This window comes from Kitasatospora sp. NPDC088861, assembly GCF_044750105.1.
GTDB lineage: Bacteria > Actinomycetota > Actinomycetes > Streptomycetales > Streptomycetaceae > Kitasatospora.
This window is the reverse complement of record NZ_JBIVJF010000001.1, coordinates 193959-251629: the sequence shown is the minus strand read 5'-3', so window position 1 is coordinate 251629 and position 57671 is coordinate 193959. Positions and strand designations below refer to the sequence as shown.

Genomic DNA, 57671 nt, shown 5'->3' with positions numbered 1-57671 from the left:
GTGGTGCCCCGGGTCGGCCGGGCCGGCGTCCAGCGGCTGGTGGCCTTCGTGGTGCCGAGCGCCGCGGTGCCGGGCGCGGCCGCGCTCCGCGCCCACCTGCACGGCCTGCTGCCGGACTACCTCGTCCCCGCCGCCTTCGCCTTCCTGACGGCGCTGCCGCGCACCGCCGGCGGCAAGACCGACCGCCGGGCCCTGCCGGAGAGCGCCGTGGAGCCGGAGCCGGCCACCGGCTACGTGCCGCCGCGAACCGAGGTCGAACGGGCTCTGGCCGGGATCTGGGCCGAGCTGCTCGGTGCTGACCTGGTCGGCACCGAGGACAACTTCTTCTCCCTCGGCGGCGACTCCATCCTCAGCATCCAGGCCGTATCCCGGGCCCGGGCCGCCGGGTTCCGGCTCCAGTCCAGGGACATCCTGGTCAAGCAGACCATCGCCCGGATCGCCCCCGGCGTCACCACCGCGGCCGACACCGCCCAGCAGTACGAGCACCGGGGACCGGCGCCGCTGGCCCCGATGCAGCACCGGCTGCTGGCCGGCGCGGCCGACATCCCCCGGTTCACCATGTCGCTGCTGCTGGAGCTGGTTCCCGGCACCGACCCGGCCGCACTGGTGCGGGCGCTGGAGGCCCTGGTCGCCCACCACCCGGCGCTGCGCACCCGGTTGCGCCGCGCGGACGGCGGCTGGCTGCAGGAGGCCGCGGCGCACCAGGACGGCCCGCTGCTGAGCCGCCGGGACACCGCCGGCCTGGGCGGGCCGGAGCGCGCGGCGGTGCTGCGCGAGGAGGCGGAGTCGGCCCGCCGCGCCCTCGACCCGGAGCACGGCCCGGTGCTGCGCGCCGTGCTGTTCGACGAGGGTGCCGGGGCCGGCCCCCGGCTGCTGCTGACGGCGCACCACCTGGTGGTCGACGGCGTCTCCTGGCGCATCCTGCTGGACGACCTCGCGACCGGCTACGAGCAGGCCCGGGCCGGCCGACCGGTCGACCTCGGCACCCCGACCACCCCGTTCGCGGCCTGGTCCGCCAGGCTCGCCGAGTACGTCCGCGACGGTGGCCTGGACGTCGAACTCCCGTACTGGCGAAGGATCGCCGAGGAGTCCTTCGAGCTGCTCACCGACGGCACGGGGCCCAATACGGCGGCCTCATCGGAGCGCGCGGACTTCGCCCTCACCGCCGAGGAGACCGAGGCGCTGCTGCGCGACGTCCCGCCGGTCTACCGGACCAGGGTGGACGACGTGCTGCTCACCGCCCTGGCCGGCGCGCTCGCCGAGTGGACCGGCCGCGAGCGGGTGCTGGTCGGCCTGGAGGGGCACGGGCGTGAGGACGTCCTGCCCGGCGCCGACCTCTCCCGCACGGTCGGCTGGTTCACCGCCGTCCACCCGGTCGCGCTGACGGTGGCGGCCGGCGACGGGGTCGCCGCGCGACTGAAGTCGGTGAAGGAGCAACTGCGTGCCGTCCCCGCCAAGGGCTTCGGCCACGGCGCGCTGGCCGCCCACCGGGCGGGCTTCACCCCGGCCGCCGCGCCGGCCGTGACCTTCAACTACCACGGGCAGCTGGACGGCGCCTTCGCCGCCCGCTCCCTCTACCGCGCCCACCTGGGCGACGGCGGGCCGCAGTGGGACGGCGACCACGAGCGGAGCGCGCAGATCGAGGTGGTCGGCGCCGTCTCCGACGGGGTGCTCACGCTGTCCTGGTTCACCTCCCGGGCGTTGCACCGGCCGCAGACCGTCCGGCGGCTCGGCGAGTCGCTGCTGGCGCACCTGCGGGCCGTCATCGCGCACTGCGCCGAGCCCGGCGCCGGCGGCCGCACGCCGTCCGACCACCCGTTGGCCCGGCTCGACCAGGCGGCCCTCGACCGGCTGGTCGGCGACGGCCGGGGCGTGGACGACGTCCTGCCGCTCACCCCGCTGCAGGGCGGCATGCTCTTCCACACCCTGACCGACCCGGACGGCGGCGCCTACGTCGACCAGCTGGCCCTGCGGTTGGAGGGACTGGCCACCGCCGAGGCGCTGGCCGCGGCCTGGCGCGAGGTGTTCCGGCGCACCGACGTGCTGCGCACCACCGTCCGCTGGGAGGGCGTGCCCGAGCCGGTCCAGCTGATCCGCTCGGACCTGGAGCTGCCGGTCGAGCTGCTCGACTGGCGCGGGGACCCCGACCCCGGCCGACGGCTGGACGAGCTGGTCCGGGCCGAGCGCGAGCGCGGCATCGACCTGGCCGCCGGGCCGCTGATGCGGATCGTCCTGGCCCGGGTCGACGACCGGACCGTGCACCAGCTGTGGACGTTCAGCCACCTGCTGCTGGACGGCTGGAGTACCGCCCAGCTGTTCGAGGAGGTGCTGGAGCACTACGTCGCCGCCGTCGAGGGGCGGGCCGCCCTCCCGGTCAGCCGGCCGTCGTTCCGCGAGTACCTGGAGTGGCTGGCCGGGCAGGACCGCGAGGCCGCCGTGGCGCACTGGCGGCAGGTGCTGGCGGGCTTCGCCGAGCCCACCGCGCTGCCGGTGGACCGCCAGCCCGCCGCCGACCACCGCACCCGGGCCGTCGGCTCGCACAAGCTCGCCCTGGACCCGGCGGTCACCGGGGTGCTGGCCGACTGGTGCCGGGAGAACCGGATCACCCTCAACACCCTGATGCAGGGCGCCTGGGCGATCCTGCTGTCGCGGCACGCCGGCGAGCCGGACGTGGTTTTCGGTGCCGTCGTCTCCGGGCGTACCCCCGAGGTGCCGGGGATCGAGAGCGGCATCGGCATGTTCGTCAACACCGTCCCGGTCCGGGCCCGGGTGGCCGGACCGGAGGCGGACGGTGACCTCGGGGTCTGGCTGCGCGCCCTGCAGGCGGCGCAGGCGGAGAGCACCGCGCACGACTACCTGGCCCTCTCCGACATCCGGCGCTGCGCCGAACTGGCCTCCGGGGAGCGGCTGTTCGACAGCGTGGTGGTCTTCGAGAACTACCCGGTCGCCGAGGGCGCCACCGGCCGCGACGGGGTGGGCGTCCAGGTGCTGCGCTCCTCGGACAGCAGCACCGTGCCGCTCACCGTCAGCAGCCACGCCGACACCGCGCTGCGGATCGAACTCACCTACGATCCCGAGCTGTTCGACGCCGCCACCGTGGAGCGGATCGGCGGCCGGCTGCGCACCCTGCTGGAGGGCGTGGCCGCGGACCCGCACCGCGGGCCGGCCGCGCTGCCCTGGCTCACGGAACGGGAGCGGCACACCCTGCTCGTCGAGTGGAACGACACCGCGCGCCCGCGCCGCACCGAGACGCTGGTCCAGGAGCTGTTCGACGCCCAGGTCGCCGCCCGCCCGGACGAGGTGGCCGTCCTGGAGGCGGACGGCGGGGCTCCGCTGACCTTCCGGGAGCTGGACCGCCGGGCCAACCGGCTCGCCCGTCGACTGGTCGCCGCCGGCGCCCGACCGGGCGAGCGGGTGGCGCTGCACCTGGAACGCTCCACCGACATGGTGCTCGCCGTGCTCGCCGTGCTGAAGTCCGGCGCCGCCTACGTGCCGCTGGACCCGGCGTACCCGCGCGAGCGGCTGGAGTTCATGCTCGAGGACGCCGAGCCGGCGGTGGTGCTGAGCCACGCCGCGGTCGCCGACCGGCTGCCCGGCCACGGCGGTGCCCTGGTCACCGTCGAGTCCGTCGAGTCCGTCGCCGACACCGGCCCGGAGACCCCGCCGGAGGTCGCCGCCGGGCCGGACGACCCGGTGTACGTGGTGTACACCTCCGGCTCCACCGGCCGGCCCAAGGGCGTGGTGGTGACCCACCGGAACCTGCTCCACATCGCCGGCGCCTGGGACGAGCTGTACGACCTGACGGAACGCGGGTTGCGCTTCGTCTCCATCACCAGCCTCTCGGTGGACCTCTTCCTGGCCGACCTGCTCCGCTCGGTCTTCTTCGGCGGTTCGATGCTCGTCGTGCCGACCGACCTGGTCACCGACCCCGCCCGGCTGCTCGCGCTGGTCGAGCGGGTCGGCGGTACCGCGATCGAACTGGTCCCCTCACTTGCCAAGGCACTGGTCGAGGAGGTCGGGGGGCGCGGCGAGCGGCTGCCGGCCTTCCAGGTGATGTCGGTCGGCTCGGAGGGCTGGCGCGTCGACGACTGCCGCGAGCTGCTGGAACACGCCCACCCGGACACCATGGTGGTCAACGCCTACGGGGCGACCGAGGCCACCGTCGACTCCACGGTGTTCGTCCCCACCCCCGAGCGGCTGGCCCGCCTCGCCGCCTACGTGCCGGTCGGCAGCCCGATCGGCAACACCCGGGTGTACGTCCTCGACGAGCGGGGCGAGCCGGTGCCGGTCGGCGTGCCCGGCCACATCCACATCGGCGGTGACGGCGTGAGTGCCGGCTACTGGCGGCGTCCCGAGCTGACCACCGAGCACTTCCTGCCCGACCCGTTCACCCCGGGCGGCCGGCTGTACCGGCCGGGCGACCTGGGCCGCTGGACGGCCGACGGCGTCCTGGAGTTCCTCGGCCGGGCCGACCACCAGGTCAAGATCCGCGGCTTCCGGATCGAGCTCGCCGAGGTCGAGGCGGCGCTCACCGCGCTGGACGACGTGGCCGAGGCGGTCGTGGTAGCCCGCCGCGACCGCGGCCGGGACCGGCTGGTGGCGTACGTGGTGCCCGCCGTGCCCGGCGCCGGGATCGACCCGGCCGGGCTGCGGTCCCGACTGGCCGTCGGCCTCACCGAGGCGATGGTGCCCTCGGCCTTCGTCGGACTGGAGCGCGTCCCCCTGCTGCCCAACGGCAAGACCGACCGCCGGGCGCTGCCCGAGCCGCCCGAGGACCTCGCCCTCGGCGGCGAGTACCTGGCCCCCGAGGGCGCGTCGGAGACCCTGCTGGCCGGGATCTGGGCGGAGGTGCTGGGCGTCGAGCGGATCGGGGCCGAGGACAACTTCTTCGAGCTGGGCGGTGATTCGCTGCTGATCATCCGGGTGGTGTCCCGGCTGCGGCAGCACGTGGACTCCGGGATCTCCCCGCGTGCCCTGTTCAGCGCGCCGACCGTCCGGTCGCTGGCCGCGCTGCTCGCCGCCGAGCGGGAGGCGCCCGCCGACGCGCTGGTGCCGGTCGGCCGGGAAAGTGCCCCGCCGCTCTCCTTCGGCCAGCAACGGCTCTGGTTCCTCGGGCAGTTCGGCGGGACCGGCGCCGAGTACAACTCACCGCTGGGCCTGCGAGTGCACGGCCCGTTGGACGCCGACGCGCTGGAACTGGCGCTGGCCGACCTGGTGGACCGGCACGAGTCGCTGCGCACGCTCTTCGGCCAGGTCGACGGCGAGGGGCGGCAGTTGATCGCCCCGGCCGGGAGGCCCTTCGCGCTGGCCCGCACCGACCTGTCCGGCCACCCCGCGCACGAGCGCGAGGGCCGGCTGCGGGAGGCCGTCGGCGCCGACGGCGCCACCCCCTTCGACCTGCGCACCGGGCCGCTGTTCCGGGCCCACCTCGTCCGGCTGGCCGAGGACGAGCACGTGCTGACCCTGGTCCTGCACCACATCGTCACCGATGGCCGCTCGGCCGGCGTGCTGGTCCGCGACCTCGCCGAGCTGTACCGCGTCCGGCGGCACGGCGGTACTGCCGACCTGCCGGAACTCTCCGTCCAGTACGCCGACTTCGCGGCCTGGCAGCGTGCCCGTTGGGAGAGCGCGGGGAGCGGCCTGCTCGACTGGTGGCGGGAGCGGCTGGCAGGCCTGGAGCCGCTGGAGCTGCCCACCGACCGGCCCCGGCCGCCGGTGCGCGGCCGCGAGGGGGCGCAGTTGGAGTTCGCCGTGGACGCGGAGACCGCCAAGCGGCTCAAGCGGATCGCCCAGGACCGCGGCGCGACGCTGTTCACCGTGCTGGTCGCGGCGACCCAGCTGCTGCTCGCGCACTGGTCGGGCCAGGACGACATCGCGGTGGGCACCGTCTCGGCCGGTCGCGACCGGCCCGAACTGGAGCAGGTGGTCGGCTTCTTCGTGGACACCCTGGTGCTGCGCTCCGAGGTGGACTGGGAGGAGGGCTTCGACGGCTTCCTCGGCCGGGTGCGGGAGTCCGTCAACGGCGCCTTCGCCCACGCTGACGTGCCCTTCGACCGGCTGGTCGAGGCGCTGCGGCCGGAGCGCGACCCGAGCCGCACCCCGCTGTTCCAGGCCATGGTGGTCCTGCAGGACGCCCCGGGCGGCCCGGTGCGCCTCGACGGCGCCCACACCGAGGAGTTCGGCCTGCCCACCGGCGGCGCCGCGTTCGACCTCACCTTCCAGTTCCAGGAGACCGACCGCGGCCTGGACGCCGCCCTCCAGTACAGCGTCGGCCTGTTCGACCGGAGCACCGCCCGCCGGATGGCCGACGCCCTGGTCCTGCTGCTCGGCGGCATCTCCGAGCGCCCGTGCGACCCGCTGCGCGAACTCCCCTACGTCCCGGCCGAGGAGCTCGTGCTGGAGCCCCGGCGCTGGCACCGGGAGCCGGACGAGGAAGCCGGCGTGCTCGCCCACGAGCTGGTGGGCCGGCGGGCCGAGGAGCGCCCGCACGCGGTGGCCGTGGTCGCCGACGACGGCACCGAGGTCTCGTACGGTGAACTCGACGCCCGGGCCGGGGACCTGGCCCGCCGCCTGGTCGCCCGGGGCGTCACCCCGGACACCCTGGTCGGCGTGTTCGCCGACCGCGGGGTGGAGATGGTGGTGGCGGCGCTCGCGGTGCTCAAGGCCGGCGGCGGCTACGTGCCGTTGGACCCGCAGTACCCGGCCGACCGGATCGGCGCGATGATCTGCGGCACCGCGGTCCCGCTGCTGCTCACCCAGGCGCACCTGGCCGAGCGGCTCCCCGAGGGGCCGTTCACCGTCCTGCGGATGGACGGGTCGGACGGGTCGGACGGGTCGGACGGCGATGCGGCCCCGGCCGGCACCGCGCTGCCCGGCGAGCCGGGCTCCCCGTACCGGGTGGAGGCCGACCACGTCGCGTACGTGGTGCACACCTCCGGTTCCACCGGCCGCCCCAAGGCCGTGGTGATCAGCCACGGCGCGATCGCCCGGACCGCCCGGGTGCTGCGCGAGGCCTGGGACATCACCGCCGACAGCCGGGTGCTGCAGTACGCGCCGGCCAGCTTCGACGGCGGGGTGTGCGACCTGTTCTGCACCCTCACCGCAGGCGGCGCGCTCTGCCTCACCAGTCCGCGCCCCGCACCCGACCCGGCCGGGGAGATCATCCGGACCGGCGCCACCGTCGCGGTGCTGCCCCCGGCGCTGCTGGCGGTGATGGACGCCGAGCGGCTGCGCGGCAGGCTGCCCACCGTCGCCGCCGCCGGCGACGTCTGCCCGCCCGACCTGGTACGCACCTGGTCACAGGGCCGGGAGTTCTTCAACGTGTACGGGCCGAGCGAGGCCACGCTGGTCTCGACCCTGTGGAGCCCGGGCGAGCTGCACGAGGGCGCCCCCGTGCCGGTCGGCACCGAGCTCAACGGCGTCGGCCTGCACATCCTCGACCGCCACCTGCGGCCGGTGCCGGACGGCGTGCCCGGCGAGCTCTACATCGACGGCCCCGGGCTCGGCCGCGGCTACGCCGGACAGCCCGGCCTGACCGCCGGGCGGTTCGTCGCCAACCCGTTCGGTGGGCCCGGAAGCCGGATGTACCGCACCGGCGACCTGGTCCGCCGGGTGGCCGGCGGCGAGCTGGAGTTCGTCAGCCGCACCGACACGCAGTTCAAGGTTCGTGGCCACCGGGTCGAGCCCTCCGAGATCGAGGCCGTGCTGCTGCGCGAGCCCGGCGTCGGGGACGCCGCCGTGGTGGTCTTCAAGCCGGAGGGCGGCCGCGAGCTGCTGGCCGCGTACGTGGCCCCGGGCGCCCGGTCGGGCGCCTCCGAGCTCTCGCCCGCGGTGCTCAGGGACGCGGTGGCCCGCGCCCTGCCCGGCTACATGGTGCCGGCCGCCGTCCAGGTGCTCGACCAGCTCCCGGTCGGCACCAACGGCAAGGTGGACCGGCGCCGGCTCCCGGCGCCGACCGGACCGGACACCGCCGTGGCGGCCCGGGTGGCGCCGCGCGGCCGGAAGGAGGAACTGCTCGCCCGGATCTGGGCGCAGACGCTCGGCGTCGAGCGGGTCGGCGTCGAAGACAGCTTCTTCGACCTCGGCGGCGACTCCATCCTCAGCATCCAGGTGGTCGCCCGGGCCCGCCGGGCCGGGCTGCGGCTGGACGCCCAGGACGTCTTCCTGCACCAGACCGTGGCCGAACTCGCCGCCGTCGCCACCGAGGTCGGCGACGGCGCGGCCGAGGGCCGGCCGCCGGCCGTCGGGCCCGTCCCGCTGACCCCGGTGCAGCGTTGGTTCTTCGACACCCACGACCACCCGCACCACTTCAACCAGTCGGTGCTGCTGGAGCTCGGCGCGCCGGCCGACCGCGCGGCGCTCACGGCCGCGCTGGAGACCCTGGTCGAGCACCACGACGCGCTGCGGATGCGTTACACCCGCACCGGCGACGGCTGGGCCCAGGAGAACCCGCCCTACCGGGCCGGCGAGCCGCTGCTGCGGGTGGTGGACACCTCCGCCACCCCCGACGGCGAACTGGGCGCGCTGCTGGACCGGGAGGCCCGCGCCACCCAGGCCGGATTCGACCTGGGCCGCGGCCCACTGCTCGCCGCCGTCCTCTTCGAGTCCGGTGGACGCCGCCGCGACCGACTGTTCCTGACGGTCCACCACCTGGTGGTCGACACCGTGTCCTGGAACATCCTGCTGGACGACCTGGACGCGGCCCACGCCCAGGCGGCGGCCGGTCGGCCGGTCGACCTCGGCCCGCGGAGCACCACCTTCCAGGAGTGGTCCGCCCGCCTGGTCGAGCACGTGCGCTCCGGGGGGCTGGACCACGAGCTCGACCACTGGAACGGGGTCGGCGCCGCCCGGCCGGTGCCCCGCGACCTCGACGGCGTCGCCACCGTGGGCGGCGGCCGGGAGGTGCGGGTGCGGCTCGGCGCCGAAGACTCGGCCCAGCTGGCCGAGCACGCGCCGACCGTCTACCGCACCAAGGTCGAGGAGATCGCGCTCGCCGCGCTCGCCCGGGTGCTGGCCCGCTGGACAGGCGAGGACGAGGTCACCGTCGACCTGGAGGGCCACGGCCGCGAGCGGCTGCTCGACGACGTCGACCTGTCCCGGACGGTCGGCTGGTTCACCGCGGTGCACCCCGTCCGCCTCACCGTGCCCGAGGGCGACGACTGGCGGGCCCTCACCCGCGTCGTGCGGCGGCAGCTGCGTGCCGTCCCCGGCAAGGGCCTGGGCCACGGCCCGCTGCGCCACCTGCACCCGGACACCCCGCTCACCGGGCCGGACCCGGACGTGGTGTTCAACTTCCTCGGCCGGCACCGCAGCGACGGCGGGCCCGGCAGCGGGCTCGTGCACACCGTGCACGGCGCGATCGGCCAGGACCTCGGCCCGGACGACCGGATGGAGCACGTGTTGGAGATCGTCGGCGGGATCCACGACGGACGGTTGGAGTTCACCTGGTACTACTCCCCGGCCGTCCACCACCACGGGACGGTGGAGCGGCTGGCCGCGGAGTTCGCCGGCGTGCTGCGCGCGATCGCCGACGAGTGCCGGGAGGTGCGGGGATGAGCGAGCTCGCACCCGCCGCCGACCGCCCGGCGGCCGTCACGGAACCGGAGCTCCCGCTCCGCCGCAACCGGGTCTACCACCTGCTGTGGATCGGCACCACGGCCTCCGAGACCGGTCTCAACGTCTCCACCATCGCCTTCCCGCTGCTCGCCCTCGCCACGACCGGCTCCCCCGGGGTCGCCGGCGCGGTGAGCGCGGTCAACGCGGTGGCCCAAGTGGCCGTCGGGCTGCCGGCCGGTGCGCTGGTGGACCGCTGGAACCGCAAGAAGATCATGGTGGTCTGCGTGCTGGTCCGGGCGGTGATGCTCGGCCTGCTCGCGCTCGCCGCCGCCACCGGGCACGTCACCACCTGGCTGCTGCTGCTCACCGCGGCCGTCGCCGGGGCGGCCACCAGCCTGTTCGACCCGGCCGAGCGGGCCTCGCTGCCACTGGTGGTGACCCGCGGGCAACTGCCCACGGCGCTCTCGGTGAACACCGCGCGGATGCACCTCGGGCAGCTGGTCGGCACCTCGGGCGGCGGGTTCCTGTTCGGCCTGGGGCGGGCCGTTCCATTCCTCGCCGACGCCGTCGCCCACCTGGTGGCCTTCGTGACACTGCTGTTCGTCCGGCTGCCGAAGCAGGAGCGCAAGCCCTCCCCGATCTCGACCATCCCGCGTGACATCGTGGCCGGCTTCGCCTTCCTGGTGCGCCAGCCGTTCATGCGCTCGACCACCCTGCTGCTGCTCGGCCTCAACCTGCTGTTCCAGGCGCTCTACCTGGTCGTCATCGTGGCCGCCGAGCAGAACGGGGCCTCGCCGGGGAAGGTCGGCACGATGGCCGCGATGTTCGGCGTCGGCGGCCTGATCGGCGCGCTCGCGGCGCCGCGGATCTCCCGCTCGATCACGCCCTACCAGGCCGTGGTCGGGATCATCTGGCTGCTCGCGGTGCTCGTCCCGCTGATGTCCGTCACGAGTGGCGCGCTGGTCTGGGGCGGCTTCCTGGCCGCCATGGCCTTCCTCGCGCCGACCGCGTACACCGTCGTCGGTACGCAGCAGATCCTGCTCACCCCGGACGGCATGCGCGGCCGGCTGAGTTCGGCGACCAACCTGTTCAACGGCGGCGCGCAGGCCGGCGGCGCGGCCCTGGGCGGGCTGCTCTCGCAGTGGCTGAGCGGCACCGAGGCGATGCTCGGCTGCGCCGTCGGCCTGGCGATGCTCGGGCTGGCCGGCGCGGCGGCGGGCTCGCTGCGGCTGCCGTCCGCCGATCAGGTGAGGGACGTCGGTCAACCCGGAGAGGACTAATCGCCCGAACGGGTGAGAGTGCCCCGAGCGTGCCCGGCCGGGCCGCCCGCCCCGTCGCCGACGTCGCGGGCGGCCGGGACGCCGTCCAGCGGCAGGAGGACGGCGACCTGCCAGCCGCCGTTCGCGCAGGCCCCGGCGGTGAGCTCGCCGCCCAGCCCCGCGACCCGTCGACGCAGCTCCCGGATGCCGGTGCCGCCGCCCTCGCGGTCGACCGCCGCCGCGGCGTCCGCCCGGGCGCCGGCCGGAACCGGCTCGTTGTAGATCAGGACCCGCAGGGCGCCGCCGTCGGCCACCCGCTCGGCGGTGACCGTCACCCTGGGCGAGGCGGGGGCGTGCCGGCGGACGTTGGTGAGCGCCTCCATCACCACCCGGTAGCCGACCGCGCCGACCTGCTCCGGCAGGCCGTCCACGGCGCCGGGGGAGAGTTCGAGCCGGGCCGGGATCATCCCGGTGCGCTCGAACCGGTTCATCAGGTCCGGCAGCTCGTCCAGCGAGTGTGGCCGGGCCGCCGCGTTCTCCTCGGGATCGTCCGCCGCCGGCTCCTCCCCGCCCCGGCCCGGCCGGCGGTCCTCCTCCAGCTCGCTGAGGATCCGGATCGTCCGGTCCATCGACTTCAGCGCCTGGATGCCGGCGCTCTCGATCTGCGGGAGCAGCGCCAGCGCCTTCTCCGGCGACTCCTTGGCCAGCATCTGGGCCGCCTGCGCCAGCACCATCACCCCGGTCACGTCGTGCGCGGCGAAGTCGTGCAGATCCCGGGCGACGTGCAGCCGTTGGGCGCGCCGCTCCTCCGTGACCGCCAGCTTGCGTCGGCTGTCCAGTGAGCGCAGGTAGCAGGACGCCCCCACCGCGGCCACCGCGGCCAGGCCCCAGACCACGCAGAGCCCGATGGTCTCGCGCGGCCCGGCCGGCGGGTCGAGGGTCAGCGCGATCCGCAGCGGCAGCAGGGTCACGGTCACCAGCAGGAGCAGCCCCAGCAGGGCGGCGACCGCCGGAGCGGACCCGCGCACCGCGGGCATGACGGTGACCAGCAGGGCGACCGACTCGACCAGGATCCAGAGCCCCGAGGTGTTGTCGGCGGGGCCCTCGTAGCGGAACGTCGCGTACAGCGAGATCGCGCAGGCCACCGGGACGGTCACCGGGTTTCGGGTCCGCGGTTGCCCCGGCAGCCACACGATCAGGACCGCGGCGGCCAGCACTGTCGCCGTCGTCGAGCCCCGGATCAGTGTCGAAACCGGTGAACCCGCCCACACCGCAACCGAGATGGCGACCGCCGCGAGGAACGCCGCGCCAACTGGGCGTCCGATCCTGGCCAGTTGATTTGTCATGTGCTCGGATGCTACCCCGTGCGAGGATCAGCCCATGACGACACGCATCGTGATCGCTGACGACCAGGCAACCGTGCGGGAAGGCTTTCGACACATCCTCGACCTGCAACCGGACATGGAGGTGCTCGCGGTCGCGGGCGACGGTGACGAGGCGCTCGAGATCGCGCGGACGCTGCGGCCGGACGTCCTGCTCGCCGACATCCGGATGCCGCGGATGGACGGGCTGGAGCTGACCCGCCGGCTGGCCGAGGAGAGCCCGGGCGTACGGGTCGTCATCGTCACCACCTTCGACCTCGACGAGTACGTCCACTCGGCGCTGAAGGCGGGCGCGTACGGCTTCCTGCTGAAGCGTTCCGGTGCGCCGCTGCTGATCGAGGCGGTGCGCGCCGCCGTCGAGGGCGACTCGCTGATCAGCCCGCAGATCACCACCCGGCTGCTGCGAAGCCTGGCCGGCCCGAAGCAGAAGAAGGCGCCCAAGGTCGAGCAGTTGACGCCGCGTGAGCTCGAGGTCGCGCGGCTGGTCGCGGACGGTCTGACCAACTCCGACATCGCGGAGGCGCTGTTCATCTCGGCCGGCACGGTGAAGACCCACATGACCCACGTGCAGCGGAAGCTGAAGGTGAACAACCGGGTCGGCATCGCGGCCTGGGTCTGGGACTCGGGCGCCCGCCACGGCTGAACCGGCCGCTCGCGGGCCGGCGGAGGCGAGCGGGGTGGGGCGGGTTACTGGTCGAGGTAGGCGAGGACGGCGAGGACGCGGCGGTTGTCGCCGTCGGTGGGGAGGAGGCCGAGCTTGGTGAAGATGTTGCTGATGTGCTTGGCGACGGCCTTCTCGGTGATGAAGAGGCCCTGGGCGATGCCGGCGTTGGAGCGGCCCTGGGCGAGCCATTCGAGGACTTCGCGTTCGCGGTCGGTGAGGCTGCCGACGTTCTCGTCGCGTTCCTTGCGGACGAGGAGCTGGGAGATGACGTCGGGGTCCATCGCGGTGCCGCCGTCGGCGACGCGGCGGATCGAGTCGAGGAACTGGGAGCCGTTGGTGACGCGGTCCTTGAGCATGTAGCCGACGCCGCGGCCGCCGCTGGCGAGGAGTTCGCGGGCGTAGAGCGGTTCGACGTACTGGGAGAGGAGCAGGACCGGGAGGTCGGGCATGGTGCGGCGGGCGGTGAGGACGGCCCGCAGGCCCTCGTCGGTGAAGTTCGGCGGAAGCCGGACGTCGACGACCGCGACGTCCGGCTGCTGCTCGGTGAGGGCCGCGAGGAGGTCGGCGCCGTTGTCGACGGCGGCCACCACCTCGTGTCCGTAGGCCTGGAGGAGGCGGATCAGGCCGTCCCTCAGGAGGAAGTGGTCTTCGGCGAGGACAATACGCACGGAAGCTCCATCGTCACCATGGTCGGGCCGTTGACGGGGCTGTTCACGGCCAGGACTCCGTCGAACGTGCTGAGTCGTCGCTCGATGCCGCGCAGGCCGGTGCCCCGGGTGGCGTCGGCGCCGCCGCGGCCGCTGTCGGTCACGGTGATGCGCAGCATGCCGTGATCGTAACGGATGTCGATCCAGGCCCGGTCGGCGCCGGAGTGCTTGGCGACGTTGGTGAGGATCTCCGAGATCGCGAAGTAGGCGGCGGACTCGACGGGCATCTCGGGGCGTCCGGGCAGGTCTACGACGACCTCGGTGGGGACCGGGCAGACCATGGCCAGCGCCCGCACCGCGTCGGCGAGTCCGCGGTCGGCGAGGACCGGCGGGTGGATGCCGCGGACCAGGTTGCGGATCTCCTCCAGGGCCTTGGAGGAGGACTGGCGGGCCTCGATGAGCAGGGCCCGGACGGCCTCCGGGTTGGTCTCCAGCAGGTGTTCGGCGGCGTCCAGGGTCATGCCCATCGCGACCAGGCGGGCCTGGGCGCCGTCGTGCAGGTCGCGTTCGATCCGCCGGATCTCGGCCATCTGCGTGTCGACGGCGGTGCTGCGGGTGGTGGTGAGGTGCTCGATCCGGCTGGCCATCAGTTCCTGCTCGCTGGGGGCGAGCATGGAGTGGGTGTACCGGGCGTGCTTGCGGATGGCGCGGGGGGCCATCCACAGGGCCAGCGGCAGTTGCAGGACGCCGAGGACGCCGGCCAGCACCGCGGTGGCCTGGCCGTCGATCGGGATGAACTGGTACCAGAGGCCGTCCCACTGGGTCGACAGCGGGACGCCGAAGAAGGCCAGGAAGATGCCCCAGAAGCCGCTGAGTAGGACGGCGATCGGCATGAAGGCGAGGAAGCCGCCGACGATCGGGTCGGTGAGCACCCAGGTGAACTCCCGCTTGGTCTGCGGGTCGCTCATGATCCAGCGGTAGCGGGCGACGGCTCCCGAGGCGCCCTCGGGGGCGGCCGGCAGGCCGCTGGGCGGGCCGGGGATCTGCACGCCGGACCAGCGCTCGGACAGGCCGCGCTGGCGGGCGGCCAGTGCCCGGACGCGCTCCATGGCCCGCGGCACCAGGCCGAGGCCGGGGCCGACCAGGGAGATCGCGCCGGTGACCCCGAGCGAGCGCCCGAAGGCCGCGACGGACATCCAGCAGAGGGCCAGTGCCCGCCGCAGTCCGGTGAATCCGGCGGGGACGGAGAATCCCCTGATCTCGACCGCCGAGGGGCTTCCCCCGAGCTTCATCGTGCGGTCCATGGCCCGCTCCTCTCTGGTGCCGTTCGCTGTGCCCCGGCCGTGGTGGCCGTGTGACCATTCTGGCGGGGGCGGCGCGGCGAAATCGGTAGTAATAACCCCCCTCTTGCGCGACCGGAGGGGGAGGTTCTTCTACCTGGCGGCGGCGGTGACGTCGGCGGGCGGGCTCAGAAGCCGTCCGATGCGCCCTCGGCGGTGTCGGGGGCGGCGACGAAGAGGGACAGGGTGTCCGCCACGCAGGCCGCGTGCTGCTGGCCCTCGACCTCCACCGTCATTCGGACCGCGGCCAGGTGGCCCATCGGGGTCTCGCGGACGCTGGTGACCTTGGCGCCGCCGCGGACCCGGGCGCCGACCGGGACCGGGCGGGGGAAGCGGACCTTGTCCAGGCCGAAGTTGACGCCCAGTTCGACGTTGTGGATCTCGAAGATCGCGCGCATCATCGCGGGCAGCAGGCCGAGCGTCATGTAGCCGTGGACGATGGTCCCGCCGAACGGGCCGGTGGCGGCGCGCTCCGGGTCCACGTGGATCCACTGGAGGTCGCCGGTGGCGTCGGCGAACTGGTCGACGCTGTGCTGGGTGACGTCGAGCCATTCGCTGTAGCCGAGGTGCTCCCCGGTCGCCCCGGTGAACTCGGCCAGGTTGGCAAAGGATCTCATGCGGGTGATTCTGGGCGGCCGTCCATGGCGCGGACAAGGCGTCGGGGGGCCGGGGGGCCGTTCGGTCAGCGCGGCGTCAGTTGGCCGTCAGCGGAGGGGGCGGGGCGGCGGGAAAGGCCGGAGGCCCGCCGGCGCCGGGAGCGCGGGCGGGCCTCCGGGACGGGGCGGGGAGGGCTCAGCCGTAGCGCTTGAGCTCGTGGAAGAAGTCCGGGACGGTGTGCAGCTGTCCGGCCGCGAGGACGCGGTCGTAGACGTGCTTGGCGACGGCCATGTCGAGCACGCCGAGGCCGAACGGGGAGAAGACCACCGGCCGGTCGGACGGCGGGGTGATCGTGCCGGTGAGCACGTCGTAGAGCGTGCCGGCGACGAACTCGCGGTGGCCGACGCGCTGTTCGGCCAGGTGCGGCGAGGTGCCGGCCTTCATGCAGTGCTCGATGTCGTCGACGACGTTCCACGAGTCGAGGACGATCTCGGGGGAGAGGTCGCGCAGCGAGACGTGCAGCACCAGTGGGTTGTGCGAGAACCACTGCGGGTCCGTCACGTGCGGCTCGCCGGCGACGGTGGCGAAGACCACCAGGTCGCTGGAGCGGATCAGGTCCTCGGCCTTGTCGTGGACGGTGATCTCCACGCCCTCGCCCTCGGCCCGGCGCAGGTAGTCGGAGAAGCCCTCGGCGTGCTCGGCGGACAGGTCGTGGACGCCGGCCGCGGTGAAGTCGAAGCCGTTGGCGGCGAGGTAGGTGTGCACGTAGCGGGCGATCAGGCCGACGCCGAAGAAGCCGACCCGGGTCGGGCGCTCGCCGCGGGCGTCGGCGAGCCGGGCCGCCGCGAGGGCCGCGGAGGCGGCGGTGCGCGCCGCGCTGATGATCGAGCTCTCCAGGCAGGCGAACGGGTAGCCGGTCTCGGCGTCGTTGAGGATCAGGACGGCCGATGCGCGCGGCAGGCCGGCCGCCACGTTGTCCGGGAAGCTGGAGATCCACTTGATGCCGTGCACGCCGACCTCGCCCTTGACCGAGGCCGGCAGCGCGATGATCCGGGAGGACGGGCGGTCGGGGAAGCGCAGGAAGTACGAGTCCGGGTTGACCGTCTGCCCCTCGCCGTGCAGCCGGTACGCGGCCTCGACCGTGGCGACGACCTCGTCCTCGTGCCCGTTGAGGGCCTCGTGCACCTGGGCGCCGGAGACCACGGCGAAGGGAGGTACCTGATTCATGGGAACAGTGCTCCTGGTCGGAGGGGTGAGGATCGGAGGGGTGAGGATCGGAGGGTGAGGAAACGGAGGGGGAGGGGTCAGCCGATGCGGGCCAGGCCCTTGGCACGCTGCCGCGCCCGCCCGCGCGAGACCACCAGCGGGTCCCAGTCCGGGCCGCGTTCGGGCAGCCGGGAGGGGTCGCCGAGCACCGCGCCGCCGAACACCTCACGCAGCAGCGCGCGGCCGATGATGTCGGAGGCGGCGGCCATGCCGCTGTTCGCGACCGCGGCGATGCCGCTGCCGTAGCGCACGCTCTGGCCGACCACGTACAGGCCCTCGACCTCGGTGCGCACGTCCGGCCGCTGGCTGGAGCCGCCCCAGCTGGCCATGCCGTACGGGGTGCCGCCGGTGGCCCGGATGTAGCGCTCGTGGGTGAGCGGGGTGGCCGTCTCCAGGTGGGTGACGCGCTCCCGGAACGGGCCGATGACCTTCTCGGCGGTGGCCAGCATGACCTCGGTGAGCTGCTGCTTGCGGGCGAGGTAGGCGGCGTTGCGGCGGTAGGGCTCGCCGTCGGCCGGGCCGCTCTCCAGGCCCCAGAACCCGTAGCCGGGCGGCAGGCCCGTCATGAGCTGGAAGTTGCTGTGGCCGGGCGGGCAGACGGCGGCGGCGCCCGGGTCCTTGAGGGAGGCGAAGGAGAAGGTGAGCGCCGGCACCGAGTCCATCGAGCCGTCCCGCGCGTACCGCTCCAGCATGGCGGCGTGCGCGCCCTCCATGTCGTCGCTGTCGTGCCACCAGAGGTTGGCGTTGGGCAGGCCCGGCAGTTCGGTGTCGAGCCCGATGTACACCGAGACGAAGGAGCCGCGCATGGTCGCCGCGCGGGTGCGGGCCACCACCTCGGAGGGGAAGGCGTCCTCGCCGCCGCACAGGTCGAGGACGGTGCGCCGGTAGTCCGCGTTGGAGATGACCAGCGGGGCCGAGACCCGCTGCCCGTCGGTGAGTTCGACGCCGGTGGCGCGCCCGTTCTCGATCAGGATGCGGCGGACGTCGCAGCGGGTGCGCAGTTCGCCGCCGTGCGCCTCCAGCGCCTCGACGAACGCGGCGACCATCGCCTGGCCGCCGCCCTCGGGGTAGTACGCGCCGCGCAGGTAGTGGTCCATCATCGAGGCGTGGTGGGCCAGGCTGATGCCGTCGGGCATGGTGCCGTAGTTGCCGGCCTGTGCCGCGAGCAGCGTGCGCGCCTTGGCGGAGAGGCCGAAGTGGCCCAGGGCGTCGGCGAAGGTGCGGCGGGACCAGCGCATGGTCTGCGGGGACTTGCGGAACAGGTCGACCAGGGAGACGCCGTTCAGGCCGGCGCGGGTCGAGCCGGCCACGTTCTCGGCGAGTTCGAGGAAGCCGGCGATCCGGTCGGCCTCTTCGGGCAGGGCCTGCCGCAGCCGGTCGCGGTAGGCGTCCCAGCCGGCCGGCACGTCGACGGTCGCGGTGGGCGTGATGATCCGGTCGAAGCCCTGCTCGTTGTCCATCGGCCGGAACCGCACCCGGTCCAGGACGCCGAGGCCGGCCAGGATCGCCGGGAAGTGCCCGTCGGGGCCGCAGTCGCCGAGGTAGTGCGTGCCGACGTCGAACTCGTACTTGCGCCGGCGGCGGAACACGTGCGCGTTGCCGCCGGCGATGTCGTGCTGTTCGAGGACGAGGACGCTGCGCCCGTCGGCCGCCAGGTAGCCGGCGGTGGTCAGGCCGCCGATGCCGCTGCCGACGACGATCGCGTCGTAGTGGTCGCGCAGTCCCTGGGCCCCCTGCATGCGTGCTCCCATCAGAACGTGCCGCCGCCGTGGATCTCGAAGACCGACCCGCTGATGTAGGCGGCGCGGTCGGAGAGCAGGAAGGAGACCAGGTCGGCCACCTCCTCGGGCTTGCCGGCCCGGCCGAGGGCGACGTTCTTCAGCATCCGCTCGACCGCGGCGTCGGACATGTCGCCGACCATGTCGGTGGCGATCAGGCCCGGCGCGACCACGTTGGCGCGCACGCCGCGCGGGCCGCACTCCTTGGCGAGGGACTTGGTGAAGCCGATGATGCCGGCCTTGGACGCGGCGTAGTTGGCCTGGCCGAGGTTGCCGTAGATGCCGGACACCGAGGACAGGTTGACGATCGATCCGCTGCGGCGCTTGCTCATCGCGAAGGCGGCGGCGCGGCACACGTGGTACACGCCGTCCAGGTTGGTGCGCAGGACCTGGTTCCAGTCGTCCTCCGGCATCAGGATGACCGGGCGGTCCCGGGTGATGCCGGCCGAGGTGACGGCGGCGTCCACCGGGCCGACCTCGCGCTCGGTGCGGTTGTACCAGTCGCGGACCTGCTCCGGGTCGGCCACGTCGCACTGGGTGGCCGTGATCCGGGTGCCGAACTCGCCTGCCTGCTTGGCGAGTTGCTCGGCTGCCTCGGCGTTGGAGCGGTAGCAGAAGGCGACGTCGTAGCCGTCCTGGGCCAGGCGCAGCACGATGGCCTTGCCGATGCCCCGGGACCCGCCGCTGACCAGGGCGATCACGCGTGCTCCCCGAAGAGTCTCAGGACGGCGCAGCCCACCGCGCCGTCACGGTCGACGGCGGACACCAGGGCGATCCGGCCCCGGGCCGCCGGGTCGGCCCCGGCCACGCCGAGCACCGCCTGGATCTGGAAGGACGCGGAGGCCGCGCCGGTGTCGCCGAGCAGTTCCATGGACGGGACCCGGCCCAGTGCCTCGGCCGGCAGCAGCGCGGCGAGCGCGTCGTACTCGGCCCGGCCGGCCGCGGTGGGCGCGGCGCACGGGACGGCGGCCCAGACCTCGTCGGCGGTGACGCCGGCGCGGGCCAGGGCGCGCTGCACGCACGCGGTGACGGCGGCCTTCGGGTCGTCGTCGATGTCGACGCGGGTCTCCACCGCGAGCACCGCGGCGAGCGCCGGGCGCTGGGCGGTGCCGGCGTGCTCGACCACGAACAGGCCGCAGCCCTCGCCGAGCAGCGGCGTGGAGTCGCCGGCCGCGACGGCGGTGTGCTCGATCCAGGCGTGCGCGGCGGAGAACTCCTCGGCCGAGCCGACCAGGTACTTGGTCGCCCGGCCCTGGCCCATCAGGCGCCGCGCGTAGTTGAGGGCGAGCAGGCCGCTGACCCGGCCGCCGGCGACGGTGGTGTTGGGGCCCTTGAGGTCGTGCCGGATGGCGGTGGCGCCGGCGGCGTGGTTGAGGCTGCCGAAGGGGATGCGGCCGGCGTCGACGTGGAAGGGCAGCGCGTTGGTGTAGGACTGCTTGAGGAAGTTGGTGACGTTCTCCAGGCTGCCCATCGAGATGCCGAGGACCACGCCGGTGCGGTCGTCGGTCTCCACCACTCGGTTGCCGTCGGCGTCCTTGAGCAGGCCGTCGGAGGCGACCAGGGCCAGCGCGGTGAGCCGGTCCATCTTGGCGGTGCCGGTGGGGCCGAGCAGGCCCTTGATGTCGAAGCCGGGCACCAGGCAGACGTCGGGCGACGGCAGCGTGCCGAGCGCGGCGTCCGCCTTGACGGCGGTCTTGGCACCGGCGCGCACGCCGGACGCGAAGTCCTGGCGGGTCAGGCCGTACGGCGACACGGCCGACCAGCCGGTGATGACGAGTGTCTCCGGCGGCAGGGCCGCCGGGGTGGCTGCGGTGGTCATCGTCAGACTCGCTCTCCGTACGTGCCCAGAATCAGGATGGCGTTGTTGCCGGCGAAGGCGCTGGAGTTGTTCTCCACGATCCGGACCTCCGCGTCGACGGCCTGGTTGGGCACGACGTCCAGCGGGCAGTCGGGGTCGGTCTCCACGTGGTTGATGGTCGGCGGGATGAACTGGTGCTCGATGGCGAGGCTGCAGGCGATCGCGCCGAGCGCGCTGGCCGCGCCCATCGAGTGGCCGAGCATCGACTTCACCGCGACGGTGCGCGGCGGTGCGTCGCCGTACACGTCGACGATGGCGGCCGACTCGGTCTTGTCGTTGGCCTTGGTGCCGGTGCCGTGCGCGGAGATGAAGTCGATCTCGTCCCGCTCGACCCCGGCGTCGTCCAGGGCGAGCCGGATGCCGCGCGCGATGCCGTCGCGGTTCGGCGCGGTCGGGTGGGCGGCGTCGCAGCTGAGGCCGTACCCGAGCACCTCGGCGTAGATGTGCGCGCCGCGGGCGAGGGCGGACTCCAGGCTCTCCAGGACGAGGATGCCCGCGCCCTCGCCGGTCAGGATGCCCTGGCGGTTCCTGTCGAACGGGCGGACCACGTCCGGGGTGAGCGCGCCGAAGCGCTTGAACAGCGCGAAGGCCTTGCGGCAGACGGCGTCGGCGCCGCCGCACAGCGCGATGTCGACCTCGCCGGAGCGGATCGCGTCCAGTCCGTAGCCGATCGAGTAGTTGCCCGCCGCGCAGGCGGTGGTGATGGTGGTCGGCTCCACGTTCGGCATCCGCAGCTCGCGGGCGATGACGGTGGTGAGCCGGCCGGCGTTGATCCGGCGGGACAGCACCGGGTCCATGGCCCCAGGGTCCCCGGCCGCGAGCTCCTGCTCGACCAGCACGCCGATGTCGTGCCCCTCGCCGTCGGTGGTGCCGACGCTGATGACGGCCTGGCGCTCGCCGAGGTCGGCCTCGGTGAGCCCGGCGTCCTCCACGGCCATCCGGGCGGCGGCGACGGCGAACTGCCCGGCGCGGCCCATGTCGTCGAGGGGGACGTTGCGGATCCAGCGCTCCGGCTCGAAGTCGGGGACCTCGCAGGCGATGTTCTGGCCGAACCCCTCGGTGTCGAACCGGGTGATCGGCCGCGCACCGGAGCGGCCGGCCCGCAGCCCCGCGGTGTACTCCTCGACACCCGTGCCGATGCTGGAGATCGCCCCGAGGCCGGTGAGGACGACCCGGCGGCGGTCGGCCGGCACGCCGGCGCGGGGTGCCGCTGGTGACTGTGCGGTGGACATGGGACTCCTTAAGCAGTGGGATGCCTGCGGGCGGGGGTTCCGGTCCCGGAACCCGCCCCGATCACCAGCTGGCGGCCGTCGCGGTCACCTGGTACGTGGCCTCCACGTTCACCATCTTCGGCAGCTCGTTCATGTCGATGACGATGGAGTACTCCATCTCCAGGGCGCTGAGCACGTCGATGAGCTTCAGCGAGTCGGCGCCCAGCTCGTCGACGAACAGCGCGGTGTCGGCGAACTCGGTGTGCACGTCGATGTTCTCGGCGATGATCTCGCGGATCCGGGTGAGACGCTCCGGCGCTACCGTCGTCATGCTCGTTTTCCTCCGTTTTCGCGGGCGCCCTGTGGGGGTGCCCTGGGGTGCCCGGAAACCGGGCCTCTGGGCAGCAAATTAGTCAGGCCCGATGACGGGTCGATGACGTCCAACTGACCGCTCACTGACGGGTCCTGGCGGGGTGTCGCGTGCCTGGTGGGGAGGGGTGTCGGGGACAAAACGGCCGCCCGCCGCACCGTCGGGCGAAGGCCCTGGGGGTGCGGCGGGCGGCGGGGTCGGAGCCGTCCGGCGGCGTTCTTCCGGATTCCGGGCGCGGGCCCGGCCGGTCAGCCCTGCTGCTGGAGGCTGAGCGGGCGCATGTCCGTCCAGCTGCCCTCGATGTGGGCGACGGCGGTGGCCCGGTCGGTGGCCTCCAGGGTCACCGACCAGCCCTCCGGGACGGCGGCGAAGGACGGCCACAGGGAGTGCTGCCCCTCCGCGTTGACGAGGACGAGGAAGGTGCCGTCTTCGCGGTCAAAGGGGTTCGCCATGACTGTTCTCCAGGTCTCGGGATCTCGGGACGTGCCGGGTTGATCGGGCGTCAGGTGGTCGGGGTGGTGGCCGGTGCGGCCGGGGTTCCGGTCGGGTCCGCGGCCAGGGCGGCGAGGGCGTGTTCGACGACCGCGCCGATCGCCGCCGCCGGTGCGGGTTGCAGCAACTGCTGGTGCCCGCTGTCCACGTCGTGCGCGAGGACGGCGGAACCGACGTGCGGCTCCCAGCTCTTGACCTTGAGGGCGCGCTCCTCCGGGGTGGGGCGGGTGTCGCCGCCGGCCGCCACGAAGAGCGTCATCGGGCAGCCGTCGAAGCGGCCCGGGGTGAACCGCTGGAACAGCTCCAGGTTGTTCCGCATGACCCCCAGCAGCCGTTCCAGCGTACCCGGTTCGAGCGCGGCGAGGGGGCCTTCGGTGCGGGCCAGGTGCGCGGCGACGCCTTGCGGGGTGAGCCGTTCCGGCTCCGCCGCGTCGACCCCGGCCTCGGCCAGGAAGTCGGCGAGGAACTCGGCGTCGCTGGGCCGGGCCCCGAGGGCGTCGTCGGGGTAGGCGTCCAGGTTGGCCAGGAACGCCACCCGCTCGCCGGCGGCGTGCAGCCGGACGGCCATCTCGTGCGCCACGACGCCGCCGTAGGACCAGCCGAGCAGGTGGTACGGGCCGTGCGGCTGCACGGCGCGCACCCGGGCCAGGTACTCCTCGGCGACGTCGCCCAGGTCGGTCGGCAGCGGGCCGTCGTCGGACAGGCCGCGGGCCTGGAGGCCGTAGACCGGCTGCTCCGGGTCGAGGTGCTCGGCGAGCGCCGCGAACGGGATCGCGAAGCCGAGGCCGCCGTGCACGCAGAACAGCGGGGGCCGCCCGCCGGTGGGCCGGATCGGCAGGACGGGCCCGAGCAGGTCGACCGCGCCGCCCCCGGTGGTGGCGGCCGCGGCCAGCGCCTCCAGGGTGCGGTGCTCGAAGACCGCCCCGAGGCTGATCGGCAGCCCGGCCCGGCCGGCCGCGTTGACCAGCCGGATCGCCTTCAGGCTGTCCCCGCCGAGGGCGAAGAAGGAGTCCTCGGGGCCGACCGGGCCCGTGCCCAGGACCTCCTCGACGGCGGCGCAGAGCAGCCGTTCCGGCTCGGTGCGGGGCGCCCTCGGGGCGCGGGCCGAGGGGGTGGCCGCGGGGGCGGGCAGGGCCTTGACGTCCAGCTTGCCGTTGGCGTTCAGCGGCAGTTCCGGCAGCGCGGTGTAGCTCTCCGGCACCATGTGGCCGGGCAGCGAGCGGGCCAGGTGGCCCCGCAACTCGGCCGGTCCGGGGGCCGGCCGGCCGTCGGCGGGCACCAGGTAGGCGACCAGGCGGCGCTGGCCGGCGGCGTCGGCGGGGGCCAGGACGGCGGCCCGGGCGACGTCCGGGTGCTCGGCCAGCAGCCGTTCGACCTCGCCGAGTTCGACCCGGTAGCCGCGGATCTTGACCTGCTGGTCGGCGCGGGCGACGTACTCGATCCGGCCGTGCCGGTCCCAGCGGACCAGGTCGCCGGTGCGGTACATGCGCTCCCCGGGCGCGCCGAACGGGCAGGCGGTGAAGCGGGCGGCGGTCAGCGCGGGCCGGCCGAGGTAGCCGCGGGCCAGGCCCTCGCCGGCCAGGTACAGCTCGCCGACCACGCCGCGCGGCACCGGCCGCAGCGCCTCGTCCAGGACGTACGCGCGGGTGTCGCCGATCGGCAGGCCGATCGGGACGGTGCCCTCGGCGCGGCCGAGGTCCTGGCCGGTGGCGAAGGTGGTGGTCTCGGTGGGGCCGTACACGTTGAACACCGTGGTGTCCGGCAGGGCGGCCCGCAGCCGGTCCAGGTGGTCGCGGGAGTGCGCCTCGCCGCCGGTGAGCAGCGCCCGCAGCGGGGCCAGGGCGCGCGGCCGGGTGTCGGCGATGGTGTTGGACAACTGGGTGGTGAGGAAGGCGACGCTCACCCGGGCGCGGGCCAGGAAGGACTCCAGGGCCCGCGGGTCGGCCGGGCCCGGCGGGTGGACCGCCACCCGGGCGCCGTGGGCGAGCGCGCCCCAGATCTCGAAGGTGGAGGCGTCGAAGGCGACCGGCGCGAAGTAGAGGAAGGTGTCCGCGGCGGTCGGCGCCAGCTCGGGCAGGCCCAGGACCAGGCGGACGGCGGCGCGGTGCGGGACCGCGACGCCCTTGGGCTTGCCGGTGGAGCCGGAGGTGTAGATGACGTACAGCAGGTCGTCGGGGTCGATCGGGGCGGCGGGCACCGGGGCGGTGACGGGCCGGCCGGCCAGGTCGGCCAGGGTTTCGGGGGCGTCCAGGAGCAGCTCGACGACCCCGGCGGGGAGCTCCCGTCCGGCCGGTGACCGTTCGGTGACGAGCAGCCGGGCGCCGCTGTCGGCCAGCATGTCGCGGACCCGCTCGTCGGGGTAGGACGGGTCGATCGGCAGGTAGGCCGCGCCGGTGCGGGCGATCGCCAGCAGGGTGCTCACCACGGCGGGGCCGCGCTCCAGGCGCAGCGCCACCAGGTCGCCCCGGCGGGCGCCGCGCGCGGTCAGCAGGTGGGCCAGGCGGTTGGCCTCGGCGTCCAGTTCGGCGTAGCTGGTGTGCCGCAGCCGCTCGGGGTGGCCGGGCTCGGTGTGGACCAGCGCGACCGCGTCCGGGGTGGCCGCGATCCGGCGGTCCACCAGGGCGGTGAGGGTGCTGCGCGGGGTGCCGGCCCGGTGGGTGCCGAGGGCGAGCAGTTCGGCCTCCTCCTCGGGCCCGAGCAGGTCCAGCCGGGACAGCGGCCGGGCGGGCTCGGCGAGGGCGGCGGCGAGCAGCCGCAGGTAGGCGTCGGTGATCCGGCGGGCGGTGGCGGGCTCGAACAGGTCGGTGCGGTACTCGACGGCGAGCGCGAGCGCGCCGCCGGCCTGCTCGGTGAGCTGGAAGAACAGGTCCCACTTGGCGGTCCGGACGGGCACCGGCTGCTCGGCCACGGCGAGTTCCGGGTCCTGCTCGGGCGCCGGGGCCGGGCCGGCCTGCTGGAAGCCGAGCATCACCTGGAACAGCGGGTGCCGGGCCATCGAGCGCTCGGGGTTGAGCACCTCGACGAGCTTCTCGAAGGGCACGTCCTGGTGCTGGTGGGCGGCCAGGTCGTAGGCCCGGACCCGTTCGGCGAGTTCGCGCAGGCCCGGGTCGCCGGAGGTGTCGGTGCGCAGCACCAGGGTGTTGACGAACATGCCGACCAGCTCGTCGAGCCGCTCGTCGGTGCGGCCCGCGATCGGGCTGCCGAGCGGGATGTCGGTGCCCGCGCCGAGCCGGGTGAGCAGGGCGGCGAGCCCGGCCCGCAGCAGCATGAAGACGCTGACGCCCCAGGCGGCGGCGAGCCGGTGCAGCTCGGCGGTGAGCGGCTGCGGCACGGTGGTGCGCACGACGTCGCCGCGGTGCTCGGCCCGGGTGCCGCGCGGGTGGTCGAAGGGCAGCGCCAGTTCCTCCGGCAGGCCCTTCAGGGCGGCGGTCCAGTAGCCGAGTTGGCGGGCGAGTTCGCTCCGCGGGTCGTCCTCCGCGCCGAGCAGTCCGCGCTGCCACAGGGCGTAGTCGGCGTACTGGACGGGCAGCGGCGGCAGTTGGGCCGGGCGGCCGGCCACCCGGGCCCGGTAGTACGCGGTGAGGTCGCGGGTGAGCGGGGCGAGCGACCAGCCGTCGCCGGCGATGTGGTGCAGGACGATCGTCAGCACGTGCTCGTCCGGGCCGAGCCGGAACAGGCGGGCGCGGAGCGGGAGGTGGCGCTCCAGGTCGAAGCCGCGCGCGGCCTCGGCGGCGAGGGCGGCGGGCAGGCCCGCCTCGGTGGTCTCGCTCACCGGGAGCGGGACGGCGGCCTCGGCCGGGGTGAGCACCCGCTGCTCGGCCGGTCCGCTGCCGGTGGTCCCGGAGGTGGCCCCGGGGGCGGCCCCGGACCCGGTGCTCTCGGGGGCGCGCTGCGGGAAGACGGTGCGCAGCGCCTCGTGCCGGGTGACCACGTCGTGCAGGGCGCCCGCCAGGGCGGCGGTGTCGAGCCGCCCGGAGAGGCGGATCGCCAGCGGGATGGCGTACAGCCCGCCGGGTGCGCCCAGGTGCTCGACGAACCAGAGCCGCTGCTGCGCGTACGACAGCGGCAGCACGGCCGGGCGCGGCCCGGCGGCGAGCGGGGCGCGGCCGGGTGCGGCGGCGGCCAGCCGTTCGGCGAGGCGGGCGGGGGAGGGGGCCTCGAAGAGGTCCCGCACCTGGAGTTCGGCGCCGAGTTCGGCGCGGACCCGGTTGACGATCCGGGTGGCGAGCAGCGAGTGGCCGCCGAGGGTGAAGAAGTCGTCGTCGACACCGACCCGGTCGAGTCCGAGCACCTCGGCGAAGACGCCGCAGAGCTGCTCCTCCTCGGCGGTGCGCGGGCCGCGGGCCGAGGTGGTGTACGCGGGGGCGGGCAGGGCGCGGCGGTCGAGCTTGCCGTTGGCGGTCAGCGGCAGCGCGGCGAGCGGGACCACGGCCGCCGGGACCATGTACTCGGGCAGCCGCTCGGCGGCGAACTCCCGCAGCCCGTCCGGGTTCGCGCCGTCGCGGGGCACCACGTAGGCGACCAGGCGCTGGTCGCCGGGCCGGTCCTCGCGGGCGATCACGGCGGCCTCGGCGACCGCGGGGTGTTGGCCGAGGACGGTCGCGATCTCGCCCAACTCGATCCGGAAGCCGCGCAGTTGGACCTGCTCGTCGGCGCGGCCCAGGTACTCCAGGGTGCCGTCGGCCCGCCAGCGGCCGAGGTCGCCGGTGCGGTACATCCGGGTGCCGCCGGGCTCGAACGGGCAGGCGACGAAGCGGGCCGCGGTGAGGTCGGGGCGGCGCAGGTAGCCGCGGGCCAGGCCGGGGCCGGTGATGTACAGCTCGCCGGGCACGCCGGCCGGGACGGGCCGCAGGGCGCCGTCGAGCAGGTAGACCCGCAGGTCCGGGATGCCGCGCCCGATCACGCTGCCGCCGCCGGCGGCGGCCGTCGGGGCGTCCAGCTCCTGGTAGGAGACGTGCACCGTGGTCTCGGTGATGCCGTACATGTTGACCAGGCGCGGCGCGTCGTCGGAGTGCCGGCTGTACCAGTCGGCGAGCCTGCCGATGTCCAGCGCCTCGCCGCCGAACACCACGGTCCGCAGGGCGAGCGGGCGCGGACGGTCGGCGTCGGCGCGCATCAGCTGGTAGAAGGCGGACGGCGTCTGGTTGAGGACGGTCACCCGCTCCTCGGCGAGCAGGTCCAGGAAGGCGTCGGGGGAGCGCGACACGTCGTACGGCACCACGACCAGCCGGCCGCCGCGCAGCAGCGCGCCCCACAGCTCCCAGACGGTGAAGTCGAAGGCGATGGAGTGGAACAGCGTCCACACGTCGCCGGGGCCGAAGTCGAACCAGCCGTCGGTGGCCTCCAGCAGCCGCGCCACGTTCTGGTGCGGCACCACGACGCCCTTGGGGCGGCCGGTGGAGCCGGAGGTGTAGATGACGTAGGCGGGGTGCTCGGGGGAGGCCGCGGTGTCCGGGGCGGTGGCCGGGTGGGCGGCCAGCGCGGCGGCCGTCTTCGGGGTGTCCAGGTCCAGGCGCGGCAGGTCCGGGGCCTCGGGCGGTTCGGGCAGCACGCCGCCGGCGGTCAGCAGCAGTGCCGGACGGGCGTCGCGCAGGGTGTAGCCGATCCGGTCGGCCGGGTGGCCGGGCTCCAGCGGCAGGTAGGCCGCGCCCGCCTTGAGGACGGCCAGGACGGCGACGATCAGCTGGGCGCCGCGCGGCAGCGCGACGGCCACCAGGCTCTCCGGGCCGGCGCCGCGGGCGGCGAGCAGGTGGGCGAGCCGGTTGGCCCGCTCGTCCAGCTCGCGGTAGCTGAGGGCTGCCTCGCCGGGAGCGGTGACCGCGACGGCGTCCGGGGTGCGGGCGGCCTGCTCGGCGAACAGCTCCGCGATGGTGGCGCGCCGCGCGGGCTCCCGGGGGGCGGCCGAGGCGCCGCTCCACTCGCCGAGGATGCGGGCCAGTTCGGCGGGCTCGGGCGCGCCGAGCCGGGCGAGCGGGGCCTGCGGGTCGTCGGCGACCTGCTCCAGGACGCGGACCAGCCGGTCCAGGACGCGCTGCGCGGACGGCCGCGGGTCCTCGGTGAGGCCCTCGGGGTTCCCGGCGAAGGCCGAGGGCCGGTAGGCGAGGTGCAGGTCCAGCCGCTCGCCGGGGAAGACGGTGAGGCTCAGCGGGTAGTGGGTGGCCGAGAGCACCTGCGCGGAACTGACGGTGCCGCCCGACTCGCGGAACAGCGCGGCCTCGTCCAGCGGGTAGCTCTGGAAGGCGAGGACGGTGTCGAACAGCTCGCCCTGGACGCCGGAGGCGGCCTGCGCCTCGGCGAGCGGCAGGTGTTCGTGCGGCATCATCGCGAGCTGCTGGCGGGCCAGCGCCTCGAACAGCTCACTCGCCCGCTGGTCCGGGCGCAGGTCGGCGCGGACCGGCAGGGTGTTGGCGAACAGGCCGATCATCGACTCGACGTCCGGGACCTCGGCCGGGCGGCCGGAGGTGACCGACCCGAACACCACGTCCTCGCGGCCGGTGAGCCGGCCGAGCAGCAGTGCCCAGCAGCCCTGCACCACGGTGTTGAGGGTCAGGCCCCGGCCGCGGGCCCAGCCGGCGAGCGCCGCGGTGCGCTCCGGCGACAGGAACCCCCGGACGAGCGACGGCAGTTCGCGGGAATCGCCGGCACCGGCGCCGGGCAGCGCCCGGACCGGCCCGTCCAGGCCGTCCAGCAGCTGCGCCCAGGCCGCCCGCGCGGCGGCCCGGTCACGGCCGTTCAGCCAGGTCAGGAACGAGCGGTACGGCGCGGGCGCGGGCAGCGCCGCCGCGCCCGCCGCGCCCGCCTCGTCGCCGAGCAGCACCAGCTCGCGGACGGCCAGCGGGAACGACCAGCCGTCCATGACGATGTGGTGCACCGACCAGACGAACCGGTGGTGCCCCGCGCCGAGCCGGATCAGGGTGAACCGCATCAGTGGCGGCCGCGCCAGGTCGAACCGGCGCAGCCGGTTCTCGCGCGTCAGCCGCTGCGCCGCCGCCTCCCGGTCGGCCTCGGGCAGGTGGGTGAGGTCGTGCAGCTGCCACTCCGGCTCGACCTCGGTCTCCTTGAGGACGACCTGGACGGGCTCGCCGGTCTTGCGGTTGCGGAAGCAGGCCCGCAGGTTGGGGTGCCGGCGCAGCAGCGCGGCTGAGGCCGCGCGCAGCCGGGCGGCGAGCTGCTCGCCGTCACCCGCGCCCGGCCCGTCGATCTCCGCGACGAACTGGAGGGTGTACAGGTCGGGCGAGGCCTGGTCGTACGAGGACAGGAACAGCAGCCCCTGCTGGAGGGGGGAGAGCGGAAGTACTTCGCTGATCTTCGACCCGGTTCTGGGGGCGGTCGTCACGAAAGTTCCTCATTCAACTCGAATTCCAGATCGGCCAGTTCCTCGTCGGACAGGGCGATCAGACTGCCTTCGGGTTCCGTCGGGGCGGACTCGGCGGGGCTCTGCTCCTGCTCCTCGGCGACCTGGGCCAGGGCGGCGGCGGTCTTGTGGGTGAAGATGTCGCGGGTGGTGAGGGTGAGTCCGGCCCTGCGGGCGCGGCTGACGACCTGGATGGAGCGGATGCTGTCGCCGCCGAGGGCGAAGAAGTCCTCGTCGATGCCGACCCGGCCGGTGCCGAGGACCTCGGCGAGGATCTCGGTCAGCACCTGCTCGCGCTCGGTGCGCGGCGCGCGGGCCTCCTCCTGGTCCCCCAGGTCGGGCCTGGGCAGGGCCTTGCGGTCGAGCTTGCCGTTGGCCGTGAGCGGCATGGCGGGCAGCACCAGCCAGGACGCCGGGATCATGTACCCGGGCAGCAGCTCGGCCAGTTGACGGCGGATCCGGTCCGGGTCGACGCCGGGGCCGGTGAGGTAGCCGATGAGGCGGGGGTTGCCGGAGGCGTCGGGGAGGACGGCGACGGCGGTGTCGGCGACGGTGTCGAGGGAGCGGATGACGGCTTCGATCTCGCCGGTTTCGACGCGGCGGCCGCGGATCTTGACCTGGTGGTCGCGGCGTTCGATGAACTCGAGTTGGCCGTCGGGTCGTTGGATGACGCGGTCGCCGGTGCGGTACATCCGGGTGCCGGGTCCGGCGTAGGGGTCGGCCATGAAGGTGCCGGCGGTGCGGGCGGGGTCGTGGAGGTAGCCGCGGCCGACTCCGGCGCCGCCGATGTAGAGCTCTCCGGGGACGCCGACGGGGACGGGCTGGAGTTCGTCGCTGAGGACGTAGAGGCGGGTGTTGCGCACCGCCGTGCCGATGGGGACGCGGGCGGTGAGGGTGTCGTCGGCGCGGATGACGGCGTGGGTGACGTCGTCGGAGCACTCGGTCGGGCCGTAGGCGTTCATCATCGGGATGTGCGGGTGGCGGGCGTGCCACCGTCGGCACAGGTCTGCCGGAAGGGCCTCGCCGGTGACCATCAGCCAGCGCAGGCCCGGGAGTTCGGGGGCGTCGCCCTCGGTGTCCCAGGCGTCCAGGGCGGCGCGCAGCAGGGAGGGGACGACCTCCAGGACGGCGATCTTCTCGTCCCGGACCATGGCGAACAGGGCGGCCGGGTCGGCGGCCATGTCGGTGCCGGAGACCCGGACGGTGCCGCCGACGATGAGCGGGGCGAGCATCTGCCAGACGGAGACGTCGAAGGTGAGCGGCGCGTTCTGGACGACGCCTTCCCCGGCGGCCAGGTCGAGGTCCCCGACCTTGGCCCAGAGGTGGTTCATCATGCCGGAGCGCTGGACCATCGCGCCCTTGGGCTTGCCGGTGGAGCCGGAGGTGAACATCACGTACGCCAGGTCCAGCCCGGTGCCCACGCAGTCGGGCAGGGCCCGCGTGCCGGCGGCCTGCTCCAGGCCGATGACGGTGACCGGCTCGCCCTGGACGGCGGCGGCGAACTCGGCGGCCTGTGCCTCGTACCCGGCGCCGACCAGCAGGTGGCGGGCGTCGCCGTCCTCCAGCAGCCCGGTGTTGCGGGCGGCGGGGGCGGCCGGGTCGAGCGGCAGGTAGGCGCCGCCTGCGCCGATCACGCCCAGCACGCCGGTGATGAACGGGACGCCGGGCTCGGCGAGCATCGCGACCACCGAACCGGTGGTGACCCCGGCCTCCGCGAGGCCCGCGGACAGTCCGCCGGCCGCCTCGACCAGTTCCTGGTAGGTCAGCGAGCCGGCGCCGTCGGTGACGGCGGTCGCCTCGGGGGTGCGGGCGGCGACGGCGCGCACCCGCTCGACGACGCCGAGGCTCTCCTCGGGGATCGTCGGGTCCCAGGCGCCGAGCAGTCCGCCCAGCTCGCCGGGGATGCCGGTGCCGGTGAGGTCCGCCGGGCCGGTCACGTCGATCTGGGCGAGCGGCAGTCCGGGCCGCTCGGCGACGGTCCGCAGCAGGTGCTGGAAGATCGCCGAGACCCGCTCGACCTCGGCCCGGCCGAACAGGCCGGGGTTGTAGTCCAGCCGCAGGTGCAGGCTGTCGCCGGGGTGGACCACCAGGCTCAGCGGGTGGTGCCGGGCGTCGAGGGCCTCGGTGCGGACGATGCGCGGGCCGTCGGCGACGCCGGTGTCGAGGCCGTTCTCGTCCAGCGGGAAGTTCTCGAACAGCACCACGGTGTCGAAGACCTCGCCGGACAGGCCGGCGGCCTGGTGGATCGCGGCGAGCCCGAGGTGCTCGTGCGGGAGCAGCGCGGTCTGCTGGTCCTGGAGGGCGTGCAGCAGTTCGGCGAGGGTGGCATCGGGGTGCAGTCGGGCCCGGACCGGCACGGTGGTGAGGAACATGCCGATCATCGACTCGACGTCCGGGACCTCGGCCGGGCGGCCGGAGGTGACGGCGCCGAACACCACGTCCTGGCGGCCGGTGAGCCGCCCGAGCAGCAGCGCCCAGCAGCCCTGCACCACGGTGTTGACGGTCAGGCCCTGGGTGCGGGCCCAGCCGGCGAGCGCGGCGGTCAGCTCGCGCGGCACCTCGGCGAGCACCGCGTCGGGCAGCACCGGGAGGCGGCTCGGGTCGGCGGGGACGAGCAGGGTGGGCTCGTCGACGTCGGCCAGCACCTCGTGCCAGGCGGCCCGGGCCGCCGTGCGGTCCTGCGCGGTCAGCCAGGCCAGGTACGAGCGGTACGGGGCCGGGTCGGGCAGCAGCGCGACGTCCGCGCCGGGCGCGCAGAGCGCGAACAGCTCGCGGACGAGCAGCGGCATCGACCAGCCGTCGACCAGGATGTGGTGGCTGGTCCAGATGAACCGGTGCCGGCCCTCGCCGTGGGTGACGAGCGCGAAGCGCAGCAGCGGCGGCGCGGCGAGGTCGAAGCGGCGGGTGCGCTCGGCCTCGGTGATGCGGCTCAGCTCGGCGGCCCGGGCGGGCTCCGGCAGGTCGGTCAGGTCGGCTTCCAGCCAGGGCAGTTCGGCGTGCTGGGCGATGACCTGGACGGGCTCTCCGGTGGCCCGGGCGCGGAAGGCGGCGCGCAGGTTCGGGTGCCGGTCGAGCAGGGCCTGCCCGGCGGCGCGCAGGGCGTCGGCGTCGAGGTCGCCCTCGATGTCGGCGACGATCTGCAGGGTGTAGACGTCGACCGCGTCCGCGCCGCCCCCGGCGGCGGTGTCGTAGTCGGCGTGGAAGAGCATGCCCTGCTGGAGCGGGGTGAGCGGCAGGACGTCGGCGAGGGCGGTGCCGGCCTCGGCGAGTTCGGCCTCGTACTCCTCGATCTCGTCCTGGGCCAGGGCGACCAGCGGCAGGTCGGAGGGGGTGCGGCCGCCCGCACCGGGGGCGGTGGCGTGCCGGGCGAGCAGTTCGAGGGCGCGGAACCAGGTGGCCGCGACGTCCTGGGCGTCCTCCTCGGCGACGGTCCGGCCGGCCCAGGACCAGTTGGCGATCAGGTGCGGGCCGTCGTGCCGGTCCTCGGTGGCCGGGGTGACGTCGAGCAGATGCGGCAGCGGCATGCCGGGGTGGGCGCCGGTGCCGACCACACCGTCGCCGCCGGCCGGCTCCCAGAGGCGGGCCTCGCGGGCGTCGAAGCGGCCCATGTAGTTGAAGCCGATCTGCGGCTTGTGGTGGCCGGCCAGGGCGCGGGCGGCGTGCGGGTTGAGGTAGCGCAGCAGGCCGTAGCCGACGCCGCGGTCGGGCAGCGCGCGCAGCTGCTCCTTGATCCGCTTGAGGGCGGCGGCGAGGGCGGGGCCGCCGGCCCAGAGCTCGTCCCAGTCGAGCGTGCCGGGGTCGAGGCGCATCGGGAAGGCGCTGGTGAACCAGCCGACGGTGCGGGACAGGTCGAGGCCGTCGCCGAGCTGCTCGCGGCCGTGGCCCTCCAGCTCGATCAGGGTCTGGGCGTAGTCGGCGCGGCCGTGCCGGCGGCGCCAGTCGGCGACGGCGAGGGCGAGGCCGGTCAGCAGGACGTCGTTGACCTCGGCGTGGAAGGCCGCCGGGACGTCGGTGAGCAGCGGGCCGGTGACCTCGGGGCCGAGCTCCAGTCGCAGGGTGCGCTGGGTGCCGTAGACGTCCGTCTCGGGGTCGAGCCGGTGGGTGCCGACCAGCGGGTCGGGGCCGGTCAGGATCGACTGCCAGAGGGCGAGTTCGGGGCCGCGGACCTGGGTTCGGGCCTGCGCGGCGAGCAGCTGGGACCAGGCGCGGTAGGAGGTGCCGACCGGGTCGAGTGCGGGGGTGCGGCCGGCCGCCAGCGCCTCGCAGGCGGCGGCGAGGTCGGGCAGCAGGATCCGCCAGGACACGCCGTCGATGACCAGGTGGTGGGCGGAGAGCACCAGCAGGGCGGTGTCGGCGCCGGGGGCCGCGCCGATCAGCACGGCCTGGATCATCACGGCGGCGGCGGGGTCGAGCCGGGCGCGGGCGGCGGCGGCCTGCCGCTCGGCGAAGCCGAGGGCGTCCTGGTCATCGGCGCCGCTGCCGGCGCCGTTCTCGGCGGTGGCGACCAGGCGGACGCCGGCGAGCGCGCCGGGGGCCAGTGCCTCCAGGTGCCACAGGCCGGGGGCGGGTTCGGTGGCCCGGGTGCGCAGCGCGTCGTGGTGGTCGACCAGGGTGTGCAGGGCCGCGTCGAGCAGTTCGGCGTCCAGGGCGGCGGGGACCCGGACGACCACGTGCTGGCTGTACTTGACGACCGGGCCGGTGAGGCTGGTGGTGTCGTCGTGCAACTGGCCCATGATCGGGGTGAGTTCGTACGGGCCGGTGCCGCCGGCGTCCTCGGCGGGCGCGGTCGCCGCCGTGGGGTCGGCGCCGCCCGCGACCCGGGCGAGGGCGGCGGCGGTCTTGTGGGTGAAGATGTCGCGGGTGGTGAGGGTGAGTCCGGCCTTGTGGGCGCGGCTGACGACCTGGATGGAGCGGATGCTGTCGCCGCCGAGGGCGAAGAAGTCCTCGTCGATGCCGACCCGGCCGGTGCCGAGGACCTCGGCGAGGATGTCGCAGAGGACCCGCTCGCGCTCGGTGCGGGGGCCGCGGAGGGTGTCCTGCTCGGCGAGGGCGGGCTTGGGCAGGGCCTTGCGGTCGAGCTTGCCGTTGGGGGTGAGCGGCATGGCGTCGAGGACGAGCCAGGACGCCGGGATCATGTATCCGGGCAGCAGTTGGGAGAGTTCGGCCCGGACCTGCGCGGGGTCGACGCCGGGGCCGGTGAGGTAGCCGATGAGGCGGGGGTTGCCGGAGGCGTCGGGGAGGACGGCGACGGCGGTGTCGGCGACGGTGTCGAGGGAGCGGATGACGGCTTCGATCTCGCCGGTTTCGACGCGGCGGCCGCGGATCTTGACCTGGTGGTCGCGGCGTTCGATGAACTCGAGTTGGCCGTCGGGTCGTTGGATGACGCGGTCGCCGGTGCGGTACATCCGGGTGCCGGGTCCGGCGTAGGGGTCGGCCATGAAGGTGCCGGCGGTGCGGGCGGGGTCGTGGAGGTAGCCGCGGCCGACTCCGGCGCCGCCGATGTAGAGCTCGCCGGGGACGCCGACGGGGACGGGCTGGAGTTCGTCGCTGAGGACGTAGAGGCGGGTGTTGCGGACGGCGGTGCCGATGGGGACGCGGGCGGTGAGGGTGTCGCCGGTGCGGATGACGGCGTGGGTGACGTCGTCGCTGCACTCGGTCGGGCCGTAGGCGTTCATCATCGGGATGTGCGGGTGGCGGGCGTGCCACCGTCGGCACAGGTCTGCCGGAAGGGCCTCGCCGGTGACCATCAGCCAGCGCAGGTGGGGGAGTTCGGGGGCGGTGCCGTCGAGGTCCCAGGCGTCCAGGGCGGCGCGCAGCAGGGAGGGGACGACCTCCAGGACGGCGATCTTCTCGTCCCGGGTCATGGCGAACAGGGCGGCCGGGTCGGCGGCCATGTCGGTGCCGGAGACCCGGACGGTGCCGCCGACGATGAGCGGGGCGAGCATCTGCCAGACGGAGACGTCGAAGGTGAGCGGCGCGTTCTGGACGACGCCTTCCCCGGCGGCCAGGTCGAGGTCGCCGACCTTGGCCCAGAGGTGGTTCATCATGCCGGAGCGCTGGACCATCGCGCCCTTGGGCTTGCCGGTGGAGCCGGAGGTGAACATCACGTACGCCAGGTCCAACTCACCTCCGACAGAGGTGAGTTCGGCGCCGCTGCTGGAGTCGGACGGGTCGGTCAGCGGCAGGGCGGTGGCCGCCCCGGCGGTGAGCTCGGCGGCCTGCGCCTCGTACCCGGCGCCGACCAGCAGGTGGCGGGCGCCGCCGTCCTCCAGCAGCCCGGTGTTGCGGGCGGCCGGGGCGGCCGGGTCGAGCGGCAGGTAGGCACCGCCGGCGGCCTGGACGGCCAGCACGCCGGTGACGAAGGGGACGCCGGGCTCGGCGAACATCGCGACCACCGAACCGGTGCCGACCCCGGCGGCGGTCAGCCGGGCGGCCAGGCCCGCCGCGCGGGCGACCAGTTCGCGGTAGTCGATCCGCTCGGCGCCGTCGGCCACGGCCACCGCGTCGGGCGTACCGGCCGCGACGGTGCGGACCCGCTCGACCAGGCCCTGGTCGGCGGCGGTGGCCGGATCCCAGGCGCCGAGCAGCCCGAGCGGTTCGCCGGTCGCGCCCAGGCCCACCTGGCCGAGCGGACGGTCCGCGGGCATGGTGGCGAGGGCGCCGAGGAAGGTCTCGAACCGGGCGAGGTGGGTGGCGAGTTCGGCCGGCTCGTACAGCTCGGGGTTGCCGTCGAGGTGGATCTCGACGGTGCCGTCGTCCGCGTTCAGGACCGTCATGATCAGGTCCTTGACGATGCCGGTGGACAGGTTGACCACGACCCCGCGGCAGTCGCCGAAGGCCAGCTCGGGGTCCTGGTTGAGCACGTTGATGAACGGGCCGAAGGCGCGCTGGTCGTCGATCCGCAGGCCGATGTCGCGGCGGACCCTGTCCCCGCGGTAGCGCTGGTGCTTCAGCGTGCCGGCGACCTCGACCCAGGCCGCGCGCAGCAGTTCGGTGCGGGTCATCTCCGGGCGCACCCGGACGGCCAGCGGCAGGTAGTTGGCGAGCATGCCGGGGATCTCGCGGCTGACCGCGCCGACCCGGCCGGTGACCGGCAGGGTGAGCAGCGGCGCCGGGACCCCGGTGACGCGCTGGGTGTAGGCGGCCATCGCGGCGACCATCAGGACCGGCATGGTGACCTTGCCGTCCTGGGCGAGGGCGTGCAGCGCGGCCGTGGTCGTGGGGGAGAGCCGGGCGGTCTCGCGCAGCGCGACCCGGCCGGGGGCCGGCTCCTGCTCGGAGAGCGAGACCAGCTCGGGCACCGCGCCGTGCCGGTCGGAGGTGAGGCGGTCCGTCCAGTAGGCGCGGTCCTTCTCGACCATCGACGAGTCGAGGTACTTGCGCTCGGCGTCCAGCAGCCGGTGGAAGGCCGGCATGGCGTCGGCGTCCAGCTCGGCCGGGCCCTCGCCGGCGGCCAGCCGGGTGTAGGCGCTGGACAGCTTGGGGTAGAGCAGCGAGCGGCTGAAGCCGTCCGCGAGGATGTGGTGCATGCACAGGTAGAGCAGGTGGTGCTCCGGGGCCAGCCTGATCAGCGCGCCGCGGAACAGCGGGAAGTCGGTGACCTTCATCGGGTCGGCGTGGTCGGCCCGCATCCACCGCTCGGCGGCCTCCGACGGCTCCGCCTCGCCGCTGAAGTCCAGCGTCTTGAGCGGGAGCTGGGCGAGCGGGCGGATGATCTGGCCGGGGGCGCCGTCCTCCTCGACGAACTGCACCCGCAGTCCCTCGGCCTCGTGGCCGAGGCGTTGCAGCGCCCGTCCGAGCAACTCGGCGTCGAGCGGTCCGCGCAGATCGATGTAGTCCGCCATGTTGTAGGCCAGCGGCCCGGCGGCGAACTGCTCGTCGAACCAGATCTCGGCCTGTGCCGCGGTGAGCGGAAGGACAGCGTTCCGGTTTGTCGTCACTGCTTTGCTCTCCGTCATTCTCAGCCTCAGCCCCGCCTTGAAAACTCTCGACCCTCTGACCCCGCAGGCCCCGGCCCCGCAGGCCCCGACCCCGCCGGTCCGGTCAGCCGGACACCGTCTGGAGCCCGGCGGCGACGCCCGCCCCGAGGCCCCGGTGCTCGACCCCGGGCAGCAGGCCCTCCGGGCCGACCGAACCGCGCACCCACTCGTCGTGGTAGATGGTGTCCATGTAGCGCTCGCCCAGGTCCGGCGAGATGGTCACGGCGGTCACCCGCTCGCGCACGCCGCCCGCGCCGTCGCCGTAGTGCTCGTTCAGCCAGCGCAGCGCGCCGCTGACGGCCGTCCCGGTGGAGCCGCCGAACAGGAAGCCGCCGCGCATCAGTTCGCGGCAGGTCCGGACGGTGTCGGTCTCCTCGACGTGGACCGCCCGCTCCACCAGCGACTCGTCCAGCAGCGCGGGCCGCACGCTGGTGCCCAGGCCCGGGATGTGCCGGGTGGCCGGCGGGGCGCCGAAGGTGACCGAGCCGACGCTGTCGACCGGGACGACCCGCACCGAGGGCCGCCGCTCGCGGAAGTACCGGGCGCAGCCCATCAGCGTCCCGGTCGTGCCCGCGCCGATGAACAGCACGTTCAGGTCCGGGAACTGGCGGGCGATGGCCGGCGCGGTGGTCCGGTAGTGCGCCATCCAGTTGCCCGGGCTCAGGTACTGGTTGAGCCAGACCCGCTTCTCGTCGGCGGCGAGCAGCGCCTTGACGTGGCGGATCCGCGCACCGAGGAAGCCCTCGGTCTCGTGCGGCTCGGTGATCAGGTGCACCTCGGCGCCGTACGACTCCATGGTGCGGCGGGTGACCTCGTTGCAACGAGAGTCGGTGACGCAGATGAACTTGTAGCCGCGGCTGGCGGCGAGCACGCTCAGGGCGACGCCCATGTTCCCGGACGAGGATTCCACCAGGGTCGAGCCGGGGCCGAGGACGCCCGCCGCCTCGGCCTGCGCGACCATTTCCCGGGCCGCTTTCAGCTTGATGGACCCGGCGAAGTTGAACCCTTCGACTTTCAGGAAGAGACGGTGCCCGAAGAACGGCTGCAGATTCACGAAGAGGTCGCTGACCTCGAATTCGTGCGACGCGGAAATGACCGGCACTGGAGACTCCTGGCCTTCGGTAACGAATTAGCCTCGGCGGCAAGCCTCCCGCCGGGCGCTGACGAGGGGCTGACGGACTGCTGACGGGGTCGGCGACCAGGGTTTCGGACCCGCCCGGAGGCGCGCGTCAGCCGTCCGTCAGTTGCCGGTCAGTTGCTCGTCAGCGCCATCGGAAAGCGTTTGTTATTCCGCACTTGCAGGCCTTCCACGAGGAGCCCGGTTTGAATCGGCCGTCCGCCATCAGTGAAGTCCTTCCGCTCTCGCCGCTGCAACAGGGACTGCTCTTTCTCTCGGAGTACGACCGTGAGGGGACGGACGTCTACACCATTCAGCTGGTCCTCGACCTGGACGAGCTGACCGACGCCGATGCCGCCGCGCTGCGCACCGCGGCGGGCCTGCTCCTGGAACGGCACCCCAACCTGAAGGCCTGCTTCCGGCACCGCAGGAACGGCGAGGCGATCCAGGTGATCCCCACGTCGGTCGAACTGCCGTGGCGCGAGGTCGCGGTGGCGGTCGGCGCGGCCGGGCCGGAGGCGGAGTTCGACCGGCTCGCCGAGGAGGACCGGCTGCGCCGCTTCGACCTCGCCCGCCCGCCGCTCCAGCGGCTCACCCTGGCCCGCGCCGAGGGCGGGCGCTGCCGGCTGGTCTGGACCGTCCACCACATCCTGGTGGACGGCTGGTCGATGGTCTCGCTGATCGGCGAACTCGCCGCGCTCGCCGAGGAGCTGAAGGCCGGCGGCGCCCCCGCCAGGCAGCCGCAGGCCGGCGCGGCCCGCTACCAGGCGCACCTGGCCTGGCTGGGCGCGCAGGACAAGGAGGCCGCCCGGCAGGCCTGGACCGCCGCCCTGGCCGGGGTCGTCGACCCGACCCGGCTGGTGCCGGCCGGCCGCGACCGGGCCGCCGGCGCGGCCGCGCTGCCGCAGGCCGTCCCGCTGGAGCTGACCCCCGAGGTCTCCGCCGCGCTGACCGGCTTCGCCCGCTCGCGCGGCCTGACCGTCAACGCGGTGGTGCAGGGCTGCTGGGCGCTGCTGCTGTCCCGGCTGACCGGCCAGGACACCGTGCTGTTCGGCGCGGTCACCTCCGGCCGGCCGGCCGAGGTCCCGGACGTCGAGCGGATGGTGGGCCTGTTCGCCAACACGCTCCCGGTCCGGGTGGACGTCGACCCGGCCCGCACCCCGGCCGAGCTCTTCGCCGACGTGCAGCGGTCGCAGACCGCGCTGCTGGCGCACGAGCACCTGACCCTGGCGGAGGTCCAGCAGCTCACCGCCGTGCGCGGCGAACTCTTCGACACCGCCCTGATGTTCCAGAACTACCCGATGGGCGGCCTGCCGCTGGTCACCGGCACCGGCCCCCGGGTGACCGGCGCCGACGTCCGCTCCGCCACCCACTTCCCGGTCACCCTCACGGTCTTCCCCGGCACCCCGTTCGGCCTGGCCGTCAACCACGTGCCCGCGCTGGTCACCCGGGCCGAGGCCGAACTGGTCGGGCGGCGCTTCGCCCGGCTGCTGGCCGCCGCCGTCGCCCGGCCCGACGAGCCGTGCGGCCGGCTGGACGTCCTGGACGAGGCCGAGCGCGCCGAGATCACCGAGGCCCGCAACGCCACCGGGGCGCCGCTGCCCGGCGACTGGCTGGCCCCGCTGCTGGCCGCCCGGGCCGCCCGCACCCCGGACGCGCCCGCCGTGCGCTGCGGCGAGGAGCGCCTGACCTACCGCGAACTGCACGCCCGCGCCGACGCGCTGGCGCACGCCCTGCACGCCGCCGGGGCCGGCCCGGAGCAGGTGGTGGCGATCGCGCTGGACCGCTCCTGCGACCTGGTGGTGGCCGCCCTGGCCGTCCTCAAGTCCGGCGCGGCCTACCTGCCGCTGGACCCGGACTACCCGGCCGACCGGCTGCGCTACATGCTCGCCGACGCCGCCCCGGTGGTCACCCTCACCCACCGCCGGGTGCGCGAACTCCTCGCCGCCGAAGCCGCCGTAGCCGCCGAAGGCGAGATGAGCACCGGCGAGCTGTGGGTGCTGGACGGCCCGGACGCCGCGACCGGTGCGCCCGGGCAGCGCGTACCGGGCACGGCCCCGCGCGCCGACCACCCCGCGTACGTGATCTACACCTCGGGCTCCACCGGCCGCCCCAAGGGCGTCGTGGTGCCGCACCGGGCGCTGGTCAACCTGGTCGAGGACATGGTCGCCCGCTTCGAGGTGACCACCGAGGACCGCTTCCTCGCCGTCACCACCTTCGGCTTCGACATCGCCAACCTGGAGCTGTTCGTCCCGCTCGCCGCCGGCGCCGAACTGCTGGTCGCCGACCGCGAGACGGTCCGCGACCCGGCCGCCCTGGCGGACGCCGTCACCGGCCTGGACGCCACCCTGCTGCAGGCCACCCCCAGCCTCTGGCAGTCGCTCGCCGCCGACCACGCCCCCCGGCTGGCCGGCCTGCGCGCCCTGGTCGGCGGCGAGGCGCTGCCCGAGCCGCTGGCCCGCACCCTCACCGCGCACTGCGCGTCCGTGACCAACGTGTACGGCCCGACCGAGACCACCATCTGGTCCACCGCCGCGCCGCTGACCGCCGCCGAGGCCGGGCCGCCGCCGATCGGCGGCCCGATCGCCAACACCCGGGTGTACGTCCTGGACGGCGCGCTGCGCCCCGTCCCCGACGGCACCTTCGGCGACCTCTACCTCGCCGGCACCGGCCTGGCCCGCGGCTACCTGGGCCGCCCCGGCCTGAGCGCCGAGCGCTTCGTCGCCGACCCGTACGGCCCGAGCGGCGAGCGGATGTACCGCACCGGCGACATCGTCCGCTGGGACGCCGCCGGCACCGCCCTGGAGTACGCGGGGCGCAGCGACCACCAGGTGAAGATCCGTGGCTACCGCATCGAGCTCGGCGAGATCGAGTCCGTGCTCGCGGCGCAGCCCGGAGTGACGCGGGCCGTCGTCACGGCCCGCACCGACCGGGCGGGGGACGCCCGCCTGGTCGCCTATGTCGTACCGGCAGGGATCGACCGCGACCGCTTGCGGGAGCGGGCGTCATCGGTGCTGCCCACGCACATGATCCCTGCCGTGTACGTTCCCCTGGACGACCTGCCGCTGACCCCCAACGGCAAGGTCGACCGCAAGGCCCTGCCCGCCCCGCCGGACGAGCGGGCGGGCACCGGACGCGAGCCCGCGGGGGAGCGCGAGGAACTGCTCTGCGCGGTCTTCGCGGAGGCCCTCGGGCTCGACCGGGTCGGCGCCGACGACGACTTCTTCGAACTCGGCGGCCACTCGCTGTCCGCGACCAGGGTCGCCAACCGGCTGCGTGCCGCGCTCGGCGTGGACGTCCCGGTGCGGACCCTGTTCGACGCCCGGACGGCCGAGGCGCTGGCCCGCGCCCTCGACCCGGACGCGGCGGCGGTCGCCGAGGCGGCGGAGCCGGCCCCCCGGCGCCCCGCGCTGCGCGCCGTCCCGAACCGGCCGTCCTCGGTGCCGCTCTCGCACGCCCAGGAGCGGCTCTGGTTCCTGGACAAGATGGACGGGCCCACCGGCAGCTACAACATCCCGCTGGCGGTCCGCCTCACCGGCCCGCTGGACGCCGCCGCGCTGGCCGCCGCCGTCCGGGACGTGGTGGCCCGGCACGAGAGCCTGCGCACCGTCTTCGCCGAGGCCGACGGGCTGCCGTCGCAACTGGTGCTCTCCGCCGAGGAGGCGGAGCGGGCCGGCGCCCCGCTGGTCGTCGTGGACCTCTCCGGGGCGGCGCCGGGCGCGCTGGAGGCGGCGCTGGCCGCCGAGGCCGTCCACCCCTTCGAGCTGTCCGCCCAGGTGCCGCTGCGGGCCCGGCTGTTCACCCTCGGCCGGGACAGCCACGCGCTGGCCCTGACGGTGCACCACATCGCCGCCGACGGCTGGTCGCTCGGCCCGCTCGCCCGCGACCTCTCCGACGCCTACCGGGCCCGGCTGGACGGCGCCGGGCCGCGCTGGGCGCCGCTGCCGGTGCAGTACGCCGACCACGCGCTCTGGCAGCGCGAACTGCTCGGCTCCAAGGACGACCCGGACAGCCTGGCCAGCGCCGAACTCGCGCACTGGCGCGAGGCGCTGGCGGGTATCCCGGAGGAGCTGGACCTGCCCACCGACTTCCCCCGCCCGGCCCGCGCCGGGCACCGCGGCGCCGAGGTCGAGTGCACGGTGCCCGCCGAGACCCACGCCCGGCTCGCCGAACTCGCCCGGCGCGGCGGCGCCAGCCTGTTCATGGCCGTCCAGGCGGGCCTGGCCGCACTGCTCACCCGGCTGGGCGCGGGCACCGACATCCCGCTCGGCAGCCCGGTGGCCGGGCGCACCGACGACGCGGTCCGCGACCTGGTCGGCTTCTTCGTCAACACCGTGGTGCTGCGCACCGATACCTCGGGCGACCCGGCGTTCACCGCCCTGCTCGGGCGGGTCCGGGAGACCGACCTGACCGCCTACGGGCACGCCGAACTGCCCTTCGAGCACCTGGTGGAGGAGCTCAACCCGGTCCGCTCGATGGGCCGGCAGCCGCTCTTCCAGGTGATCCTGGCCTTCGAGAACAGTTCCGACCCGCTGCCCGAGATGCCCGGCCTGAGCGCCGAGGTGCTGCCGATCGGCAGCACGACGGCCAAGTTCGACCTGTCCTTCCAGGTGCTGGAGCGGACCGGTCCGGACGGCGCCCCGGCCGGTCTGGACATCCGCCTGGAGTACCGCGAGGACCTGTTCACCGGGGCGACGGCGGCCCGCCTCGCCCGGGCCCTGGCCACCCTGCTCGACTCCGCAGCCCGCACCCCCGACGCGCCGCTCAGCGCCCTCGACCTGCTCCCCGCCGAGGAGCGCCGCGTCCTGCTGGAGGAGTGGGCCGGCCCGACCGCCCCGTTCACCCCGGTCACCCTGACCGCCCTGTTCGAGGGCCTGGCGGCCGCCGACCCGGACCACCCCGCGCTGATCGGCCCGGACGGCGTGCCGGCCGGCCCGGCGACGATGCGGCTGTCCTACGCGGCGCTCAACGAGCGGGCCAACCGGCTCGCCCACCTGCTGCTGGAGCGCGGGGTCGGGCCGGGCGACGTGGTCGCGCTGGCGATGCCGCGCTCCGCGCCGCTGGTGGTCGCGCTGCTGGCGGTGCTCAAGACCGGCGCCGCCTACCTGCCGGTCGACCCGCAGTACCCGGCCGAGCGGATCGCCTACATGCTCGACGACGCGGCGCCCGCCCAGGTGCTGACCGTCGAGGCGGTCGCCGACCGGATCCCGGGGCTGCCCGAGGGTGTCGTCCCGCTGGTCCTGGACTCCCTGCGCACCCGGTCTGACCTGACCGGCTGGCCCGACCGCAACCCCGTCGACGCCGACCGCACCCGGCCGCTCCTCCCGCAGGACGTCGCCTACGTGATCTACACCTCGGGCTCCACCGGCCGCCCCAAGGGCGTCGCGGTGCCGCACCTGGGGGCGGCCAACCTGGCCGCCAACCACCAGGCGCGGATGGGCGCGGGGCCGGACACCCGGGTGCTCCAGTTCGCCTCGTTCAGCTTCGACGCCACCGTCTGGGAGCTCGGCGTCTCGCTGTACTCGGGCGGCACCCTGGTGGTCGCCACCGACGAGAGCCGGGTCTCCGGCGAGGTGCTGGGCGCGCTGCTCGCCGAGCACCAGGTCAACCACGTGGTGCTGCCGCCCACCGTGGTGGCCGGCCTGCCCGAGGACGTGGTGCTGCCCGAGGGCCTGCACCTGCTGGTCGGCGGCGAGGCCTGCCCGGCCGCGCTGGTCGACCGGTTCGCCCCGCTGACCGAGTTCCGCAACGCCTACGGCCCGACCGAGGCCTCGGTCTGCGCCACCTGGAGCGACCCGCTGCGCGCCGGCGGCGGCCGCCCGCCGATCGGCCGCCCGCTGGACAACCACCGGCTGTACGTCCTGGACGACGCCCTCGCGCCCGCGCCGGTCGGCGTCACCGGCGAGCTGTACATCGCCGGCACCGGCCTGGCGCACGGCTACCTGCGCCGCCCGGTCACCACCGCCGAGCGCTTCGTCGCCGACCCGTACGGCCCGGCCGGCACCCGGATGTACCGCACCGGCGACCTGGCCCGCTGGCGGGCCGACGGCACGCTCGACTACGTCGGCCGGGTGGACCACCAGGTGAAGCTGCGCGGCTTCCGGATCGAGCTCGGCGAGATCGAGGCCGCGCTGGTGCGCCACCCGGTGGTCGTGCAGGCCGCGGTGCAGGTCGCGCCCTCGCCCACCGGCGTGCCCCAGCTGACCGGGTACGTGGTGCCGCTGCCCGGCGTCGCCGCCGTCGACGTGCCGGTGCTGCGCGCGTTCGTCGCCGAGTCGCTGCCCGCGCACATGGTGCCCGCGGCGCTGGTGACGCTGTCCGCGCTGCCGCTGACCGCGAACGGCAAGCTCGACACCCGCGCCCTGCCGGCGCCCGGTGCCGCGCCCGCCGCCGCGCAGACCCCGGTGCGGCGCCCGGGCACGCCGGCCGAGGAGGTCATCGCCGGGGTCTTCGGCGAGATCCTCGGCCTCGACCAGGTCGGCGCCGACGGGGACTTCTTCGACCTCGGCGGCGACAGCCTGCGCTCGGTGCAGATCGTCAGCCGGGCCGCGAAGGCCGGGCTCACGCTCTCGCTGGCCGACGTCTTCACCCACAAGACGGTGGCGGCCCTCGCCGCCGCCGCCCGGCCCGCCACCTCGCAGCGGCTCCCCGCGACGGTGCTGGAGCCGGTGCTGCCGATCCGGCCGGGCGGCACCGCCGAGCCGCTGTTCTGCGTGCACGGCGGGGTCGGCTTCGGCCTGCCGTACGCGGAGCTGGCCCCGCACCTCGACCCGGCCCGGCCGGTGTACGCGCTGCAGTCCGACGGTGTCGCCGCGCCCGAGGGGGAGTGGGAACGGCCGCAGGGCGTACGGGAGCTGGCGGCCACGTACCTGGCGAGGATCCGCCGGGTGCAGCCGCACGGCCCGTACCACCTGCTGGGCTGGTCCTTCGGCGGGCTGGTCGCGCACGAGATGGCGGTGCAGCTCCAGGCGGCGGGCGAGCGGGTGGCCTTCCTGGCGGCGTTGGACGTCTTCCCGGTGCTGCCGGGCGACCACAACCCGACCGACGAGGAGATCCGCGGGGCGTTCCTCGCCCACCACGCCACCGGGGCGGGCATCGACGACGGGGAGCTGCGCCGGCTGATGGCGGTGATGCGCCACCACACGGACATCGCCCGGGAGTTCACCCCCGGCCGGTTCGACGGCTCGCTGCTGCTGTTCGCCGCTGCCGACGAGGTGCAGGGCGCCCCCGCCGCCGAGCTCGCCGACCGCTGGCGCGCGCACCTGACCGGCGCGCTGACGGTGTACGACGTCGCCTGCGGCCACGAGGAGATGCTCGGCCGGGAGGCGGCCGGCCGGATCGGCGCGGTGGCCGACGCCGCGCTGCGCCGGTCCTGAACGACCGGACGGCCGGGCCCGGAATCCGGGCCCGGCCGTCACGGGGCCGCCGGCGGCGCCCCAGGAGGGGAGCCGCCGGCGTGCCGGGGCGAACTGCCCTCGCCCCGACGGGACTTACAGCGAGGGGTCCTGCATCAGGATCGCCTGATAGAGGTGGTGGAGACGACGACTCGGTTTGAGCCCCAACTCGTCGTCGAGCCACTTCCGGGTGCGATGGAAGATGTCGACGGCCTCCGACTGCCGGCCGCACCGGTAGAGGGCGATCATCAACTGCTCGCTGAACCGCTCGCGTTCCGGGTACTGGGCGAGCAACTGCTTCAGCTCGGCCACCACCGCCCCCGCCTCGCCCGCTTGCAGCTGCGCCGAGATGAGGTCCTCCCGCGCGGTCTTGCGCTGCTCGTCCAGACGCAGCGCGACGGCCCGGCACCAGGGCCCGTCGCTCGTGTCGAGCAGGGCCGGTCCGCGCCACATCGCGAGCGACTTGCGGAGCGTGTCCATCGCTTCGTACGGCCGGTCGCTGACCAGCCCCGCGCCTTTCTCCGCCGTCCGCAGGAATCGGTACGCGTCGACCGCGTCCTCCGAGACGTTGAGCATGTAACCGTTGTCAACCGTGCGGATGAGTTCCTGGTCCGGCCCCTCCAGACCAAGTTCCGCCAACGACTTGCGCATGCGTTTGACATTGGCCTGCAAGGCGTTGCGCGCGTTCTTGAGCGGCGCTTCCCCCCACAGCTCGTCGATCAGTTCGTCGAACGCGACCACCTGGCCGGCGTTGAGCGCCAGCATGGTGAGCATCACGCGATTCTTCTTCGCCCGTAGACCTACGGTGCGCTGACCGTCGCCGATCAATAGTGGGCCTAATATGGAGATGTACACCAAATTCCCCGTCCCTAGCGGTGAACTCCAGCCACAAGCCTTTCTCCTGTGACCTCGGCCCGGCCACCGCCAACAGTGGTCGACGTGTTTGGGGTGGCCTGACAAAGGGGAAAAGCCTGGGTATCATTCGCGCTGGTCAAGTATCGGACACGCCTGGGTCGTCCGGCCATGTACCTTCGTACATGAGTTGATGAACCTGCGCCACCAACCCCACCTGAAGCCGCGACTCCACTCCCAGTTTCGCGAGGATGTTGGCGACGTGCGCCTTCACCGTGCGCTCCGTGACGTGCAGTCGGGCGGCGATGCCGCGGTTGGAGTGTCCGGCACCGATCAGGTCGAAGACCTGCCGTTCCCGTCCGGACAGCGTCCCGACCCGGGTGAGTTCGTTGCGCCAGCGCGCCGAGGCGAGGCTGCCGTCACTGTGCATGGCCACCCCCCTGACCGCCCCCTGCTTCCCCGTGGTGCGTCCGGCGGCAGTTGCGCCCCCCCGTCACCGGGAAGGTCGTTCACGTGCCGACGAACGCGCATGCGATTCTACAACTCCCGTAACAAACCACCACGGGACAGTCGGCGTCAAACCCCTTGCCACGACTGGTTGTGGCCGGTGCCTGCACGAAACGCACACGAAAAGGGCCGGGGAAGGGGCTAAGCCCTTCCCCGGCCGTCGAGTTGGACGGGTCCCGTGTTACGGGAGGGTCGTGCGTGCCGCCGAGGCCGCCGCCGCCGCGGCCACGATGGCCGGCATCCGCGGGGTCCGGGTCGTGGTCTGGCGCGCGAGCCGCGAGGGCCAGAAGGTCTTCCAGCCGAGCAGGGTGACCACGGCCGGCAGGACGACGATCCGGATCACCGTCGCGTCGAGCAGCACCGCGCAGGCCATGCCCACCCCCATCTGCTTCATCTCGATGAAGTTCAGCGAGGCCAGCAGGGCGAACACGCAGACCATCACCACCGCGGCGCTGGTCACCACGCCCGCCGTGCGGGTGATGCCCTGCTCGACCGCCTCCTTCACGGAGAGCCCGCCGCGCGCCGCCTCCCGGATCCGGCTGACCACGAAGACGTGGTAGTCCATCGACAGGCCGAGCAGGATCACGAAGAGCATCAGCGGCAGCCAGGCCACCACCCGGCCGGTGGACTCGAAGTGCAGCAGGTCCTCCGCCCAGGTGTGCTGGAAGATCAGCGCGAGCAGGCCGAAGGAGGCCGCCGCGGACAGCAGGTTGAGCACCACGGTGATCAGCGCGAGCATCACCGAGCGGAACGCGACGGTCATCACCAGGAAGGTCAGGACCAGGGCCACCCCGAGCACCCAGGGCATCTTGTGCATGACGTTCGCCCGGTAGTCGACGTCGAACGCGACGTCGCTGCCGCCGACCGCGAACTCGGCGCCCGCGACCGTGCCGAGGGTCTGCGGGGCGAGGTCCTGGCGCAGCCGGGCCAGCGAGGCGCGGGCCTGCGGGGAGCCGCTGTCGAAGTGGGTGCCGATCGCGATGGTGGCGACCGTGCCGTCGGGGGAGGTGCGGACGGTCGGCGCCGGGTTGTGCACGAAGAGGGCGTCCTGCGAGGCGCGTTCGACCAGCGCCTCCACCGCGCCGCCCAGTTCCGCCGTCCGGTCGGCCGGGACCTTCACCGCGACGGTGTGGGTGTCGGCCTGGCTCGGGAAGGAGTCGGTCAGCCGCTCGTTGGCCTGCATCGCCGGGATCGACCGGGGCAGGTCGTCGATCCCGGTGGCCTTGAGCTTCAGGCCGAGGGCGGGCAGCGCGAGGACGAGCAGCGCGCCGACCGAGAGCACCAGCGCGATCACCGGGTGGCGCAGGGCGGGCTTGAGCATGGTCGACCACAGCCGCGGCTTGACCCCGCCCTTCTGGGTGAGCCGCCACACCAGCGGGACCCGCGGCGCGTCCAGGTAGCGGCCGAACCGGGACAGCATGGCCGGCAGCACGGTCAGCGAGGAGGTGATCGCGATGGCGACCACCAGCACCGCGCCGGTGGCCATCGACTCGAAGGCGATGTGTCCGGCGAGGTAGAGCGCCCCCATCGAGATCATGACGACCACGCCGGACACCAGCACCGAGTGCCCGGAGGTGGCGGCCGCGATCTCGATGGCGTCGATGTTGTTGGCGCCCAACGCCCGCTCCTCGCGCTGGCGCTTGAGGTAGAACAGCGAGTAGTCGACCCCGATGGCCATGCCCATCAGCACGATGACGTGCGTCACCGGCCCCGGGTCGGGCACCAGTTGGGAGGCCACCCCCCACAGGCCCAGCCCGGCGAGCACCGAGGACAGGCCGAGGACGACCGGGACGCTCGCGGCGACGATCGCGCCGAAGACGAAGACCATCACGAGCAGCGTCACCGGCAGGCTCAGCACGGTCGCCTTGCCGAGGTCCTTGCTCAGCATCTCGTTGAGCCCGGCCTTGATCGAGCCGGCGCCGACGAGTTCCATCCGCAGCTCGGTGTGCGACGCGTGGGTCCTCGCCACGGTGTCGATGAGCGGCTGCACCCGGTCGGCGGAGGTCTCCGGATCGCCGTCGAGGGTCACCGGGACGAGCAGGGCCGAGCCGTCCGGTGCGGGCACCGGAGCGTCGATCGAGCTGATGCCGGGGAGGGCCTTCAGGTCGCGGGTGGCGTCCGAGGCCGCGGACTGCGCCTGGACGGGGTCGAGCCGGCCGCCGCCCCACGGGGTGATGAGGACGTTCTCCACCGCGCGCTCCTGGAGGCCGCCGCTGCGGGCGATCGCGGCCGCCCGGCCGGACTGGCCGATGGCGAGGTCGGAGGTGGTGGCCTGCCGGGTGCCCGTGACGCCGCCGACCACGAGGGCCGCCACGACGAACGCCACCCAGAGCGCGATCGCCCACCAGGGGTGGACGGCGCTCCACCGAGCGGCCCTGGTGATCACGTTCCTGCCTTCCACGATCACGTTCCCCTCCTCAAAAGAAATGCCCGGATCAAGACACGGGCCTGACTTATGAGTCCGGCCGGTGCGGTGCGGCGTTCGCCTGCATCACTGAATCTAGTGACGCTTCGACGCATGATCACGGGTACAACTTCGACGATTGGAGGGGGAGTTTCTTCTACTTGACAGCCGACCCGAGAGGGCTGCCGCCGGATTCCCCGGGCGGAATTTGATACCACATCCGCCGGGACACGTTAAAGGGCCCGTCGCCGATCAGTGCGACGGACCCCGCGTATTCCTCGGGCAGCGGCAGGTCGGTGACTCTCCACGGCCCGGGCAACGGCCCGGAGCGTGCGTACACGGTGGCTTCCGGTCCGTCGTGGGCGACCGGGATCCCCATGCCCTGGGTGAGCCTGGCGCCCGAGGCCTTCACGCACGCCTCCTTCCTGGTCCACAGCCGGGTGAAGGCGTCGGGCCCGTCCCGGGCGACCAGCTCCCGTTCGTCCGGGGGGAAGAAGCGACCGGCCAGCCGGGCGGTGTCCAGCTCGGCACGGGCCAGCTCGACGTCCACGCCGACCGGCCGTGATGCCAGGGCGAGCAGGGCGATCTCGCCCGAGTGGGACAGGTTGAAGTGCAGGCCCGGCGCGTCCTCGACGGCCGGCTTCCCCCACGGGCCGCGGCTGAAGCGCAGCCCGGCCGGGTGGCGGCCGAGGCGCTCGCCGAGGACGATCCGGGTGGCGGCGTGCGCGAGCACGAAGCGGCGCCGCAGCCCGGGCAGCTGTCCGCTCCGGGCGCGGGCCCGCTCCTGCTCGTCGAGCAGTTCCTCCAGGTGCGGCGGGTACCCGTCCGGGGCGCCCCGGACGGCCTCGCCGCCCGGCCGGTCCGGGTGCTCGCCACCGGTCAGCGGAATCTGCCAGATCTCGACCGTGTCCCGACCGACCGGTTGTTCTGTCCCGTTCAGAACCGGCCCACCTTTCCGGTGTGCAGCCCCTGGAACAGATTCAGCTTCTGGATGTTCCGTGTCCCCTCCATGAACTCCACGCCCCGTGCGTCCCGGGCGAGTTTGTCGAGGAGCGGGTGGTCCAGCCGGGCGCCGGGCCCGAAGAAACCCGGCGCGCGCATCGTGACGTCCTCGGCGAGTTCGCAGGCGCGGGCCTTCGCGGCCGAGGAGAGGTGCCCGGCGGCCGGCCTGCGGTCCACCGCGAGGGCCGCCCGGTAGGTCAACTGGCGGGCCGCGTCGATGCGCTGGCCGAGCGACTCGAACAGCTCGCGCTCCGCGCCGCGCAGTTCCCGGCGGTTCTCGGCGACGTAGTCGTGGGCGGCCCGGGCGATACCGAGGGCGATCGCGGCCACGCTCGGGCGGAGCTGGTTGAAGACCGAGACGATGCTCCACATCCCCCGCCGGGTCGGCGGCAGGTGGGCGCCGAGCACCCGTTCGGCGGGCACGTGCACCCCGTCGAGGGTGATCCGGGTCAGCTGGACGCCGCGCAGGCCGAGGGTGGGCAGCGGCTCCGCCCGGAAGCCGGGGTCGGCGGTGTCCACCAGGACGGCCAGCACGCCGAGCCGCTCGGTGCCCGCGACCCGCGCGAACACGGCGCCCAGGTCGGCCCGGGCGGCGTTGCCGACGTAGCGCTTCTCGCCGTCCAGGACGTACGAGCCGTCGCCCACCGGGGTCAGCGTGGTGGTCATCTCGCCGATGGCCGAGCCGCGGTCGGGCTCGGTGAGGCCGAAGCAGGTCCAGCGGGGGCGTTCGGCGAGCCGGCCGTACACCCAGTCCTTCTGCGCCTGGCTGCCGAGCACGCTCAGCAGCACCCCGCACATCGAGGCGCCGGGCGCGCCCAGCATCATCCCGGCGTCGCCGCGCGCCAGTTCCTCGCTCACCAGGACCCGCTCCAGGGTGGCCAGGCCGTGCGCGGGGCCGGCACCGGCCTCGGCGGACGCCCGGTCCCACTCCGGCGGCACCTGGTGGCCGGCCAGGAAGCGCACGGCGGGCAGGTCCAGGAAGCGGTGGACGGCGTCCGGGTCCCGGTCGAGGTCGAGCGCGCCCGCCCGCAGGTCTTCGGCCCACCGCCGCACGTACCGGTGCGTGGTTTCCAGCGGGCCGGGCAGGCTGATCACACGTTCCCCTTCCGGGAGTCGACGTTCTGTGCCGTGTCCCCGGCCGGCCCCGGCCAGCCGCAGTACACGTCGGCGAGGAGCTCGGAGGCGTACGCCGCCCGGCCCGGCCCCTCGGCGGTGAAACCGTACGCCCCGAGCAGCCGCAGCAGCGCGCGGTCGGCCTGGGTGATCTGGGCCTGGAGGCGGGCGAGGGCCGGGCCGTCCAGGGGGTGGGCGGGGGCCGACGGGGAGTCGTCCGGCCCCTCGGCGAGGTCGTCGAGGACGCCCTCGATCTCCAGGTGGTCGATCAGCACGTCGGCGAGCGCGCCCTTGACCAGCTGTTGCAGCAGCAGCGAGGAACCCTCGACCTGGCGGCCCGCGAGGTAGGCCAGGCAGGCCTCCCGCAGCCGCTCGGACGCGCCGAGCCGCAGCCAGGCGAGGCCGGTGCCCCAGTCGTGGGCGTCGGGGCCGGCGGGGGCCCGATCGCCACCGGCGGGGCCCAGGACGGCCAGGCCGGGCACCGGATCCCGGCCCCCGTCCCCGTCCTCGTCGTCGCCGAACTCGGAGTACTCGCCGAGGAGTTCGCGCGGGACCACGGCGTGCCCGCGCGGCCCGCGCGGTGCCACCCCGGGGGACAGCGCGCGGGAGAGCAGGGTCAGTGCGGGGACGAGGCCGTCGTTGCGCGCGCTCGTCCGGGCCTCCTGCCAGTGCTCGCGCACCTCGGCCGGAACCGTCATCGGACCCCCAACTCCCCCGTGTCGAGTGTGCAGTAGGCCAGGAATCCGCGTTCCCGGTCGTAGTCGGCCACCACCACCGGGCGGTCCCGGTCGGCGGCGGCGAGCAGGGCGGCCCAGCCGCCGGTGGCGGGCTGTCCGGCCGCCACCTTGGTCCACGGACCGCCGTGTGTCGGAAGTTCAGCACAGCCGTCGGACAGGCCGGAGCCGGTGACCAGCGCGGCCGAGGTGTCCCAGCCGGCGAACAGCCCCGGCTCCGGGAGGCCCTGGGCCGCGCCGCCCAGCGGCGCGCCGCCGCCGTCCCAGTGGATCAGCAGCGCGACCGCGGCGTCCGCGTGGACGGCGCTCTGCCCCGTCGCGGGCAGCGGGAACGGCTGGGTGCCCTGGTCCACGACCAGCAGCAGCAGCCGCGACCAGCCGCACCGCCGGGCGTACTCCACGGCGACCCGCAGCGCGCTGAACGGCGCCAGGACGCCCTGGTCGGACAGGGCGAAGGCGAGCGGCTCGCCCGGCAGCCGCCCCTTCACGCAGGAGGCGACCAGCTCGGCGTGGTCGAAGTCCGGTGCGGAGTAGGCGACCACCACCACCTCGGGGCACTCCTCGGCGGTCAGCGGGCCCAGCGCGTCGAGCGCGCCGTGGGCCAGTTCCACCGAGGTGCGCCGCCCCGAGGCGGCGAACTGCTTGCGGTCGAAGTCCGCGCCGTAGAGCGCCCCGAGCTCGCGGTAGAAGTCCTCCCGCGCGGCCTCCGGCCGGTACGGCGCGCCAGGCCCCGGCGGGGTGTGGGCGCCGGCCCGGATCAGCCGCGGCAGGACCGCCGCCGGGGCCGGGCCGGGCGTGCCGGGCGGGCCGTCCGCGCCGGCCGGGGCCGGCCGCCGCACGGGCGCAGTCGCGCGGAACATGCTTAGGCGCTCGCTTCCGCGGCGACGAAGCCGGCCAGCGAGCCCACGGTCTCGAAGTGGGTCATGTCCAGCTCGTCGGCGTCGAACTGCACGTCGAGGATCTCCTCGATGGTGATGAGCAGTTCGAGCGCGCTGCTGGAGTCCAGGCCCAGCTCGTCGAAGAGGCGGACGCCCGGGTCGGCGCCGGAGACGTCCTTGTTGAGGACCTCCGACAGGCCCTTGCGGACGGCGTCGACGTACTTCACGTCGGCCACGGTGTTGGCGGTGTCGCTCATGGTGTTCTCCTCGGGCTGGTCCCGGCCGTGGGTCGGCCGGTCGGTGGTCAGTTCTGGTCGTCGCCGGGGGCCGCGTACAGCCGCTGGCGGCCGAGCATGGCCTCGACGTCGTCGCGCTCCCGGATCAGGTGCGCCCGCCCGTCCAGGACGAGCACCTCCGCCGGGTAGCCGTGGCTGAGGAAGTGCACCGGCGAGGCCGTCGGCCCGTACGCGCCGGAGCGCTGCACCCCGATCAGCTCGCCGGCCCGCAGCGCCGGCATCGGCACCTTCTTGCCGATGACGTCGTTGGGCGTGCAGAGCGGGCCGGTGATGTGCCAGGGCTCGGTGGCCGGCTCGTCCAGCCGCTCCAGCGCGGCCATCGGGAAGTTGCGCTTCACGTACGAGCCGATGCCGACGGCCGCCATGTGGTGGTTGGTGCCGCCGTCGGTGACCGCGAAGTTCTCGCCCATCGAGGTCTTGGTGTAGCGCACCCGGGTGACGTAGGTGCCGGACGCGGCGACCAGGAAGCGGCCCAGCTCCATGATCATGCGGGTGTCCGGGTGCCGGGTGCGGAAGTCCGCGATCAGCGGGTTGAGCCCGGCGGTCAGCTCGGCGACGTCGAGGTCCTTCTCGTTGTCGAAGTAGGCGATGCCGAGGCCGCCGCCGACGTCGACCGTCTCCAGCGGGAAGCCCAGCTCGGTGGAGAGGCGCTCGGCCAGCTCCAGGATCCGCCGGGTGTTCTCGACGACGGACTCCTCGATCAGGATGCGGGTGCCCAGGTACACCTGGACGCCCATCAGCCGGATGTTGGGGTAGCGGCCGGCGAGGTCCTTGCCCTCGGCCAGCAGCAGCTCCTCGTCGGTGCCGAACTGGCGCGGCTTGCCGCCCATGGTCAGGCCCGAACCCTTCACCGAGAAGCTCGGGTTGACCCGCAGCGCGACCCGGGCGGTGATCCCGCGCTCGCGGGCCACCTCGTCGATCAGGTCCAGCTCGCCGATCGACTCGCAGACGATCGCGTGGATGTCCTCGTCCAGGCAGGCCGCCACCTCGCCGCGGCTCTTGCCCGGGCCGAGGAAGATGATGTCGCGCGGCTCGACCCCGGCCCGGCGGGCGGTGACCAGCTCCGTCAGCGAGGACACCTCGGCGCGCGAGCCCAGGCTGTGCAGCAGCGCGCAGACGGAGATGTTGGGGTTCGCCTTGAGCGAGTAGAAGACCTCCAGCGCCGGGTGCAGCGCCTCGCGCAGCCCCTGGAAGCGGGTGGTGATCTCCTCGCCGTCGTACAGGTAGAGCGGGGTGCCGAAATCCTCGGCGAGCTCGGTGATCCCGAGGCCCTGCACCTCGAATGCGACGCTCACGGTCAGCTCCGTTCCGGGTAGGCCGCGAGGCGGCGGGTGATGTCGGTGTCGAGCGCCTCGATCTCCTCGTCGGAGGCACCGACGAGCACGCCGTACAGCCGGCCCTCGAAGCCGTCCGCTTCGGTGTCGGCGGCGGTGCCCGCGGCGGCGTTCACCGTGGCGTAGTTGTTCACGAACAGGCCGCGCGGGCGCGGTCCCCGCTCGGTCAGCAGCAGCCCGTCCAGCACCTCGGCCAGTTCGGCGAAGGGCAGCGGGCGGGTCAGCCGCAGCGGGAAGTGCCGGGCGACGGCGACCTCGTCGGCCCCGGCCAGGCCGCCCTCGTGCACCACGTTCTGGTACGTGGACATGTTGTTGCGGGCGTTGATCTCGATGACCGGGTACAGGCCCTCGTCCGGGTCGACCATCGCGTCGACGCCGACCACGCCGTAGTAGCCGTCGGCGGCGAGCCGCTCGCCGAGCCGCAGCGCCGTCGCCCCGATCTCGGCGACCTGCCCGTCGGTCAGCCGGGCCGGGATCCGGTGGCCCTTGTGGACGCCGCCCTCGGTCAGCAGCTCCTTGACGAAGTCGAAGTGCGTGGAGCCGTCCCGGCCCACCGTGAACTGGTAGTTGAGGTCGCAGCGCTTGGCGACCCACTCCTCGATCACCAGCGCGGTGCGCGGGGCCCCGCCCGCGGCCTTGGCGGCGCGCTCGGCCTGCTGGACCGCCATCCGGTGCAGCCGGCCCAGCCGGGCCTCGGAGTCCAGCACGACGATGCCCTTGCCGGACACGCCGAACGCGTCCTTCAGCACCACCTTGCGGCCCGCCGCCAGCAGTTCACCGGCCGCGGCCACCGCCTCGGCCAGCTCCTCCAGCGTCTCGCAGGCCCAGCCGCGGGCCTGGCGGATGCCCAGCTCGTCGGAGAGCCGGCGGCTGTACACCTTGCTGTTGACCCGCTTGCAGACCGCGGCGGTCGGCGCGCCCAGCCGCAGCCCGGTGCGCTCGGCGAGCTCCTCCTCGACGGTGGAGATGCCGTGCGCGGTCAGCCGGGCGCCCTCGGCGGCGACGGCGGACAGCGCGCGCAGCAGCTCGGGGTCGGCGAGGGCGTCCTCGCTGACGGTGCGCTGCGGGTCCTGGCCGGCCACCACGTGCACGGTGGGCAGCTCCAGGCCGAGGCCCTCCAGGTAGCCGCGGTAGCCCTCGTCCAGGGCGGTCTTCAGCACGACGTGGTCGTCCTTGCCGCCGAGCAGCAGCGCGAACTCGTCCATGCGGTTCACCACCGCACTGCCCGCGTGCGAGGCGACCCGGGGCAGCGCGGGCTCGCCGAGCGCCCAGTGGTTCTCCACCTCGAAGTTGCCCAGGAACACCAGCGGGGTGTCCGCGGACCCGGTCACGGCGCGCTTGAGGCGCGCGCTGAAGCCGGAGGACGGTAGATGCATGTCGACCTCGTCATTTCTCGTGTGCGCTCGGGCGCGGTGCGGCGGGTGCGCGGGTACTGCGGTGCTGCGGTGGTGCGGGTGCGCCGGTACTGCGGGGGCCGGCCGATCCGGTGGGCGGCCGTCAGTGCTCCAGGACCATCGCGGCGAAGGTCGCCCCGAGCCCCACGCTGGTCATCAGGTAGCGGTCGCCGGGGCGCAGCCGCCCCAGCTCGGTGGCCTTCTGCAGGTTGATGAAGGGGTCGGCGCAGAAGCAGTGCCCGGTCTCGCCGACCAGGTCGAGGAAGACCTTGTCGAGCGGCAGCCCGAGCGCCTTGCAGACGCCGATCCACGACAGCCGGTTGACGTTGTGCGGCAGCACGAGCGCCAGCTCGTCGAGGCCGCAGCCGGCCTCCTCCAGGGCGGCGCCGATCACCTCGCACAGGCCGGGCCCGTACAGGTCCTGGAACTCCTTGGCGGCGGCGTCGCCCATGATGAACTCGTCGCCGAACTGGGTGTGGGTGCGCGTCGCGTAGCCGAGCATCCGGTCGGAGCCGGCACGGTCCGCGCTCACCAGGAAGGCCACGGTGCCCTCGCCCATGACGGTGACGTCCGGGATGGACTGCGTCCGGGTGGTGCACGCCTTCTCCCCGGCCAGGACCAGGGCGAGCGCGTTCGGATCCGGGTCGGCGGCCAGCAGGGTGCCCGCCAGGTCCAGCGCGAGCAGCCCGGAGGCGCAGGCGTGGTGCGAGACGACGAAGCCGGCGGCGTGCTCCAGGCCGAGCTCGACCTGGATCGGCCGGAGCGAGGTCATCGGGTACGGCAGCGGCGACGGCATCGTGCGGGCCTGGAGGACGTACTTGACGCGCTGTTCCTGCCCGCGCAGCTCCACCAGCTTGGTCGCGGCGCGCAGCAGCAGCTCGGTCTCGGTGGCCG

29 protein-coding genes (2 of these 29 cut by a window edge) are annotated in these 57671 nt (G+C 74.3%); 4 read left to right on the top strand and 25 right to left on the bottom strand.

Features of this window, described 5'->3' with window-relative positions; genetic code table 11:
* Together ACIP37_RS01090 and ACIP37_RS01085 are read left to right on the top strand one after the other, a co-directional pair.
* Positions 1-9555, top strand: partial view of an amino acid adenylation domain-containing protein gene (locus ACIP37_RS01090; RefSeq protein ID WP_400803884.1) — the 3' portion only. The gene continues 2862 nt to the left of window position 1, outside the view; 9555 of the gene's 12417 nt are visible here — the last part of the coding sequence; the start codon falls outside the window, past its left edge; it ends in the stop codon at positions 9553-9555.
* A complete protein-coding gene (locus ACIP37_RS01085) occupies positions 9552-10835 on the top strand; it encodes an MFS transporter (RefSeq protein WP_400803881.1) in 1284 nt (427 codons plus the stop codon). Before ACIP37_RS01090 ends, ACIP37_RS01085 begins: the two co-directional genes overlap by 4 nt.
* Here the strand turns inward: ACIP37_RS01085 and ACIP37_RS01080 are convergent.
* Positions 10832-11971, bottom strand: coding sequence for a sensor histidine kinase (locus ACIP37_RS01080; RefSeq protein ID WP_400803878.1), 1140 nt, complete (start codon positions 11969-11971; stop codon positions 10832-10834). The genes ACIP37_RS01085 and ACIP37_RS01080 overlap by 4 nt on opposite strands.
* 223 nt (positions 11972-12194) lie before the next feature.
* Between ACIP37_RS01080 and ACIP37_RS01075 the strand changes: the two genes are divergently transcribed.
* On the top strand, positions 12195-12839 hold the full coding sequence (locus tag ACIP37_RS01075) for a response regulator transcription factor (RefSeq protein ID WP_363623133.1): 645 nt from the start codon (positions 12195-12197) through the stop codon (positions 12837-12839).
* A 44-nt stretch (positions 12840-12883) separates the two neighbouring features.
* On the opposite strand, the gene ACIP37_RS01070 is transcribed toward ACIP37_RS01075, so the two are convergent.
* The 13 genes from ACIP37_RS01070 to sbnA form a co-directional block, all read right to left on the bottom strand.
* Positions 12884-13528, bottom strand: a complete 645-nt coding sequence (locus ACIP37_RS01070; protein WP_063348719.1) for a response regulator transcription factor — start codon at positions 13526-13528, stop codon at positions 12884-12886.
* A complete protein-coding gene (locus tag ACIP37_RS01065; protein WP_363623135.1) occupies positions 13492-14811 on the bottom strand; it encodes a histidine kinase in 1320 nt (439 codons plus the stop codon). Before ACIP37_RS01065 ends, ACIP37_RS01070 begins: the two co-directional genes overlap by 37 nt.
* Before the next feature lie 164 nt (positions 14812-14975).
* On the bottom strand, positions 14976-15464 hold the full coding sequence (locus ACIP37_RS01060; RefSeq protein WP_363587392.1) for a MaoC family dehydratase: 489 nt from the start codon (positions 15462-15464) through the stop codon (positions 14976-14978).
* Positions 15465-15639: 175 nt separating this feature from the next.
* Entirely contained in the window at positions 15640-16671 is a 1032-nt protein-coding gene (sbnB, locus tag ACIP37_RS01055; RefSeq protein WP_400803872.1) for a 2,3-diaminopropionate biosynthesis protein SbnB, read from the bottom strand.
* Between the two features lie 77 nt (positions 16672-16748).
* Entirely contained in the window at positions 16749-18449 is a 1701-nt protein-coding gene (locus ACIP37_RS01050) for an NAD(P)/FAD-dependent oxidoreductase (protein ID WP_363587388.1), read from the bottom strand.
* A gap of 11 nt (positions 18450-18460) precedes the next feature.
* Positions 18461-19189, bottom strand: coding sequence for a 3-oxoacyl-ACP reductase FabG (gene fabG / locus ACIP37_RS01045; protein WP_400803867.1), 729 nt, complete (start codon positions 19187-19189; stop codon positions 18461-18463).
* Positions 19186-20307, bottom strand: coding sequence for a beta-ketoacyl synthase N-terminal-like domain-containing protein (locus ACIP37_RS01040; protein WP_363623145.1), 1122 nt, complete (start codon positions 20305-20307; stop codon positions 19186-19188). The genes fabG and ACIP37_RS01040 overlap by 4 nt, the downstream gene beginning before the upstream one ends.
* Before the next feature lie 2 nt (positions 20308-20309).
* Complete coding sequence (locus ACIP37_RS01035; RefSeq protein WP_363623147.1) at positions 20310-21578, bottom strand: beta-ketoacyl-[acyl-carrier-protein] synthase family protein; 1269 nt, start codon at positions 21576-21578, stop codon at positions 20310-20312.
* Positions 21579-21639: 61 nt separating this feature from the next.
* Complete coding sequence (locus ACIP37_RS01030; protein ID WP_400843023.1) at positions 21640-21888, bottom strand: acyl carrier protein; 249 nt, start codon at positions 21886-21888, stop codon at positions 21640-21642.
* Between the two features lie 287 nt (positions 21889-22175).
* Complete coding sequence (locus tag ACIP37_RS01025; RefSeq protein ID WP_350882087.1) at positions 22176-22379, bottom strand: MbtH family protein; 204 nt, start codon at positions 22377-22379, stop codon at positions 22176-22178.
* Positions 22380-22429: 50 nt separating this feature from the next.
* Positions 22430-29755, bottom strand: a complete 7326-nt coding sequence (locus ACIP37_RS01020) for an amino acid adenylation domain-containing protein (protein WP_400843020.1) — start codon at positions 29753-29755, stop codon at positions 22430-22432.
* Positions 29752-37713, bottom strand: a complete 7962-nt coding sequence (locus ACIP37_RS01015; protein ID WP_400843017.1) for an amino acid adenylation domain-containing protein — start codon at positions 37711-37713, stop codon at positions 29752-29754. Before ACIP37_RS01015 ends, ACIP37_RS01020 begins: the two co-directional genes overlap by 4 nt.
* Before the next feature lie 103 nt (positions 37714-37816).
* Positions 37817-38854, bottom strand: a complete 1038-nt coding sequence (sbnA, locus tag ACIP37_RS01010) for a 2,3-diaminopropionate biosynthesis protein SbnA (RefSeq protein ID WP_363582482.1) — start codon at positions 38852-38854, stop codon at positions 37817-37819.
* 221 nt (positions 38855-39075) lie between these two features.
* Between sbnA and ACIP37_RS01005 the strand changes: the two genes are divergently transcribed.
* Complete coding sequence (locus ACIP37_RS01005; RefSeq protein ID WP_400843013.1) at positions 39076-46245, top strand: amino acid adenylation domain-containing protein; 7170 nt, start codon at positions 39076-39078, stop codon at positions 46243-46245.
* A 114-nt stretch (positions 46246-46359) separates the two neighbouring features.
* On the opposite strand, the gene ACIP37_RS01000 is transcribed toward ACIP37_RS01005, so the two are convergent.
* From ACIP37_RS01000 to ACIP37_RS00950, 11 genes are all read right to left on the bottom strand, one after another.
* Positions 46360-47118 (bottom strand): AfsR/SARP family transcriptional regulator, encoded by a 759-nt coding sequence (locus ACIP37_RS01000; protein ID WP_363582478.1) that lies wholly within the window; start codon positions 47116-47118, stop codon positions 46360-46362.
* 136 nt (positions 47119-47254) lie between these two features.
* The gene (locus ACIP37_RS00995) at positions 47255-47545 is read right to left on the bottom strand and encodes a helix-turn-helix transcriptional regulator (RefSeq protein WP_107453059.1); all 291 of its coding nucleotides are present in this window, start codon (positions 47543-47545) and stop codon (positions 47255-47257) included.
* Between the two features lie 258 nt (positions 47546-47803).
* Positions 47804-50029, bottom strand: coding sequence for an MMPL family transporter (locus ACIP37_RS00990; RefSeq protein ID WP_363582476.1), 2226 nt, complete (start codon positions 50027-50029; stop codon positions 47804-47806).
* Between the two features lie 154 nt (positions 50030-50183).
* A complete protein-coding gene (locus tag ACIP37_RS00985) occupies positions 50184-50759 on the bottom strand; it encodes a 4'-phosphopantetheinyl transferase superfamily protein (RefSeq protein ID WP_363582474.1) in 576 nt (191 codons plus the stop codon).
* 203 nt (positions 50760-50962) lie between these two features.
* Positions 50963-52123 (bottom strand): acyl-CoA dehydrogenase family protein, encoded by a 1161-nt coding sequence (locus ACIP37_RS00980; protein WP_363582472.1) that lies wholly within the window; start codon positions 52121-52123, stop codon positions 50963-50965.
* On the bottom strand, positions 52120-52839 hold the full coding sequence (locus tag ACIP37_RS00975) for a hypothetical protein (RefSeq protein ID WP_363582470.1): 720 nt from the start codon (positions 52837-52839) through the stop codon (positions 52120-52122). Before ACIP37_RS00975 ends, ACIP37_RS00980 begins: the two co-directional genes overlap by 4 nt.
* Positions 52836-53735: a hypothetical protein gene (locus ACIP37_RS00970; RefSeq protein ID WP_400843009.1), complete on the bottom strand. Its 900-nt coding sequence runs from the start codon at positions 53733-53735 to the stop codon at positions 52836-52838. The genes ACIP37_RS00975 and ACIP37_RS00970 overlap by 4 nt, the downstream gene beginning before the upstream one ends.
* Positions 53736-53737: 2 nt before the next feature.
* Positions 53738-54010, bottom strand: a complete 273-nt coding sequence (locus ACIP37_RS00965) for an acyl carrier protein (RefSeq protein ID WP_063348736.1) — start codon at positions 54008-54010, stop codon at positions 53738-53740.
* A 47-nt stretch (positions 54011-54057) separates the two neighbouring features.
* On the bottom strand, positions 54058-55344 hold the full coding sequence (locus tag ACIP37_RS00960) for a type III PLP-dependent enzyme (RefSeq protein ID WP_400843006.1): 1287 nt from the start codon (positions 55342-55344) through the stop codon (positions 54058-54060).
* Between the two features lie 2 nt (positions 55345-55346).
* The gene (locus ACIP37_RS00955; RefSeq protein WP_363582464.1) at positions 55347-56759 is read right to left on the bottom strand and encodes a hypothetical protein; all 1413 of its coding nucleotides are present in this window, start codon (positions 56757-56759) and stop codon (positions 55347-55349) included.
* 121 nt (positions 56760-56880) lie between these two features.
* Positions 56881-57671: the 3' portion of a 3-oxoacyl-[acyl-carrier-protein] synthase III C-terminal domain-containing protein gene (locus ACIP37_RS00950; protein WP_363582462.1), read on the bottom strand. 142 nt of this gene lie beyond the right edge of the window; the window shows 791 of its 933 coding nt (coding positions 143-933); its start codon lies off the right edge, out of view — the gene reads right to left on this strand; the stop codon is at positions 56881-56883.

What these genes read in the sequence shown, in the direction of transcription:
- ACIP37_RS01040 (WP_363623145.1), bottom strand. Translation starts at nt 20,307, where the DNA reads ATGACCACCGCAGCCACCCCGGCGGCCCTGCCGCCGGAGACACTCGTC.
- ACIP37_RS00975 (WP_363582470.1), bottom strand. Translation starts at nt 52,839, where the DNA reads ATGACGGTTCCGGCCGAGGTGCGCGAGCACTGGCAGGAGGCCCGGACG.
- ACIP37_RS01025 (WP_350882087.1), bottom strand. Translation starts at nt 22,379, where the DNA reads ATGGCGAACCCCTTTGACCGCGAAGACGGCACCTTCCTCGTCCTCGTC.
- ACIP37_RS01035 (WP_363623147.1), bottom strand. Translation starts at nt 21,578, where the DNA reads ATGTCCACCGCACAGTCACCAGCGGCACCCCGCGCCGGCGTGCCGGCC.
- ACIP37_RS01030 (WP_400843023.1), bottom strand. Translation starts at nt 21,888, where the DNA reads ATGACGACGGTAGCGCCGGAGCGTCTCACCCGGATCCGCGAGATCATC.
- ACIP37_RS00995 (WP_107453059.1), bottom strand. Translation starts at nt 47,545, where the DNA reads ATGCACAGTGACGGCAGCCTCGCCTCGGCGCGCTGGCGCAACGAACTC.
- ACIP37_RS01060 (WP_363587392.1), bottom strand. Translation starts at nt 15,464, where the DNA reads ATGAGATCCTTTGCCAACCTGGCCGAGTTCACCGGGGCGACCGGGGAG.
- ACIP37_RS00965 (WP_063348736.1), bottom strand. Translation starts at nt 54,010, where the DNA reads ATGAGCGACACCGCCAACACCGTGGCCGACGTGAAGTACGTCGACGCC.
- ACIP37_RS01050 (WP_363587388.1), bottom strand. Translation starts at nt 18,449, where the DNA reads ATGCAGGGGGCCCAGGGACTGCGCGACCACTACGACGCGATCGTCGTC.
- sbnB (WP_400803872.1), bottom strand. Translation starts at nt 16,671, where the DNA reads ATGAATCAGGTACCTCCCTTCGCCGTGGTCTCCGGCGCCCAGGTGCAC.
- ACIP37_RS00955 (WP_363582464.1), bottom strand. Translation starts at nt 56,759, where the DNA reads ATGCATCTACCGTCCTCCGGCTTCAGCGCGCGCCTCAAGCGCGCCGTG.
- ACIP37_RS01075 (WP_363623133.1), top strand. Translation starts at nt 12,195, where the DNA reads ATGACGACACGCATCGTGATCGCTGACGACCAGGCAACCGTGCGGGAA.
- ACIP37_RS01085 (WP_400803881.1), top strand. Translation starts at nt 9,552, where the DNA reads ATGAGCGAGCTCGCACCCGCCGCCGACCGCCCGGCGGCCGTCACGGAA.
- ACIP37_RS01065 (WP_363623135.1), bottom strand. Translation starts at nt 14,811, where the DNA reads ATGGACCGCACGATGAAGCTCGGGGGAAGCCCCTCGGCGGTCGAGATC.
- ACIP37_RS00970 (WP_400843009.1), bottom strand. Translation starts at nt 53,735, where the DNA reads ATGTTCCGCGCGACTGCGCCCGTGCGGCGGCCGGCCCCGGCCGGCGCG.